Raw genomic sequence first — 57,671 nt, 5'->3', positions numbered from 1 at the left:
TCTCATCAGCAAAAGTATCTTTAGCAAAGTCTGCTGACACTATGGCCGAATTTGCCAGCTCAGGGCCACCGCTACTCACCTCGTCAGGATGAAAATTTCGTCCCTCAACAAGCTTTAGTCCTAACGTTGAGATCATCTGCTCATCACCATAATAAAGCGCGGCGTTAGGTGTTTCCTTGCGATCCTCTTCACTGCTGCCATAGGTGAAGTTAGAAGCCCAGCCGCCACCACTAAGTGGCGTCATGCTGCTCGATGTGGCAGCCTTAACCCCGTCAAGATTACGGATGATTTCTACATCAATCAAGTTCTGCTTATTCGGATCGATGGCACCATCGAAGTTATAAATTGTTAAATCAAACACTTCTGACTCAGCAATACCTGAGTCACGGCTCATCAGCCCAACGCGCTCCGTAATAATAAAACTCGCATTGGCAACAATCGCAACAGATAAAATAATCTGCACCAATAACAGCAGTGGTCCACTTTTACTGCGCATCAACATGCTCAGAATAGGTTTAATTTGCAACATAGTAAGCTCCTTTCTCACTGTGTAACTTATTGGCTCTTAAGGTAAACACTAGGGTTAGTACTGCAGATCCGCCAAGCGGGATACAGACCTGCGATAATCGCTGCGCTAACCGCTATCATTGGAGCAATAAGCCACATACTTTGATCTAGCTGAGCTAAAGACTGTTCTAAATCAAACTTCGTCGATAAGACATACAACGCCCCCCAAGCCCAGAGTAGCCCGAGTACACCTCCACAAAAACCGATTAAACCTACTTCGACTAAGTGCTGAGCGAAGATCTGTAGACGGCTAGCGCCAATGGCGCGCCTTACCCCTACCTCAGGTGCTCGCTTTAAAAACTTTGCCAGTAACAATCCCAGCATATTCACCAGACAAACCACCAAGAACAACACACTCAAGCCAACCAACACCTTGTTATCTTCAGGTACCACGTTATGTTCTTTAAGCCATTGACCAACATCACTAATATCGCCATGAGCATCTGGGCGCTTAAAGCGGCCAATAAGCTTTTGCTGCTCAACATAAGCTGCTAGCCATTGTTGATACTCTTGCTGTTTAGCCGGTGTATCGAGCTCAACCCAATATTGCAACCAATGCATTTCAGAATTAAGCCTGTCTTGATAGGTACGTATATCTTCGCGGCGCCAGCTATTGTTATTGCCCCAGCTGTCAAACTCCTCAATAGGCGTAAGTGAGAAAGGCACAAAAATCTGTTCTGAGTTATTAAATGCACCGTTATTTACATCGTAATATTTCGGACTTGGATTCCACTGTGCTGTCACACCAACCACTTGATAAGGTTTACGATTAAGCAATAAGGTTTTACCTATACTATTGCCACCGCCAAACGCTTTTTGGTTAATGTCTTCATTAATAACAACCTTATAGCCACCTTCATCATCTACTTGTTTTTCCCAAGGGCCACCATAGATAAATGGCACATCGAATAAGCCAAAAAAGTCACTATCAATCACTCGCACGCTTTCAAGTATTGGCGCGAAATTGATATCTTCAGTTTGCACTGCAAGGCCAGTTCTAAACATGGCAGATTGCCTGACAGGAACGGCTGACGTCCTTAAGTTAAAAGCGTCTTGGTAAGTAATTTGTGGGGTAATTTCATCCCAAGTATCGTTGTCTTGGCTCAATAACCGCACGGCAAATAGCTGCGACGAACGCTCACCTGCAGGATTAATTGACGCCATTTTATAAACGTTCAATGTGGTAATGGTAATGCCTATACCAATCGAAATAGCCAACACCATAAGTAGCGACAAAAACGGCGTTTTTTTAATGCTGCGCCAAGCGAGATCTAAATAGTAAAAAAACATTATGCTCTCCTTAGCAAGCCATTAAGCCACTGACACAGCATCGGCAATAGATTGAGTCTTATTATCTGTCTGACCCGATTGGTACATAGTGAAGTCACATACTTGGCCGTCGACAATCTGAATATTACGTTGGGCTCGGCGAGCAAGCTCTGCATCGTGGGTTACCATGATAATTGTCGTGCCCGCCTTGTTAATATCTTCTAGTAGTTCCATCACCTGACGTGCCATTAGGCTGTCGAGGTTACCGGTTGGCTCATCGGCTAATAAGAAACGTGGCTCACCAGCGAGTGCTCTAGCTATTGCCACTCGCTGCTGCTGACCACCTGATAATTGAGTGGGTAGGTGCTTCATCCGAGCTGCTAAGCCAACTTGATCAAGAGCACGCTCCACACGTACCTTTCGCTCTTTGGCACTAAAGCCGCGATAACGCAGTGGTACTTCTACGTTTTCAGCTAGATTTAGATCTGAGATAAGATTAAAGCCTTGAAAAATAAAGCCTATCTTCTCATTTCGAATCGCGGCGCTTTTGTTATCGCTCAAATTGGAAATATTGACGCCATCAAGAAAGTAATCGCCTTGCGTAAAGCCTTCGAGTAAGCCTGCTATATTCAGGAAAGTGGTTTTACCTGAACCTGAAGGCCCGGTAACAGCAACAAACTCACCTTCATTAACCTCCAGATTAAAATCCCTTAGTGCATGGGTCTCAACTAAATCGGTTTTAAATACTTTGCTAATATTTTTCATTGATAACATGGTCTATATTCCCTTAATTCTGTTCGTCCAATCTGTAATAAAATGCTAAATCTTTACTTCAATTAAGTTTGTTTATACGGCGGTTTAATGGTTTATCGCTGCCAGTAACAACTCAATCGCCTTCATAATTACTTGCTCAACATCAATACAAGACACCTGTAAAACGCTGCCTAAACTGACTGACGCTTCACTGCCAATTTCAATCAAATTCAAACCGATAAACATCCAATCTCCGGCTCTTTCAGTTGAAACTTGTACCGCTATCACCAGCAGAAGTAACACGGCTGCAGTAATAACTTGCTGTTTGTTAAGTCTGTTGTTAACCATTGTCTGCTTCCTTATCTGACTAGCGGACTAATACTTGTTCGGCTTTCTTAAAAGGCTCGATACTTGATGTCACCCAAACATCGCCAACTTCACCACCTTGAATAACTTCAATATGACTCATACTACGAGCACCTAACTGAATAGCTGTTTGCTCAGCAATGTCATCGTGCATCACGTACACTTGTCGACCACCGCCACTGGTGACAAACGCGCCACGTTTTACCATCAGTACATTAGGGCGGTGCTCGAGTAATACTCTTGCAGATAGGCGCTGATTTTGGCGCAGCTGTAATGTGTCAACTTGCTCAAATCTGACTCTTGCGGTGACTTCACGATTGCGTACTTCAGGTGAGATAGAAGACAGCTCTCCCATTACGGTTATCGAGCCAAAACTCAGCTCAACAGCCATGCCTATGCCTAACTCATCGGCGTAAGATTCTGGTACGGCTAACTCCGCTTCAAACGCACTTAAATCAACAACGGTTAGAATCGGTTGGCTTTGACCAATACGTGCCTTTTGCTCAGTGAGCCAATTACCGATAATGCCGCCAACAGGGGCTTTGATATGCAGCGCAGCCACTTGACGCTCTAACTCTTTAACCACGAGGGCCTGACGGTCGACTTCCAAAGCCGTGTTTTTAAGCTCAAATGTTAAGGTGTCCTTCATCAATTGCGCTTCTTGACCAGCATGAGCGAATAGCAGCTTGGCTTTATGCAGATCATCTTTGCTCTTTTCGAAATCAATCTTGCTTATCAGTTTTGACTCAATTAGCTGATCACCACGGCGACTTTCTCGATCGGCGGCCTCTAAATCAACTTTAGCCATATCTAAGGTTTGCTTGGCTTTAAGTTGTTGGCGTCGAGCATCTAAGCGAGCTCTTTCTAATGAACTTTTCATGCCCTCAAGCAAGGCTTGTTGCTGCTTAAGGTTATTAGTCAGCTTATGACTCTCAATACTGGCGACCACATCCCCTTTGGCAACAGTGTCACCAGGCTTGGCTATTAAGGTGACAGAACCTTGCTCTGGGCTATACAAAACCGGCGCATTGGCAGCAACAATTTTACCTGTCGTTGGGATATCTCGAACCAAAGTCCCGCGCTCTAGAGTAGCGAACCTTAATTCAGAGCGTTTAATTGATGTAGCGATTGAGTCGCTATCGATGCTCGACCACACTAGACCAGAAACAAGCAATGCAGCTATGCCAAACATGGCTGGTAGCTTGAGCTTACTTGACGTACTCGCTTGCTTAATAATGTCTTGTCCGCTGGTATCTTGAATCATCTTCTTTCCCTAAAGTGTCCGCTGCAGCATAAAACGTTTTCGATAGATCTATTAATACAAGCACTGTGCCATAAATTAGAACAGAGAAAATAAATCAATAAAAACAACAGATTAACCAAAGCAAAAACAATCGAGTTAGTTAAGAGTGTCCGTTAGTAACACTTAAAAGTGTCCGAGTATGTTTAAAAGTGTCCGCTTAAAACCTAAGTGTCCGTTACTTGTCCATCGAGTAATCACAACAAAAGCATCAGTATCTACAACTTGGCATTAACAACGATATTTCAGTTTCAACACGATATTTAAAGATCAGCTTTAACGATATTTCGTGGTTGATAGATCTTGCTCCAACTTATTCCGTCTAATCCCGCTATTTCTCGCCTTGGCATGCTAACTGCTCTTTTAGGACTAATTAAAAATAAATCAAAAGCAACATAGCTTTAGTAAAAATAGAAATAGGGAAAATGATATGAATAAGAAACTGTTAGCCTTGCTAATTCCATCCATGTTAATGGCGGGCTCTGCGCAAGCGGTTGAAATTTACAATGACCAAACTAACAGCATCAAAATGATGGGCTGGTTAGGTTTTGCAGCCATCAATGACACTCACGACACCGCAGTTGTTGATAACTTCTCTCGTGTAGGTTTCCGCTTTGACCGCCAAGAAAAAAATGGCTGGCGCAGCTTTGCTCACACAGAGTGGGGCATCAATATGGTGACCAGCGATGACTCGTTAAATTACACAGGCGGTCAATTAGGTGCAGAAAAAAGCTCTGACTTCCTATTTAACCGTCTAGGCTATGTCGGTCTATCTAACGACAAATGGGGTAGCTTAACGTTCGGTAAGCAATGGGGTGTCTACTATGATGTGGCCTACACTACCGACGTGTTAAACGTTTACACCGGTTACTCTGTGGGTGCTTATACCTTTGGTGACGGCGGCCTAACTGGTGCAGGCCGTGCCGATTCAGCCTTTATCTACCGTAACTCATTTGGCAACTTAAGCTTTGCTCTGCAATACGCCGCGAAGCAAAATGGTGATGTGGCACTGTATGACAAAGATGGTATGCCAATTAACGATGGTTCACACGTAGATTTCGATACTAGCTATGGCGCTAACGTTGCTTACCACTTCAGCGACAAGTTCAAAATCCTTGCAGCTATCAACCGTGGTGACTTTAAAGGTGAACTAGGTGGCAATAGAGTTGATGATACTAACGAAATCATCGGTATTGGTGCCCAGTACGGTTCATTCTACCAATATGCACCAAACCGTGACGCTGACGGTTTCTATGTAGGTTTCAACGCTCATAAGAGTAAGCAAAACGAGCTAGTTGGTGGTGAGCTATATGACTCTACTGGCGGTGAGTTCATGATTGCTTACCAATATGAAAATGGTTTCGTGCCTAGCTTCTTGTTGTCTTATCAAGACTTAGACACTGATGCTTCAACTGAAATCAAAGGTGATTGGACACGTCAATTTGCAGTAGCTGGTCTTCACTACCGCTACAGCAACGACACTATTATGTTTGCTGAAGCGAAATTCGACTTTAGCGACATGGACGATAAGAGCTACGAAAACCTACAAGACAACAGCTACTCTATCGGTATTCGCTACTTCTTCTAATTCACTAAATGACTCAAACGCGCTCATCCCTTTACAGTGCGTTTGAGTATTAAAAAACTCATCCCTTAAAAGCCATTGAGTCCTCATCATTCTTAATGGCCCCTGTAACATTAGTCCCTGCAACAAAAAACACTTCCTCGGAAGTGTTTTTTTAATGGTGTTATTAGTTTATTGATACGTATTTTGCTTAACACAAACCCAATTTTTTCATTCTGCTCTTCAAGGTATTTGGATTCACATCAAGCAGTTCAGCCGCACCACCAGGGCCATAAAGCTTACCGCCAGTGATACGCATCGCATGATTGATGTACTTACTGATCATAGTATCAAGTGGTACCAATTTATCGCTGGCATGACTAGGGTCGACAATAATGGTTTGCCCGCTTTGGGTCGGCACTTCTTCTTTAGCTGCAGCAGTCAACAAGTCAAAGCTCAATGGCCCTGATGGGTTTTGAATAATTGCCCGCTCCAGTACATTTATCAATTCACGTACGTTACCCGGCCAAGCATAATTATTAAGCACAGCTAATTGCTCTGGCATCACTCTAGGTAATTTTTCTAAATTGAATTTAGCAGCTAAGGTTTCAATGAAGTGTTGTACCAGCAGCGGAATATCACTGCGACGTTGGCGTAATGATGGAATATCAATAGGAAAAACCGCGAGTCGATACCAAAGATCTTCACGGAAAGTTTTTTCATGCACCATAGCCTGCAAGTTTCTATGAGTGGCCGCAATGACTCGAATATCGAGATCGACACTTTCAAAGCCACCCACTCGAGTAATAGTGCTATTTTGTAATACTCGTAATAAGCGCACTTGTGCAGATAGCGGCAACTCGCCTATTTCATCAAGAAAAATAGTGCCACCATTAGCCTGCTCAAAATAACCAGCCTTACGATTTTCAGCGCCAGTAAAAGCGCCCTTCTCGTAACCAAACAACTCAGAGTCAATCAGAGTTTCAGGAATTGCGCCGCAGTTAACTTTAATAAATGGCTTACCGGCACGGTTAGATTTAGCGTGAATAGCGTTAGCAATGACCTCTTTACCGCAACCGGTTTCTCCCTGCATTAACACGCTGGTATTCAACCCTGCAATGGCGTCAACCTGCACCATCACTTTCTTTAAACCACCTTCAGAGCCAACAACACCATCGGCAGAAAATACGCCTCGTCTGAGGTTATCATTTTCCTGACTCAACACTTGATTGGCTTTAAGCAGATTTCTACCACGTAAAGTAAAGGCGGTAATTAGCGATAATGTATCCTTATGGGGTTCAATAAGATCCGCATGCAAAGGCTTAAATTGTCCGGGGATTTTAGAATAAAAGCCCACCACACCAAGGTGAGTGTTACTGCTGATCATTCGCAATAAGATCACAGATGAGATCTCCGGGATCACCTGGGGCGCAACAAAGTGAGTCACTTGATCATGTTTGATGTCATTAATGATCCGAATAACTGGACGGTCGTTTTGCTGCAGAACCTCAGCCATATCAGCAGAGATTTTTACCTGTTTATCAAGTGCTACCGCTTGTTGCTCGTTAACATGAGATAGGAATTGAATATCACCATGCTCAGGCCGATAGATATTGAGGAAAATACCGTCAATCGGTAAGTGCTGCTTGATAAACTCATAATAACGCTGCAGAGCAACTTCGAGAGATAAACTACTACATAAGCAATGAGTCGCTTGATAATAAAATTGTTCTTTCATTGAAATCTCGAGTTAATCACGAAGTTTCATGATGGTAAATGATTGCATATATAGGATCTGTGCCCCTGTTCATAAATTAATGTAAACAGAGGCTAAATTAATAGCCAAAGCTATTCGTCTAGCTTATTAACGCCCAAGGTAAAAGCTTAATAAGGCCACCTACTCTACAACTATAGTTGATTCTGTGAGTTCAGCGGTAATATATAAAAATATGTGAATTAGTCTAAATAATTTTAGCATCTGTGATGCTGTCACATCCAAATTACTACGCAATACTAAATAGCAAAACATCTTATATTTATCGCGATTAATTTAAAACTAAATCAGAGTTCACAAATATATAGTGCAGCACAACAACAAACGGCTTAAAGCACGTAGAATTGAGTTATCGACTAACTAGTAAAGTGTTAAAAAGCCCAGTGGCAAAGGGAGATAGCCATACTCTTCGCTCAACAACAAAGGAATAAGCGAGATAACACTAAGGCTGATATGCCACACTCGCCATTAAGCTTGTTTCAAGTTTATATATCACTGCTGCTGACTCATTTATAATCGGTAAGCCACACATGGCTCAATTTAATACCCCGTATTTCAAGCAGAGAAAACTAACCATTGGCAACAGTGCTAAACATCACAAATAAATATTTATAAAAACATATAAAAATGGGCAATTACCAATCTAAAACAGTAAGCAACTAATAATAGTGAATGTACAACTTATTATTGAGCCACTACTTAAACATAATATTAGTTGTTAGATTTTCACACTTTTTGCTAATGATATCTCAAGATAACCACGAAATATCAAGGCTGCCAATCATGATATTTCGTGATTTTATGTTCCTGCTCATAAATAAACAGCATTCAAGTCGCAATTGAACAGTTGGCATAGTCGCTGCAACTTTACCTGTATCAAATCGGGCACAGATAGCTCGGATAGCCAAATAAAATACAGATAGGGAACCAAGAGATGAACGACAAAGAACAAGTTAGTCTAGGCAGACGCCAGCTTTTAAAAGGCGGCGCAGCTATGGCGGTTGCCGGGCTAGGAAGTAGCGTAGCCTTGTCAACTAATGCCGCATGCGTACCACAAGCAGATGCTAAGTTTGACGAAGTTGTTGATGTGATCGTTGTTGGTAGTGGTTTTGCGGGTATGTCAGCAGCGCTACAAGCTAGAGAGAATGGCTCTAGCGTTATGATCATCGACAAAATGCCAGTATTTGGCGGTAACTCAACCATTAACGGCGGCGCCATGGCTGTTGCTGGTTCGCCTTTACAAAAGAAAGAAGGCATTGAGGATTCAGTTGATGTAATGGTTGCCGACATGCTTGAGTCTGGCCGCGGCATGAACGATGTAGAAATGCTTAAGCTTGTGTGTAACGGTACTTCAGAGTCTTGTGACTGGCTTATCGAGCACGGTGTTGAGTGGAAACCTTTCGTACAGCACTTTGGTGGTCACTCAATTCCACGCGTACTGCAAACAGTTCAAAGTTCTGGCGCAGGTATCATCCGCCCACTGATCAAAGTTGCCAAAAAGAATGGCATCGACATGCGTAATCAAGCCAAGCTTGAAGGTTTCATTAAAGATGAAAATGGCCGCGTAATTGGTATTGATGTACGCCAAGGTTATTACTTCCCGAAAGAACGTACTGGCAAAATGGTTAAAATCGGTGCCCGTAAAGGCATCATTATGGCTACAGGTGGCTTTGGTAACGATATCGAATATCGTCAAATGCAACAGCCTGAATACACTAATCAATTAGATTCTACTAACCACGCAGGTGCGACATCTGAAGCCCTAAAGCAAATGATGCTATTAGGCGCTAACCCGATTCACTTAGATCAAATCCAATTAGGCCCTTGGGCATCTCCCGACGAAAAAGGCTTTGGTACTGCATCTCAGTTTAACACTATTGCGACTTACCCAAGTGGCATCGTAGTTGATGTGCGCACTGGCGAGCGTTTCTTTAACGAACTTGCTGACCGTAAAGCTCGCGCAGATGCCATCATGACCCGTCGTGACGCTGAAGGTAATCCTGTTTACCCAATCGGCTTTACTAACGCTGAAGGTGCAAAAGACGCACAAACATTAGATTGGGGCCTGAAATACAACGTTATTAAGAAAGCAGACACCCTAGAAGAACTTGCAAAAATCTACAACATGCCAGCAAAAGCACTGAAAGATCAGGTTGCTCGCTGGAATGAATCAGTGACTAAAGGCAATGACAGTGAGTTTGGTCGCCCAATGCAAAAGGCGATGTTACTTGATAAAGGCCCTTGGTATGGCGTGCGTATGTGGCCAAAAGTGCACTACTGCATGGGCGGCGTAAAGGTAAACACCGCATCTGAAGTACTGCACCTAGTGACCAACAAACCAATTCCAGGATTATACGCAGCTGGCGAAGCCACTGGCGGTATTCACGGTGCAAGTCGCTTGGGCGCATGTGCTGTAGCCGAAGGTGTGGTAACCGGTCGTAACGCGGGTCGTCACTGTGCAGACAGCCAAGCTGTGGCTCTAAAACTTGCTTAATAAATCGCTACTAAATTTAATAATAAAATTATAGGAATGATGAAAATGAAAACCACTAAAAATGTTGCGCTAACAACTCTTGCTCTAGCACTTACCGCAGGCCAAGCAATGGCTGCAGATACAGTAGTACTAGATGGTAAAAGTCTAACTCAAGAACAAGCGTGGCAAATCGCGGATGGCGCTAAAGTAAAAATTGCTGCGCAATCAGCAACTGCACTTGTTAAGTCTCACGAACTACTAATGGAAGCTGCGCGTTTAGGTAAGCCTGTATACGGCCTAACAGTAGGTGTGGGCTTAAACAAAGACCACCACCTATTTGACGCCAATGGCGAGCTTAGCCCAGAAGTCATGAAGGCATCAAAGTCATTTAACTACAGCACACTACGCGCGCACAGCGCAGGTGTTGGCGAAGCGATGCCAGTTAAGTTAACTCGTGTTGCGCTAGCTGTACGCTTAAATACTATTTTGTCTGGCCACACAGGTGTTCAGCCTTATGTTGCGGACTTATACCAAGCTTACTTAAATAACGATATCACACCGATTATTCCATCTAAAGGCACAGTGGGCGAGGCGGATATCTTACTGTCATCGCACGTTGGTCTAGCCATGATCGGTGAGTGGGATGTTATCTACAAAGGCGAGCGCATGAACAGCGCGCTAGCAATGAAAAAAGCCGGTGTTAAAGCGCTTGATCCAGTAGGTAAAGATGCGCTGTCGATTTTATCAAACAACTCAGTAGGCGTAGCTTATGCGATGCAAGGTTACCGCGATGCTAAGCACCTTTTAGATGTGTCGCCAACGGTATTTAGCTTAAGTCTTGAAGGCCTAAATGGTAACGTTTCGCCATTCTTGCCACAAACTAACGATATCCGTCCGTTCCCATTCTTAAAAGAAGCCACCAGCGAGATCCGTAACGATCTATCTGGTAGCTACTTATGGGATGCAAACCCAGAGCGTCCACTACAAGATCCGCTAAGCTACCGTACTACAGCTTACACTTTTGCTAGCGCTTACAAAGCTCTTGCTGATCTTGATCAAGTGATTGACATTCAAATCAACCACTCTGACGATAACCCAGGTGTTATCGTAGGTGCTGGTATTGATTACGGTAATAACTCTCAAGTGTCTAAATACTTAGTTGAAGGCAAAGGCGGTGTATTCCCAACAACTAACTTTGAGCCACTACCGGTTGCACTTGCTGTACAACAGTTAGGCATTGCGCTGACTCACGTATCACACAACAGTGCTATGCGTACTATCCACTTGTCTGATGACCACTTTACACGTCTACCACGTTTCTTAAGCGCGCCAGGTAACAACGGCCATGCTTTTGGTGCAATTCAAAAGACATTCGTAGATATGCAAGTACGTAACAAAGCTTTGGCTAACCCAGTGTCATTCGACGGTATTGCGATTGCAGGTAACATTGAAGATACCTTCACTAACCTAAAACTTGCATCAGAAAGACTAATTCAAATCGTTGATAACACTAATGTTATGTACGGTCTTGAGCTAATGCACTCTACCCAAGCAATCGATTTACGCAAACTAGCTAACGAGAACCTAAAGCAAGGCGAAGCGACAAAAGCCATGTACCAAGCGTTCCGCAAGCAAGTGCCATTTGTAGAGATGGACCGTCCATTTACACCAGATATTAAGGCATCAACAGCATTTATCGCCCAGTACTAACTCCTAAAACTAACAATAAGTTCTAAGAGCAAGTACCAAGAGTAAGCACTAAAAATAGATTTTACTCAGCCAAGACACCTTTGCACTTGCTCAGCGCGACCAATACCGCTCCCTTTGGTCACGCTGAGCAAGCTGTAATCGTGTCGCCGCAAACAAGCGATTTAAGCAAGATGTTATACAAGTTATCGGGCGCTACGCCCAACAAGGATTAAAGATGTTAAAAGTATTTTCGACTATCTGCATGTTAATGTTGATGGCCATTCCAAATGCGAACGCAATGAAAATTAAAGACTATCACCAAGAGATCATGACTGGAGATAACGGTAAAGTTGAATGTAGTGCATGTCACGGTGATGCAAAGCGCAAAACCATTCCTGACGCTAGCGCATGTGAAAGCTGCCACGGCAGTGTTGAAGATATTGCAGAGTTAACTAAACGCCCTGCTGATGCTGGCCATGATGTAGAACCAAACCCACACGACAGCCTACATTACGGTACTGACTTACCTTGTACTTACTGCCATATGGAGCACAAAGAAAGTAAGGTTTACTGTAACCAGTGTCATGAGTTTGAATACCCAGAAATGAAGCGATAAGTTGGAAGATTTACCAACCAAAGCCACGCTAGTAAGTAGCGTGGCTTTTTTCTAGGACGCTCAGCCCTTTGTTTGCTTTTCCTAGAGCCTAAGCCCTAGCACCTTTCTTTACCTTTCCTAGGGCCTTTTTTTACTTTTCCTAGAACCTACTTTCTTTACCTTTCCCAGGGCCTTTCTTTGCTTTTCCTAGAACCTAGAACCTAGAACCTAGAACCTAGAACCTAGAACCTTTCTTTAGCTTTCCTAAGACCTTGTTTAAACCGCCTGCCAAAACACAGTAAATGAAGCAAAAATCGCCACAAACCAAGACAGTGAGCGTAAAGTACCTTGATCCATTAAATACAATAGCTGATACGCAACACGAGCGATAACATGCACAATCGCTGCAGTTTCGGCAACGGCATTCACTTTATCTGTAGCAATAACAGCTAATACCGACAGACCAAAAATAAGCAAAGACTCAAACGCATTTTGATGACCTGCTACAGCACGCGCACCAAAGCCAGTAAGCTTAGATTGCTGCTCACGTGGATGGTTGTTGTCATATCCCCCCAGTTTTGCCATCGCTACAGCCACCGGACCTTTAGCCGCATAGGGCAGCAACATAGCAATAAACAGGCAGATAAGTAATGTGGTCATAGTTAAGTCCTTTTCTTATAATTTTCTCTAATCCAAACAATTGATTGCTAATAAACTAATATAGCTAATGTGCACCACTTAAACATGAAAAGGCGCTACAGGTAAAGCCCCTGTAGCGCCCGCATCTGTCTAACAACAGTGATTATTTAACGATAGCTTTTTTCATCTGTAAACCAATAAAGATAAAACTAAGCCCTTCAAACAAAAACGAAACCCCAATGAAAACACCTAAAATAGACAGTGAGAATTCAGGGTTGCCCATCAAACTAAAAAAGTAACCCGCTATCGCTGTTGAGGTTAAGCCGCTCACCACAATCCAGCGCCAACCTGCCAAGTTATTACGGCTATTCAAGCCGAAGAACATTCGCGTGACGCCATTAAACAACATGATGGTAATCATCATAATCGTAATGGTGAACAAACCAACATAAGGCTCCGCGATGATCATGATGCCACCAATCAGGTAAAACAGTGCGCTAATCACATACCAGAAATTGGATTTCCACTTAGGAATACTAAAGATATGATAAAGCTGTACTATGCCAAGCACTAAGAAAATAGCGCCAATAATCGCGGTGATCGTTACGCCCACAGCAACCGGCAAACTAATGGCAAAAATGCCACCTAGCGTGACCACAGCCCCAACCATTACAAACCACTTCCAACCTTTACTTAGCATCGCATTGACAGGATTATTCATCAGTTTTCCCCTATGTTATCCGTTTCTAAGTATTGGTCAGCATTAGCAATATAACTAGGTTGAATGGCTTTTTTGTTAACGCAAATAATGGCAAGCACTAAAACATAAGATTCTAAAGCTGATGAGCTAGCAGACTGGGTAGACGCGATAAACCTTACAAGGTTTATCGCCAGTAGAAATGAGTACTAACGCGCTTTATCTAACGCATCGCATAATGCTTCAACACCGAGCAGTGCTCTTGGTGCTGCACGGTGAAGTAAATCGGCATTAAGCTGATAGATATGCTGGTTTTTAACCGCTGGAATTTCTGGCCACTCACTCCAGTTTATGCCGATGATGTTGCCTTCATCTTGGCTTTGTAAAATCACCTGTGGATGTTTTAATACCACGGTTTCTAGACTCACCTGCGGATAATCACTTGCCGCATCAACAAATACATTATCGCCATGACACACAGAAATGATCTGCTGGATCCAACTGTTTTTAGCCACAGTACGCAGTGGGGTAGACCACAATTGATAAAATACCTTTACCTCTGGCTTAGCAAAATTATCATTACGCAGTTGTACTAACTTAGCCCGATAATCATCAGCCGCTTGCTTAGCTTGAGCTTGATTACCTGTCAGTTCACCTAACGCTTCAAGCTCATCCGCAACCGCCTCTAATGTCTTAGGGTTACTATCAAACACCTTAAAACCTAACTCTTTAATCCGCTGAATATCTTCAAGCTTATTACCACTAGCCCAAACCACAACGAGATCGGGCTCTAGCTCCAAAATACGTTCAATCTGCACGCCGTGGTAACCACCGATACGGGGAATATTCAGTGCCGCCTCAGGAAAGTCCGCATATTCAGTAGTTGCCACAATAGAATCTCCAGCGCCAATGGCATACAGCATTTCAACTGAATGTGGCGACAGCGCAACAATGCGCTTAGCTGGCTCAGCGGCAAAGCTCGACATAGATACCGAGGCAAACAGACTTAACGCTATCAATAACTTATATATGATGTTCATAAAATCCTTTTAAATTTAAGGGAGTCAAACGAGAAAAACACAGATGAAATGGGAGCATTTTAAGTAAATGGTCGCTGTAAAATACCTTGGTTAATATTTATATCACATTGAGCGGCATTGAATTCTAGAGTTTGATTGAAAATAACAGAATCTGCTTATAATCATATGTTAGTATCCAGCAAAAGATAACAATAGAATCAATAACATTCTCGTACAACAGCCGCGCTATCAGCTCATGACGACTCGCCACTATTAGGTCGATCATTTAAAGCCGCTGGATAAGAATGTTAGTTGCAACATTGAAATGCGGTTAACACCCAACGCAAGCAACAGAGAACATAGCAATGCAGTTATTCTCCCTACTTTATTTTAAGCGCAGCCCACTTCCCCTTACGATAACGGCCGCTTTAATGACATTCTCTGGTTGCGCCATACAGGTCTCCCCTGAACAGGCACTCGATGATGAGATCAAAAAGTATCGCCAAATCGAATCTCCAACTGAGCAGCAAACACAAACCCTAAAAAAACAACTCGAAGAATCTGAATCTCGAAGCCCTTGGGCAACGGCAAGCCTTGCTAATCTGTACAACAACACAGAAGCTAGCCAACAAGATAAGACACAAGTATTGCCGCTGTATGAGCAAGCGTTTGAGGAAGGTTACCTCTCTGCAGAATCTATGGCATACGTAGCGAATCAACACTTAACCGGTGGGCTACCTAATGCAGATAAAATCAAAGGCTATCATTATCTGCGCAAGGCGGCGAACTTGAATAATGAGTGGGCTCAAACTCAAGTTGCCAACCTATTTTTAGATAGCAATGATGACCTACAAATACCTTTTACTCCTAAAACATCGATACTCTATATCCCAGAAGATCATGTTGATTTTAAAGCTTGGTATTGCCTTTCAACATTCAATTACCGCATGGATAAAACCTGCGTTGAAAAAATACTGTTACCCAATGCCAATGCTCAAACCCCTTATGCGCTGCTTGGGGCTGCGATTGCTTACGAAAATGGCTGGCATGTCGCAAAAGATCAAGCTAAGGCTATAGGCTACTATCGACAGGCAGCCGAAATTGGCGTACCGAACAGCAAACAGTATCTGGGCGAACTTTTGTTAGCTTCAAACGAGCCAAACCAGCAAGCTGAAGGTGTATCACTGTACGAACAACTCATTGGTTCTGACTCTGCATTGGCCTCTGGTTTACACACTGAATTGGCAACGTATTATTTCCAGCACAAACAGTATCGAAAAGCGTTAGCTTTAGCACAATCTGCCGGCGCTAATGCTGAGGCTTACTACCAACTTTATCAGCAGTATGCCAACGGTTTAGGCGTTGCAAGAAATAGAGCCAAGGCTGAAGCTTATCTGCAACGTGCAGCCGTCAGTGGTCATCCTGATGCAATGTTCACACACTACTCTGCGGCTAAACTCGAGAAAGATGAACGTGTACGCCTTATCAAAATGGTAGCAGAAATGGGCAGCGTCGAGGCTTCTGTGTGGATGGCAAAACAAGCCAAATCTGTAGCAGATGAAGATAGCTACCTATTCTGGTTAAAAGAATCAGCTATTGAAGGCGACATAGATTCACAAATAGAACTGGCGCAATATTACCAAACTCATTTTTCAAAGTTAGCTTATGCAGGTATTTGGTATCAACGTGCAGCGGATCAAGGCAGTAAACAAGCAAAGCGCTGGTTAGCCGAGCATCGTTATCTGTCACTCAAACTAGCATCTGGCAAACTGTTAAAAGATGGCTCTTTTATTCTGCCTAAAGACTACACGCTGATCTTTGATGGCAGCGATCAATACCTGCAAGCTAATATCGAACAAGTTTGGCCAAGCCATTGCGGCTGGGTGATCCAGCGAGCGTCCGGCGAGGCAACGGTGGCGGTTCATCAATCCAAACCATGGTGTGAACCTAGTGATCAAGAGCTCGAACTCTTGTATGAGCATGGGGTTAACAAGGTTGTCCATAATCATGGTGCCACTGCAGTACTACTCAAAAATGGCCAAGTCATCACTTGGGGAGGCAGACAAATTGGCGGCTACCTGATTGAAGAAGCTCAATGGCATGAAGAGCAAGCCAAGAACTGGCAAGAATTACTCGCCCCCTATCGCGCAATGCAACAAGGTGTGATTGATATAGCCGCGCTAGAAGGTGGCTTTAGCGCGTTAACTAAAAGTGGCGATATTTGGCAGTGGGGTGTCAACGGTAAAGCGACTCACATCGAAGGCCAATATCGTCAATTACTCGGTGGATACAACAACATTGATGTTTGCGGCCTAACCACTGACGATACCCTAAACTGTTGGACACAACATGCACCGGAGAAAATCAAACCTGTGGTGAAAGGTGTGACATCAGCATATGCTACCCCATTCTCAAGAGGCGGCTATGGTTTTGGCATAGTAGGTATGCGCGGCGGTGAGTTCGAGGGCATGCTAACAAGTTGGTCTGTCTATTACAGCAATATAAAACACGACCGTCAGATAGAGAACAACCAAGAGATCTTAAAGCATAATTGGCACAATCTACGCCAAGATAAAGCAGGTAATATTCTGGCTACAAACGATAATGGAGATGTCGCCCTGCTCTATTACTCGGGCGCTACACGCTTTGGCGGTTTTCGCTATCAACCCCATCTAAAATAGCACCTAAATACGCTCAGAAGCCACCCAGTGCTTGGGCTGCCTACGGTAGCCCAAGTATCATGGATATTTCACAACAATCGAAGTTGTGGCTAAGCCGTCAAATTTTCCAAAACAGCCCGCTCCAGAGCATACGACTCTTTCTATGAGCCGCTTGATTGGTTTAACTATTATCTAAACTCAACCTGCACCGATAGCAACGCCACAACAAAGAAGGCGAAGAAAGAAAATGACGTCATGAAGAAACGAAGTACAAGGCGCCCCGCAGCGAACAACGAAGACATACCTTTAGGTAGGCGAGTTGTGAGCGAGGACGTAACGCAGTAATTCGCTTCTGCAATAGCCATTGTCGCTGCAAGCATAACCTGACATACCCCTTATATGACTTTCAAGCACTTAGCTTAAAGATATAACCATATCCTGACATAAAATATAACCATAAGCTGACAAATTGTAATATGCACTAATAAACGAGAATAATGTCATGTTCTTTTATTACGATTAAGACATTAACTCTTTCTAGCTCACTTTTGGACAAAAATGTGTTAGTGATGTTGCTAAATTTGCATCTAACGGATTACTTTTATTATAGAACAACCTTTAATTTACTCCCCCATCCATTGCACTGAATCAATTTGTGGCACTTTCTTTAGCAAAAAAGCCACAAATTGATTTGAGTTTTGGTATTACTTGGAAGGCAATAGCGACTCGTTTATCATTTTATCAGTACTACTTAGGCGATCTAGTATTGTAGAAAATTTATCAGGTTTGCTAAAGTACATACCACCTTCTACCATTTCAACATAGTCATGAGCAATTTCTGTTCTTAAAGGTTCATCTGGTATTAAGCGTAACTTCCCTGTTGAAGCGAAACTAAAATCAACTCCTTTTACACCCCACCTTGCGGATTTCATCTCCACTACATCATTTATAGCCTGATGGTTACCTAGCGGATCAACAATCTCTTTGCACATCATACCAATGTCTTGCTAAGCGAGCTGCATTTGGAAATTTCTCTGATGTACAAAATTGGTGTAATGCTGTCAGTTTCTCCCAAATTATGTAACTCGGGTCAAACACCAAAACATTCTCAGCAACAGGCAAGGATAAAGCTTTTTCGTATTCTTCGATTTCAGATAAGTATGTCGTTAACTTACTTGGTTCTGCCGGCTTACCTCGATTACGAGCGCCAAACTCCAGCAAAACAGGACCCAAGTGATACCGACTACCTGTTTGCTCAGCAACAATTGGATAATAAACTTCTACTTTCTCACTGTTTAGATAGTTTACTTGTAACCCTTCGATGCCGTACGCAACTAGTCTAGCTTTTAATCTTTCAAAAAAACCTAGTGTCCACTTTTCTAGCCGTTGAGTTTGAGCTTCGCGAAACTTTTTGTTCTGACTATTAGACACCGTTGTTTCAGCCCAAACTTCCGCTTCTGGCTTATCACTATTTAGCATGTCATGCCAATGAATAGAAAGGTTGGTAAGCCCCTGGAAACTGTAGCTGAGGCTCAGCCTATATAAAGCAATTACAGAAGCTTAGTAAAAGGTGGAAACAGTCCAAGTAAAACTCAACTCGATGATAAACGAGAGCGCAGCCTAAACAGACTCAGGCAAAGAATAGAGAGGAATCCAACACTTGTTCAGCTGAAGTCACAATCGTTAATCGAAGCAACTAATACAGAAGATGCTGGGCTGCTCTGGTCAACATTCAATCATCTTTTTCTCAACAACTTACCACAAAACTATTGTTCACAAAGTAAGCGCCTGTTAGTTTTTTTATGGACTTTACGAAAGTGAAAATACATGGAATAAGTAGTATTTTTATATTCAATTTGGCGTCATTCAGCAGGAACTGTTGGTGTGCCGAGCAATCCTAGGCAAGTTGTAAGAGTACGTTGAGTTTTCCTCTTTTTGTGAAACATGGATTGTTACGTTAAAGCTCACAAATTTAATTTCTGTTCGTTAATTAGAGGAAGCTATAATGCTTATGCTCTCCCGAGAGTTCAGACGCGTTGGCGCCTGTCTCGCATTTACATCTTTGTCCTTAATCACCTTATCATCTTCTGCAACCGGTTTTGGTCCTCCTGACGGAGGTGGAAGTGGTTCACATACCGTAATGCAGTTCAAAGATACAGGCTTCAATAAGCTTGCGCATTTGAACGACGTCCCCGATATGCCAAGCTATACAACCGACCTCATGGGTGACAAAGTAAGCCTACATACAGGCTCGCTGCAGTTTGAACAAACCGATATTTCCATTCCTGGCAATTCGAATATTCCGGTCGAATTGACCCGTACCCTATCAAGCCCAGATGCTTGGTTTAAAGAGACACTTGACTTCGCCAATTGGAGTCTCTCTATCCCTCACGCTCGTTCAACCTATATCACTGAACAGAACGGTGATGCTAAATCGAACTATTGGGCTAACGGTGATACTTGCACCGACAACCTTAATAGCAACTCGACCTTCAGTAAGTCTTATGAAGGTCAAAAATATTACGGCTATAGTTCGTCTTACTGGCAAGGGGACAGCGTTTCCATCCCCGGCAAAGGTACTGTAACGCTCACCACCAAAGACGGCGATAACTCTTATAAACGCTATAACAATAAAAATTGGAAAGTCGATTGTCTTTCCAAAAACTCTCAGGGACATGAAGGGTTTAAAGTTATAACAACCGATGGTCTGGTGTATCACTTAACGCATTTTAAAGCTGTAAAATCAGCAAAACCATTTACACTGCAATCAATACCACCATCAAGGCAGTGCTTAGCTACAGGCAGTGCTGCTTGTGTTGAAAACCCTATAGTACTTTACCCGTCCAACCCACCTAGTGCACTAGAATACCCTCTGATTAATGCTTTCTTGCTTGCAACTAAGGTCGAAGACCGATTTGGAAATTGGGTAACTTATAGCTACAACAGCAATGACCAATTAACCAGTATTCAATCCAATGACGGACGTTCAATCCAGATTTACTACACTTCAAGTGCAGCAGATGCTCGCATTGATAGAGCTGTGGCAAATGGGAAAACTTGGCATTATGACTATCATGACCAATCCGGGAGGATGGGCACACTTAGTGCGGTAACGCGCCCAGATAACAAACAATGGCAGTTCTCCCACATCAAAGATGTCTACACGCCATTTTGGAACAAGGCTAGACTCGCTGAGCATACTCAAGTGCCTTTCATGGGCGACTCCTGTATTGAAGGTTACAGTGGCAACTTCATCACCATCACTCATCCAGAAGGCGCAGAGGCAGAGTTTACCGTTGGGGAGGAATGTCACGGCACCACAAACGTTAAAAAAATCCGCAAAATAGATGCTATGAGGGTTGGCATTGATGACCATTGGATAAAGCACGACTACAATGTATTCTCGATTAAAAAGAAGTCTTTACTGCTGCAAGACGGTACAGAGTACGTTTGGAATTACGATTACTCAGACAACCCGGGCATGTTCTCTGGCGACGCTCCTACTTCAACAAACCGAGTCACGCTCGAATTAGATACCATTGAAACTGCTCACTTAACGACGACGACACTGGAAAATCCAGACGGTGCCACTGAGACCCATTTCTTTGATCGTAAGAAAGGCCCTAGCGAAGGTAACTTGATGTATATCGAGTATCGCTCACCTAGCGGTAGTCTTTTGAAGGGCAAGAAATACCTCTACCAGAATGGTGTCAATCATGGTTATTCCCGAGTAGTCGACCATATCGGCGGTCCAGCAATGGATGGTTGGATTGAGAGTGACATTCTGTCGGTGAAGGCCACGCATGTCCAGCGCACAACGAAGCAGAAAACCTATGTCAATTATGGCGGTAACACCGACGAATACACTACGGATTACTCTAGTTTTGATAGCTATGATTTTCCGAGTATCACCAAAGAAAGCAACAGTTTTAAGCCTGACTTAAAATACACCAAGCAAACCTATTATCACGATACAGCGAACTGGCTGATAGGTTTGCCGTCTGTGCAATCGATATCGACTAATGGATCCGCTTATCAAGAAGTACGGAGCACTAGCTATTATAGTGCTGCTGGTTCCTATAAAAGTTTGCCTTATCAAGAGAAAAGCTTTGGTAATTGGTATCAACAGTATGATGTTTACCACACCAGCGGCAGTCAAGCCGGATTGCTAAAGACGCTTAAATACAATCGCGCAAATAGTGAGATTTTGTTTGATAACTATAAGCGAGGTGTTCCGCAGACCATCAGCCAACGACAAAACAACTCAACGGCTTATCACAGTGCTTACCAAGTTGTGGACAACGACGGGCGTATTACCAAGCAAACCGATTTTGAAGGCCATTGCAGTAGCTATAGCTTCAATTCTATCGGTCGGATGACCTACGTTAACCCTTGCAATAGCTACTGGACGGACACGTCAATATCTTATGCTGATACAACTTGGAGTGAAGGGTACCCATCGGTTACCGCAGGTATGCTTAAACGTAGCGTCAGTCAAGGTAACTATCGCAAAGACACATACTACGATGGATTATTGCGCCCAAGGTTCACCGCTGAATGGGATAATAGCAATAAGACTGGAACCATCAGGTACCAACGTTTAGCCTACAACATAAGAACCAACCAACGTATGCTAGCCAAATGATGCCCTCTAGCGCCACCAACTATGGCATTTCGACGAGCTATGATGGCATAGGACGAAAAACCGTTGAAGATGACAATACAACGAGTGGCTCTGTTCAGCACTACTACTTGACGAGTAATCGTACTCAAGTTAATAACAATCGCGGAGCCTCGACTACCACTAGCTATCTGGCCTACGGTAGCCCTAGCTATGATAAACCTACGCTAATTCAATCACCTAATAGTGTTAGCACCACGCTCAACTACAACATCTACGGATACCCTACGTCTATCTCTCAAGGTGGATTGACAGAGTATCGTGTATACGACAGCGCTCAGCGTCTTTGTAAAATCGCGCGTCCAGACGTTGGCAACCGCGCACTAAGTTTCAATAATACAGCGCAGTTGATTTGGAGTGCTCATGGCGACTCGGTCAGTGGTGATACTGCTAGCTGTGACACCTCAGTTTCGACAAGCGACAAGATCACTTACAGCTACGACAACCACGGCAATGTTAAGTTAATAGACTACGGTGATAGCACATCGAGCAAGATCTTAACTCACGACGGTAACGACAACTTACTGACTGCGACATTTGGTGGCGTGAGCCAAACCTACACCTACAACAGTTTGGGTTTGTTATCCAGCGAACGACTGGTCTTCGATGGTTTAGATTGGACAGTGACCTATGGGTTTAACTCACTAGGGCTAATCTCTACGTTAACCTATCCAGATGGTGGCAGTGTACCGCTGAGTCCGAATGCTCTTGGCCAAGAAAGTCAGGTAGGGAGTTACGTCTCTAGTGCAACCTACCACGCTAATGGGTTGTTAAAGTCGTTTAATCAAGCCAACGGTTGTTCAAACAGCACAACACTACACTCAACCGGCCTTCCCAATGTACAACGCAGTGTATGTGGCAGTAGTAATACTGTCTACAACCAATACGCTTGGGACAGTAATGGTAACCTGACACAGTGGAATGACCTTCAGGACAACACCTATGACCTCAATCTGACCTACGACTTGTTGGACCGTGTAGACAATTACCGCAATTTCTCTAATTCGCTGATTGGTGACATGAGTTATGACACCATGGGCAATATCACGAAGTTTGATTCGGTGGTTGGCGGTTCAACAAACTATAGTTACAACAGCTCAACCAAGCGATTAACTTCGGTGTCAGGCTATCATAATTACAACTTTAGCTATGACGAACGTGGTAATGTAACTAACAATGGCAGAGATACGCTCAGCTACAACCTAGCTAACCAAACAACCCAGATTAGCGGGAATAGCTATACCTATGATGCACACAATCGTCGGGTTAAGGCGGTTGATGGAACGGGTACCCGATATTCCATGTACTCCCGAGGTGGTCGGTTGCTTCAAGAGCGTATTGGTGGCAGTGACCGCGAATACTACTACCTTGGCAGTCAGCTCGTTGCCCAACAAGAATCATCGGGAGTTACCTATGTCCATTCTGATGTTCTAGGTTCAAGTGCCGCTAAGACAAATAGCAGTGGTAGTGTTCAAAAACGGATGAGGGCTCAACCGTTTGGACAAAACTGGGGTGGCTCGTTTGAGAATGACATTGGCTATACCGGTCACAAGCAGGATTCTGATACCGGTCTGACTTATATGCAGGCACGATACTATGATCCAGTCATAGGTCGTTTCTATTCTAATGATCCTGTTGATACTCTGGGTCATTTAAGCTCTGGGAACATTCAAGGCTTTAATAGATACAACTACGCATACAACAACTCTTATAAATATATCGACCCTGATGGTAAACACCCGCTTTTATGGTTTATAGGCAAAGAAATTGCTGGTGCAATTTTTGAAGAAGCTACTGGAGTACCCGTCCCTTCGGCTAAAAATGCTGGAAAAGCAGCGGCTAAACAGTTAGCGAAAAATAAAGCTGCTGGTGCGGCTTTCGAGAAACAAGTTAAAGGCCAATTGCAGAAAACTGATACAGACGTAGCGGAACAGGTGACTATAAAAACTAAAAGTGGAACTAAAACTAGATTAGATTTCGTTAGTAAAGATTCTAGCGGAAATGTAAAATGTACTGAGTGTAAGGCTTCGCCTACAGCTCCTCTAACAAAGAATCAGAAGGCTGGTTTCCCAGAAATAGCCGAATCAGGAGGTACTGTGGTTGGAAAAGGTAAGCCGGGTTTTCCGGGAGGTACGAAAATACCACCCACGAAGGTCGATATAATTAGGAAGGATAATTAGGGGTTTTTATGTCTGTTTTAGATTCAGATGTAGTTGATGCAATCAGTATTAATGATGCAGAAGAAGTTGTTCTAACCATTACAGATCATTTAGGTTGGGAAGATGAACACGAGCACTTATTACTTCTACAAGAAAAGATAAATACTTACCTGAGCTTTGTAGAAAGTGGGGAAATTTATGATTCATATGCCAAAGCCGATGGTAAAAGCATCGTTATTGAAGTTGTATCTCAATTTAAGCTATCAAGTGGTGCAGAAGACTTCTTAACTAAAGCTAAAGGTGCTATTGCAAATGCAGGATTTGAGTTAAGACAAAAGGTTTTTACTGAAATTCAAACACATTAACCTTTTGCTACTTGAACACTTTGAATCCAAAGCCTCGCACTCGCGGGGCTTTGTTTTTTCTGGATTTGGTGGCTTGGACCTCTATTTTGACTTATTTTGAAGCCAAAGGAATATGCGCTTATATTAATTTCACAAACCTTCCTAACTAAATTTGTTGAAAAAAACAATCACTCATCACTTGAAAAGCACTGTATAAATCCCCATGTTATAATGGTGCTAAACATAGTTGCATATTGGTACACAGGTGATCAAATTTTACGACTTAATTATAAAGTGAATAATTTATGGCTGATAAAGACTACAACGTTTATCAAGGTGAAGACGGAAAGTGGAGAGGTGAACGACAAGATGCTTCAAGAGCAAGTGTTGTCGCTGATACACAAAAAGAGGCATTCGAAGCGACAAGAATTTTAGCGCAAAAAGCTAAGTCAGAAGTTTCTATTCATAGGGCAGATAATAACCGTATCAGGGCAAAACACAGCTACGGTAACGATCCTACATCGACTAAAGGATAGGAAACGCTTTTTTGAAACCAAGCCCCTTACGGGGCTTAATTTTTGGCTGCTTTTGAAGCCAAACGATTAAGCAAAATCGCACCGCTCTAATATCAGCAAAACAAGTTCTCGCTGAAAATACTGGTATTTATCTTCGATTTGCAGGTTTGTTATTTTAGCTAAAAATTTATCATCAGTGTGTTCTTGAATGCGTTCAATATGAGTCGCTTCAAAAACGTAAATTGTGTCAGCCCATTCAAGTAATTCAGGTGTACAAAGTGTTGAACCAGCCTTTTCTACATATTTGGCACTTAAACCCGCAGACTTGTATTGATTACTTTTATCAGCAGCACGGAATAGTTCTTCTGCTGTTTTGCTGCGCTGCTTATTTGCCGTGCAAAGAAAAAGTATATTCATTGGTAAGTTCCGTTGCATTAATAATGAATTGATTTGCTTAAGTTTAAATCTCTTTAGGAGAAATCCCCACGATTTATTCTGTTGATTAAACCTAATACCTGCTCTTTGCCATCAGGCTCAAGTAAAATCTGGGCTGGTGTTTTTCCGAGTAGAGTTTTCCGTTTTGAATTGAGCCAATGAAAAACATATTCATCGGTTTTAAAAATTAAGGCTAACTGCTCGAAGACTTCAGCAGGTATTTCGATATTTTCACTCTTCCATAAAGTAACGCTTTTAGCATTACCAAATTCAACAAAATCACCTGGTGAAATAGCTAACCTTTCTATAACTGATCCAGGTATTTCAATCATCAATTTACCATCAATATTAACTGCTTTTGAACAAAGTGGATTTTTCATTACTGCTCCTTCAAATAGGTTTGTGCCTTGTTCCCAATATTAGATTAATTTGAAGAGCCAAAAGTGGTTATTACCTAGCGTATTAGTGGTCACTCTTATTTGGGTTTTTACTGGTTATGTTGCGAAACGATGGTACTTTAGGAGCGTAATTTGCAGGTGCATATATCGCTAAAATTGTACCCTAGTTTCATTTATGACTAACCAAGATCCCATATAGTAATGACCACTAAAACGCTAAAAAATTAACAGTTAGGTTTTAAATGTTATTTCGGTAAGTTTCGCAAGATTCGTTGAATTGAACCTGAGCATACTCATATTGTTCAATGGAGATATTGTGAGCGAGGCAAAAAGCTTTTCCTCTTAAATAGTACAAATAAAGATGTAGAGATGAATGCTGAACTAAGGATAAGAAATAAGCTGCATTTTTGCTTTTGTTTACGCCCGGTAATAACTGCCCATATTTAGGTAAAGAAACAAGTGAAGTGAGAGCTTGATATAAGCGATATAAGGCTAGGTAGTTTATGTTTGTAGGCGCAGAGCCAGATAGCAAAATATTTGGGTTAAGTTTGGTTGAAAAACCTGTGGGGATCATTAACTCCGTCTCCTTGTTTTCAACGCTGCAATATAGTTCTAGGGCTGGAATTTTGAGCTTAATATTACTTGGCTTATGTATGAGGAAATTACTGCACGCCTTCTCTATAAGTTGGCATAAATAATTTAAATACTTAAAAGCAAAAGGTTTCAAATCATCCTCTGATATAAAAAGCGTAAATATACGGAAAATCATCTTGAAAATGCTTTCGTTCAATTGAGCTAGGATGGTTAATTTTTCTTGGTTGTAATTATCATTACTTTCTTGATTTGCCCATACGGCTAAAACTAACAAGCCACATAAAGCATCTAGGTTTGTTTGGTTACATATTGCTTGCCAATCAGTATCTAAAGACAAAACATTATCTGTAGATATACATGAAATAACTTGATGAGGAAGTTGAGCAACAATATCTATCAATTCTGAATGTTGGGATTTGCTTGATGCCAATAATGGCCATATGGGGTGATAAAGCAAACGAGTGCATTCTTGTTCATAGCTTTCAATATGCTGAATTGGATGATACCTAGAGCATATTTCTCCTTTCGATTTACGCTTTAAAAACCGATAAATAGCTCGAAACTCTGAATGGGTTTTATCGATAGAGTCGTTATCAATAATCGACTTAGCTAATTGATAGTGGCTAGCAGCCTTCTTTTCTTCACATAAAAAACTTACCCAGAACACCGCCGCTAATTTACGTAACGGTTTTGGAAGCGAACGATATTGCTGAAACTTATAAAAGCTTTTTCCTCTGTTGTTCTGATTCTGAGTTGTTCTAAAAAGCATAAGTCCCCCAAGGGATGACACTAATCTAAAAAAATTGGCACTGACGTAAAACTACATTAAGTCTAGTCTTATTTAGATTATTTATTAGTCAACTTGTCTTAGTTGGTCTTGTGAGGGGATGGTATGAGTGAGGATGAAGTTGATGAACTAGCGAAAAAGTTAGAGCAGGACTTGCTAAAAATGTATGGCAGCCCTGTTTTAAAAGGTGCTGAACTACAAAAGGCACTTGGTTATAGCTCCATATATGCGCTGAGGCAGGCCGTGGTAAGAAAAACACTGCCTATTCCCACATTCATTGTGCCTAACCGCAGAGGAACACATGCATTAGTAAAAGACATTGCTAGATGGTTAGCAGAGCAAGCAAGGGAGGAAAAATGAAGCATTAATAGGTTGGCGTAGAAAAGACAAAGCCCCAAAGCTGGTGACTTTGAGGCTTAAATTGCTTTGTCGATTGGTACAAACACGACAGCTATAAGCATTGTCTCCAACAGTCGTTTTGTCAAGATTTCAGGAAAGAAGTCTACGGCTAACTGCGCCTTGTGAAAATCAATCATGAGGAATGACTATGTTGTCGAAAGAAACACGATGTTTGATAGCTAAGCTATTACAAACAACCAAATTATCACTGAGGGCGGTGGCACGTTTTGCAGATTGTTCCCACGTTACAGTGATTAAAGTTAAGAAAATATTAGAGCAAAAAAAGCTGACTTGGCATTGCATGGATGAAATGGAAGAAGCTGAAATCAATGCACTTTTCTACCCTAATTGGCCATATAGAAATGTCCAAAAAATTAAGCCGAATATGCAGGAGGTCATTGAGTTTATAAGCAAACCAAAGCAAACAAAACGCAATTATTATTTCCAAAAATATGTTCCAAACTGCCCTAAGGGTCAAGCATATAAATTGACACAATTTTACAAGCTAGTTCGGGAGTACCAAGGGTTGATTAAGTTATCAATGAAACTTAATCATAATGCCGGTGAAATTGCTTATGTTGACTATGCCGGTACTCAGGCTCCTTATTATCCAGAAAATGTAATCGACCCATTATTAGCAAGTATTTTTGTCAGCACTTTAGGCGTTTCATCATATATTTTTATGTACGCTACACCCAGGCAAACGACCAGAGACTGGATTGAAGCGCATGTCGCTATGATCGAGTTTTATGGTGGTGTGCCTGAAATCATTATTCCTGATAACCCTAAAGCACTCGTCACTTCTTCAAATCCTGAGAAGGTACTCAATAAAAACTATGAAGCATTTGGTAAGTGGTACAACACAAATATTTTACCCGGGCGACCAGGGAAACCGAAAGATAAAGCTATTGCTGAAAACGCTGTTGGTTTTGTGACTAATCGCATTATTTCGAATATGTTAGATATGCAGTTTGATGGCATTGATTCAATGAATAAATACTTAATTGAACAATGCCACATGTTAAACAAAGAGCTGTTTCAAAAGCTCAGCATTTCACGAGAAGCTCTTTTTATAGGTGTCGATCAACCAGTGTTGAGAGCATCACCTGATAAGCCTTTTGAATTAATTGAACAGGTTTATGAAATGAATGTGCCGACAGATTACTGTGTATTAGTAAAGGAGCATTATTACTCTGTGCCATATTCGTATGCCAATAAGCCTGTAGCTATTCACGTAAAATCTAAAAATATCGAGATATTCCATCAAGGAAAGTTAATCGCCACTCATAAACGCAGCAATGCGATAGGCGAAATGACAAGATTACTTGAACATATGCCGCCAAATCATCAGTTTTTCGAAGATAAAGACATTGAGCACTATTGGGAATGGGCGGAAGGATATGGCGAATATACTAAAAAAGTTATTGCTGCTCAGTTTGATTGTGCCCATAAGAAGTCACGTTTGGCTAATGACCGTTGTCGCAAGATCATCAAAATTGCTGAGTCTTCTAACTTATCCAATGAGACGTTTGAAAAAGCCTGTGAGTTTGCTACTCATTACAATCAAATGTCACCAACACGATTAAGAGATGTCATCGCTAGTAAAGCTTATGACGTTGATTTGAGTGATGTTAACTCATTAGTTCAAATTCCTTTCTCTAATAAGCATCTTCGTGGTGCTGATTATTACAATTCGCATTAGGAGGTCACATGATTAATCCGCAACTTACTGAAAAGTTTCAGCAATTAAAATTATCAGCGGCTATGAGTGGTTACGAGCAAGTCGCTGAAAATTATGATATCGAACGAGAGATTTTAGATAAGGCCCTTGAAGATCTTTTTGACATTCAATTAGCGTCTCGATTTGAAAATTCTCAACGCTTAGCTAGAAAAAATGCTGCCTTAAAATGGCCACAAGCTATGTTAGAGAATTTACCTGTAGATGAAGTATCGCCATTTTCCCAAGCAGATATCCAGGAGCTAAGCTCCTGCGAGTGGGTACTGAATATGCAAAATATATTGCTTATTGGTGCGTCCGGCTTAGGTAAAACAACTGCGGCCTCCGCTGTAGGCAATGGCGCTATCATCAAAGGTTATAAAGTTAAGTTTTTAAAGTATCGACATCTTATTAAAGCGTTAGTAGAGGCAGAGCTAAATGGCGAGACTGATAAATACATCAAAAAGCTTAATCGAATAGCCGTGCTAATCGTGGATGATTGGGGGTTAACACCATTAACAGATGAAGAACGATTGCTGCTATTTAATTTGGTTGAAGAGCGAGAAGGTAACGGCTGTTGGGTTATCACCTCTCAGTTTGACGTTGGGGACTGGCATAAGGCTGTGGGTGAGCAATACATTGGTGATTCAATCTTTGATCGCATCGGTCATACGAAACTCAAATATATTTTCGAACCAGGTAGTGATTCATTTCGCAAAATTAATGCTCAGAAAGGAGGACACAATGCTAACTAATAATGAAAGCTATTTAAGTGTGCTGGGTCAGATTAACCTTGACGATTTATATATCCGACAAGCATTTGAGCATTACCAACGGCAGTTTGTCATGAGTGAAATCGCTCAAAAGTTTGTCCACAAAAATTGCTTAATTGAAGAGCATACACAGCACATTGATGAGGTTGGTTTTTGCAACCGTACTTTAGGAAAAGTTATTCCTAAATGTCGTACCGCAGAAGGCGCTGCAATTCGTGGTAGTTTGCAACGCAGCGGTTTAGTTCGGCCAAGTGGTCATGAGCTGTTTCGTGGTTGTATTGTTTTTCCAACAATAGAAGATGGTCAGATAGTGTCTGCAACAGGTTATCGTATTGGCCGCATTCGTGGTGGAGATAAAGCCATAGTTTACTGGCATAAACCAGAGCCTAAAGCATTTGTTGATTCGGGTATGGCTTTTGCGAAGGAATTAATTCATGGACAAACCTACCACTAAAAAGTTCTGGCCATGTGTTGAGTATTATTTAGAGCTTTGTCTAGCGAAAGGACAAAGCTCAGATACTGTTCGCAATAAACGTGGTGGCATCAAAAAGTTTGTTTTGTGGTGTCATGAGCAAAGTCTCACAAGCATCGAAGATGTAAATTTAGACTTGATGGATGACTACGCAGCTTATCTTAATAGCTACCGCAAGATGCTCGACAATGAGCCGTTAAGTGCAGCACAAAAGCGCAACTTACTTACCTACGTTAAAACCTTTATCAAGTACATGTACATTAAAGGTATGTTGATTGAAAACTCACTAGCAGATATTGAATTACCAAGTAAAGGGCAGCAAATACCTAAAGCTCTTTATAGCGTTGAAGAAATTGAAGCTATTCTTGAGCAGCCGTTATTATTTGGTGTTAAGGGCCTACGAGATAGAGCAATTCTTGAAATTTTTTTTGCTACCGGTATTCGCCGTGGCGAGCTGGTTAAACTGAATATTGATGACATCGACTTTACTGGAAAAATGGTGCGTGTACACGGTAAAGGGAATAAAGAAAGACTTGTACCTATTAGTCAACGAGGCTGTGAGTGGCTAGCGTTTTACATTGGCAAAATTCGACCAATGTTTGCCTTTATCAGCTCAGGGAAAGCATTGTTTTTGGCTAATAATGGCAAACGTTATATTCCTGGTAAACTATCTGATATGGCTTCTCAATACGTCAAATTAGCAGGGTTTGATCGCACCGGCGCTTGCCACCTGTTTCGCCATAATACCGCTACAACTATGTTAGATAATGGTGCTGACCTACGCCATATTCAAGAAATATTGGGGCATGCCAGCATACTAACCACTCAGTTGTACACCCATGTTAGCCGTAAAAAACTATCTGAAGTTTATGAAGCAACTCACCCATCTGCTGAGGGTGGAAGTGGGTTGTTTTAATCTTTAAATATCAGCAACCAAACTATAAAGAATACAAGACATCTATCAAAGTGATAAATGCTAATAAGCGTTTGTAATAAAAGTATAAAATCGATACCTTAGTAAATGCGACAATGATACGAAATTACAAGGTTAATGTTTGTTATGAGCAAGCCAGATAGAGATAGGGTTGTATTTCACTCAATACACGACATGTCGAGTGGTCATTACTTATCAAAAGCAGAGCGGTTATTGAATGGTGAAATAGCAAACGATTTAGACGATATAAACGATATACTTGAACTGCACAATATATCGCTGTTTTTCGAAAACGGCATATACCTTAAAAGTTGGTCAGATGTAGATAATGTTGCTTACAAAGAAAAAGTTAATACTTTTAAAAATTTAATTGGGAAATTCATAACTAATATTGATGACAGTAACTTCCAGTCATATTTTGAAAATATAGACTACCGTTACTATGATAGTTTCTGGTTGTTAATAAATAACTATAAACAATATAAAAAGATATCGTCATATCAAATAGAAGAAGTTTTAAAGAAATCTCGTCATCAATTGAGGCACTTGTTGAGCCATAAAACTTTGGTGGATAAATATAAGCTTATTCTCTGTGAGTTTTTAAAAAGTGATATGCAAGGTGCAGAGATCCTCCTTTCTATATATGAAGTCGAAAATAGTTTTAATAAAACGAAGTTGTACCTGCCTAGTTGTTTAACTATTCAAGATAAAGAAAGCATAATTGCTTCGTATATTGACTCAGAGCATTGCAATACTAACTACCTGCCAATAATACAAAATGCTAAAAAACATAGTGACTTCCGAATTTCAGATAAGACTAAATTAGCAGCTAAGAGAAAATACCAACAGTCTCTTAAAGATTTCTTCAATAGTGGTTCTAGTTCATCATTTGAATATGGGGTAGCTATCAGTTATCCCGAAAATGCTTCTAAAATTAAACATGCTTGGATTGAACAGGGTACAGTCCATTATGAATTTAGCTTAGATTACATTAAAGAAAATAATCACCCATATATTCTGTACAGAAACTTCAAGACACTTTTTGAGTACGTGGATGAACAGAATATTGTAGCTCTAACCAGCAAAGAAAATCAGCTTGGAATTTTTGAAAGAACTTTAGGTGTTAGATCAAAAACTGAATACGTTTTTGGTGTAGCGTTTACACAGTTAGATATGGCGTCTATGGGCCAAATTTACACATATTCCAACGTACTAAAAGGTCTTGAGTATTCATTAGAAGATATTCTAAAAACAGTTTTCACTAATACTCTACCTGAATTATTTGATTTACCTAGTAACGCCACTTTTACAATTCCTACTCAAAATGCTTCTGCTTTAGAGAAAATAAGAACAATCGCACCTGAGTTCGAGTCGATATTAAAGCAATACAAATTATTTGTAGAAAATGGACATATTGACTTTGAACTTCTGCAAATGTCATCTGGCCCTACAGCCATCAAAGACATTCCAAGCTTAAATAACAATAAGTACATATATATCAATAAGGATGATCAAAAAGTTAATTTTCTGACCTACCTGCTATTTTCGGATCAAACTCTGTTGACTTATGTTCACCCGTTCAAAGACAAGCAATACAGAAACTTTGTTGAATTATTGGTGAATGAGGAAGAAATCAATTTTGAAAATTATGAAGAACATCAGCATGAGCATTTAAATTATTTGATAGATAACAATTATATATCTGTCGATGAAAATAATTACGTTCAAGTTACAAATTGGAATCGAATTTTAATATTAAGAGATGTTTTTGAAAATGAGGTCGCCTCGTTACACCATTATCCTGCCGATATTCAAGACGAAGTTTTGCATATGAGTAATGATGGAGTAGTGTTTTTTGGAAGTTCACTTTTCGCAATACCTGAGCAAAATTACTTCAATTACTATTTAAACAAAAGTGAGTTTACAAACGGGCACGACTTAAGAAATAGCTATTTACATGGTACACAGGCAAATCCTACAGAAATTCATCTACATGAAAATTCCTATTTACTTTACTTAAAGCTTTTAATCTTAGTTATTTTTAAAATCGAAGATGATCTGTTTATTTATAAAAAGCTTAAGGCGGACGAAGAATAACATTTAGAAAGGATCGTAGTTCGTACTAATTTATATGCAGGCACGATACTATGATCCAGTCATAGGTCGTTTCTACTCGAATGATCCGGTGGACGTGCTAGGGCACATGCAACGTGGTAATCCTGTTCATGGATTTGGCAGATATACTTACGCCAACAACAATCCATACAAGTATGTTGACCCGGATGGTGAATTTGGAATCGTTGGAGCATTTATTGGTGCTGCAATTGACGCCGGGACTCAGATTGCAACGGGAGTAGCATCTGGTCAAAGCCTTTCCGAAGCCGCTGGTAACTTAGATTATGGAAGTATCGCAGTCTCCGCAGCACTTGGAGCAGTTGGCGGACATGCAACTCAATTGTTAAAGGGTGCAACTACTGGAACAATGAAAGTTGGCAAAACAACTGTAGACTTGACTACGAAAACCGAAAGAGCTGTAGCAGGTGCTGATGGTGCTTTGAAAGCTGGTGCTGTCGGTGCAATACAGTCCGGCAGGAAGGGGGAAGATCCCGTGAAAGGAGCAGGACTGAAGGTTGTAGACAGTGTCACTAGCCCAGTCCCTGTTGGTACGATAGTTGATAAGGGACTTGATTATGTGAATAGCAGCGCCCAAGATAATCAGCAGCAAGAGACTCAAAGAGAGGATCAAAATTAATGAGTGACAGAAGTTATTTCGGTGAAGTTCTAATAAATATAAGAGTTTTGAGCTTTGCTTTGTTCACTGCTTTAAAAAATCTTTTGTGGCCGATGCTAATTATTGGAACACCCGCGATTTACTTTGGCTTTAAATCAACTTGGTACAATCAAATTGGGTTATTTCTAATTTTGACTTTGATTATTTTGGTCCCTTACTTTGTTGTTTGTTTGATCATGAATAGGTTCTCACTCAGCTCTCCCGATGAGAGTGAAAAGTTTTATAACCTTTCAGACAAAGAGAAAGGAAAAGTTATCGGAGACGAGCTATCTGGTTGGTGGTGATTGGAGCCATCTGAACATTCTTTGAACCCAAAGCCTCGCACTCGCGGGGCTTTGTTTTTTGACTTGGCTGTGAGGTAAAAGCTTCAATCTTGACAAGCGTGCTATTGCATCAAACCTGATCGCCTCGTAATTACGGATTTCCGTAACGATTCCTTAAGTCGGATAAAGGGTAAAAAAAGTAATTGGTGAGTCATTACAAAATAGTAATTACTTTGGCAGTACAATATGGGTGATTACAAAAAAGTAATGACTGGCAGATTACTTTTTTATCCTAAGTCAGCGGGCTTCTTGTTTTTGATATCGGAATGTTTCCTGTTTGACAGGGATTAAAATGTGGGTTGGTAACAATTGAATCCAACCACTTCGCCTCGCACTCGCGGGGCTTTGTTCTTACTACCAAAGGAATCGACTAAACTTGTAAGAAAGTAATCGGAGATGATGCGATGAAAAAGAATGAGGCAAAACGCCCTCCAGCGTCCACTGAGGAAATGCGAGAAAAACTTCTAAAAAACGCGCCAACGCTAATGTCTGCGAAGTACAAGGCATCGTCAAAAGAGATAAGCGGAGAGAGGAAAAAGTAGTTTAAGACCCTAGTTGTGCTTCAGGCGTAACCACCGTGGGACCGTCTCTCCAAATGCTTGATGACAATGTCATGTCGACCTTCGTCGACTAACTCTTGTGCCGTTTTACCTAACCCTTCCAAAATCTCTGTCTCATACCACGTCTGAAGATGGTCTTGTTTAACTAAGGTCGATGCTAGCTGTAAGACTAATTTTTTGTGCGTATTAGAGTTTTGCATATTATTTACTTTAATAAAGACTAGTTCTGCCAATGGATGAGTGCCAGGTTACTAGGCCAATGGTGGCAGCTCATTACCGTAATTGGCTATGAAAAATCACCACGCTTTATTCTATTTATCAAATCCAGTATCTGCTCTATACCGTCTGGCTCGCTAAGAATTTCAATTGGCGCTTTCCCAGATAAAGCTGGTAGCCCCTTGTTGAGCCAATGGAAGACATTCTGTTCGGTCTTGAACATATCAATCAATGGCTGAAATATCTCACGAGGAACATCTATATTGTGGCTTTTCCATATCGAGACATCTGTGGTTATGCCGAATTCTATGAAATCTCCAGGCTTCAAGGCGAGATGCTCTAAAACCTCGACTGGGATTTCAGCATAGAGTTTTTCGTTATCTTTTTTGACTTCGGATAGTAGTGGATTTTTCATTGCTCGTTCCTAGATGTATCGTCGTCTACTTGCTCTTCTTATCGATAAAAACAAGCTTCTTGAACGCATCACTACAGGGTAAAGTGTGAAGGCTTTGCCTTTTTCAATAAGCTCGCCAGCTTGAACTAGCTCAATGATGGTTGCTTTGTATTGGGGATCTAATTTCTCAATTGGCGTGGCATCGTAATTTCCCATGCCGGAATAGTACCCCAGATAAAAAGAACCATCTTTCTGAGAAATTAAAAGGCTAGGTGAATCAGCATTGTTGGCGGACCACTCGTTTACTTTATCTGCCACTGAATATTGGGATTTATGCTGGCTCATGTTCATGCTCTTGATTGAACTATTTCCATTAAAGCTAGTACAAAAACCGACCTAAAACATTGATCTTGATAGTTAAATTTACTCTGCATTAGTGTTAAGGCTTATTTGGCTATGCGGTTGTTTTCTATTGGAAACATGGTAGCTCTGGAGCGTAATATGCATAAAAGCACAAAAGGAATTGTATGAGTGCATATTCCACTAAAACTTTACTCCTGATCCGTTAGGGAATTAACTGAAATCCAAATAGGAATTAACACTGCAACGGAAATGAATTAACAGCTACTTGTTAACCTAGTGTCTCGGCTTTTCTTAGAGCAGATTCGAGAGTTTGATTCTTTATTGTTGGTGTTGCATAAGCACTTCTGTAGATTTCAGAAAGTTCGGCATGATCAATCACAGACAAAATTAATAAAGCAAAGTCATCGCCTTTATGCAGAGTTTTGGCTTTCTGAATGAGTAGTTGGTAGGTTTCTTTATACAAGACAAAAAGACACTGATAACTTAGGTTGATTAAGTTTGGATAGCCTAGGCACTGAGCTGTTTCAGACGCGACAAACATGCTTGGTAGAAACAATTCACGGTGTTTGTTCTTGTCACTGCAATTTGGATTGAAAACGCGAAACTTGATCGTAGCTCGACCGTTCGGTTTGCACTTTACATCTGCGAGAGTGTTTTCAATGTAACGACAAAAAATGAACAAACACCTAAATGCTCTCAAATCTATACCCTTTTCAGGGAAAAGGCTCAGGAATAAACGGAATACGAGTCTAAGCAAAATTTGATTGCTTGTAATAAAGAACCGAGAACGCTCAAAGCTGTTTTCGAAATAGTCATGCTCATTATTGAGTATCAGAATAATTAAAAGTACAGCGCACAAAGCGTCCAAATTGGTCTTGCTGGCCAGATTATCTATGTCTGGCTTGAATTCACCAGTATCAAAGTCTCGCACACATACCTGAATGTCTCTGGGCAGACAGCAAACCATTGATTCTAATTCTGCGTTAGAGCATCGGCTAGAAGTTATAAGTCGCCATATAGGATGTGAAATGAGATCCGTGGCTTGATTGTCTAGCCGTTCGAGTTTTAATAATGGGTCATTGCGTGAGAACTTTTCGCCTTCAGACTTTCTTTTTAGGTGCCTATAGATAGACCTAAACACGGTATGTGACTTACCAATATTGTCATCTGATATGAGTAATTGAGCCAGCATATAGGGGCTCGAGGCTCCTCGTTTGTAGCACAACTCTTTGACCCACAAAATTGATATCAATTCCTGCAATCGAGTCGGTAGTTCCTTGTAATGTGTGAGGCAGCTCCCTGGCGAATCGTCCACCTTCTTTTTCGTAACTTTGAGCAAGGGCATGCGACCTCCTCAGGGGATGACACTAAACAAAAAAATTTTGGTACTTACGAGAAACACCACTAAGTCTAGTCTTAATCCGATTATTAATTCATCAGTTTGTCTTAACTGATCTTTCGGAGAACAACATGAGTGATGACGAAGTTGAAGAATTGGCCAAAAAGTTAGAGCAAGACTTATTGAAAATGTATAGAAGCCCGGTGTTAAAGGGCCCTGAGCTGCAAAAGGCACTGGGTTACAGCTCAATATATGCATTGCGGCAGGCCGTTGTTCGAAAAACGTTGCCTATAAAAACATTTACCGTTGCAAATCGAAGAGGCACACATGCATTGGTTAAAGATATTGCTCGTTGGTTAGCAGAGAAAGCACGGGAGGAAGATTAGTGAACTAACTTTTTGGTGGCGTAAAAATGACAAAGCCCCATAGCTGGTAACTTTGGGGCTTCGCGATTGTTGTCGAATTTGATAGTGCGACGACACAAGCTTTGTCTTTAGTCGGTACTTTGTCAAGTTATCGTTTGATGGCTACTGGCTTCTTGCACCTTTATTTATTAGCAAGGGGACATCTTTATGTTATCAAAAGAAATTAACTGTCTAACAGCACGGTTGTTGCAGACAACAAACCTTTCACTTCGAGCAGTTGCCAGAGCAACAGGCTGTTCTCACGTTAGCGTGCATTCTCTAAAGAAGAAAATGCAAGAAAACCAGCTTACTTGGCAGCAAATGCAAGTAATGGATGAAACTGAATTGACAGCGATTTTGCATCCAAAATGGCCATGTCGAAACGTTAACAAAGTAGAACCTGACTGGGAAAAAGTCATAGCCTACATAAGCCAGCCAAAGCAAACCATCTTAAATGCGTACCATGAGTATGTGAAACATTGCGAACCGGCCAGAGCATATAAATACACGCGTTTTTGCGAAATGCTAAGGGCAGTTCAAAGGAAGAATAAACTAGCCATGCGACAGCTGCGAAAAGCAGGCGAAGTCGCAATTGTCGATTATGCTGGAACAAAAATTCCTTATGGACTGAGAGATGCAAAAGAGAGGAAGTTTGCGAGCATATTTGTCAGTGTTCTTGGCGCATCTATTCGCCTTTTTGGATACGCAACTAATGGTCAAACAACGAAAGACTGGATTGAAGCGCATGAGAAGATGTTTGAGTTTTACGGCGGGGTGTCCGAAATTGTTATACCCGATAATCCAAAGGCACTGGTTGTTAGGTCAAATCCCGAGAAAGTATTAAATGCAAACTATGAATCGTTTGGGAATCACTATGGCGTAACAATCTTGCCTGCAAGGCCCGGAAAGCCTAAGGACAAAGGTGTAACTGAAAGTGCAGTTGGATTTGTAACGAGTCGCATTTTAGCTCGAATGTTGAAGATGGAATTCGAGACCATTGATGAAATCAATGAATACCTTAGTAAGGAAATCGACAAGCTAAATGAAGCTCCATTTCAAAAATTGAAAACATCAAGACAAAAGCTACTCGATGAAGTTGATAAACCAGTATTAAGACCGCTGCCCAAAACTCCATTTGCTCTGATCGAAAAAGTGTTCAACATGACTGTTCCGTCCGATTATTCGTTACTAATTGATGACCACTATTATTCCGTACCTCACAAATTGGCTCATAAAAAGGTAATCGTTCACCTTACATCAAAGTTTGTTGAAGTGTTCCACCAAGGCGCTGCTGTGGCTAGGCATAAGAGATGCGAAGTTATTGGAGAGATTACCCGTGATTACGAGCATATGCCGCCAAATCATCAGTATATGGAAGATAAAGACCTTGAGTTCTACTGGGATTGGGCAAGTGATTTTGGGGAAAACACACAGCAATTGGTTGCCATTCAATTTGATGGCAAAAGCAAAAAATCACGGCTGGCCAATGACCGTTGCCGCAAAATAATGAAGTTTGCAGAAAAATCAGAGATCTCCGCTTCAGATTTCGAACGAGCCTGCCAGTTTGCTCTCAAGTACCAACAGATATCACCGACACGCCTCAACGCGATAATTCAAGCGAAGGCATACCGCATCGATGATGGTGCTCCAAAATCAATTCCAAACATGCCCGCTACAGATAAATATTTGCGCGGCTCTGACTATTTCGTTTTCAAGTAAGGGGACGACTATGAATTCACAATTAATACAACACTTTGAATATCTGAAATTGCCAGTTTCGATGGCAGTTTATGAGCAGGTTGTTGAAAACAACAACCTAGATTTGGAAACAATGGATAAAGTAATGAATGAAATACTTTGTCCCCAAGTGGATGCCAGAGTTGAAAACTCGCAACGCCTAGCTAGACGAAATGCTACGCTGAAATGGCCCCAGGCAAGCATGGATAAGATTCCAACAGATAAACATTCTCCATTTTCTAGAAAGGATATTGCTAAGTTACGTTCGTGTGGTTGGGCTAAGCGACAGCTAAGTATATTACTAATTGGCGCTTCAGGACTTGGTAAGACAACGATGGCATGTGCACTAGCAAATGAAGCGATCCTCAAAGGTTACAAAGTTAAATCAATCTCATACATGTCCCTGATTGATAACTTAACAAATGCAAAAACAGAAGCCACAGGCAACGAACACCTCAAGGCAATGAAGTTGATTAACATGTTTATGCGCGTTGATATCTTGCACGTTGACGATTGGGGACTAAAGCCGCTGTCTAAAGATGAACAAACCGAGCTATTTCGGTTTGTAGAGGCGCGAGAGGGTAAAGGCTCATGGGTAATTACATCTCAATTTGATGTTTCTGATTGGCACAAAGCGATAGAAAACAATTACATTGGCGATTCAATATTAGATCGTATCGCACACACGCCTTATCGTTTCATATACAAGCTAAGGGATGGCGTTGACTCTTTTCGCAAGTTAAAGGCTAAGAAAGAGGAGCAATATCATGGTTGATCGCTACCTTGATGTCCTAGGACAAATCAACCTAGATGAACTGCACATCCAGCAAGCATTTGACTATTACCGCAACCGGTTTCGGGAAAGTCTAACAGCGCAGAAGTTTGTGGGTAACAACTGCTCAATAGATGTTGAACTGCGAGATAGTACAGCTATTGGTTACTGCGACCGAACGATGGGCTGCAATATTCCAAAGCCCAAAACGGCTGAGGGTGCAGCCATACGAGGCAGTTTGCAGCGCGTCGGCTTGGTCCGAGCTACAGGGCATGAACTGTTCCGTGGATGCGTAGTGTTTCCGACTTTTCATGACAATGGAACGGTGATATCGGCGGTCGGTTATCGGATTGGTCGTGTGCGCTCTGGTGATAAACCTGTTGTCTATTGGCGTCGTCCAGAGCCGAAAGCATTTGTGGATGCTGGGATGGCTTTTGCCAAAGAGTTAGCGCATGGACAAGCCTACCACTAAGCGCATTTGGCGGTGCGCGAAGTACTATTTTGAGCTTTGCCTAGCCAAAGGGCAAAGCTCTGATACCGTTCGGGGTAAACGCGGAGGACTTAAGAAATTCTTCTTATGGTGTATTGAACGAAACGTTACTTACATCGACCAAATCGACTTAGACTTAATGGACGACTACGCAGCCTATCTGAATGCCTACAGAAAGCCCTTGGATGGACAACCCCTTTGCCCAGCACAAAAACGGAACTTACTCACATTTGTTAAAACATTCGTGAAGTACATGCATATTAAGAAACTCCTACCAACTAACCTGCTTGAGAACATCGAATTACCTTCAAAAGGTGAGCAAATACCTAAAGCGCTGTATACGACTGATGAAATAGAAACCATTTTGGAACAGCCGCTGCTATTCGGGGTTAAAGGTTTGCGTGACCGCGCTATTCTTGAAACCTTTTTTGCCACTGGGATAAGACGAGGGGAGTTAGTTAAGCTAAATATTGATGACGTTGATTTCAATAGCAAGTTGGTTCGAATCCACGGCAAAGGTAAAAAAGAACGTTTGGTGCCGATTAGCCAAAGGGGATGTGAATGGTTAGCTTTCTATATTGGGAAGATTAGACCGATGTTCGCATTTATCGGCTCAGGGAAGGCCTTGTTCTTAGCTAACAATGGTAAACGCTACGTGCCAAGTAAATTGTCTGATACAGCATCGCGGTATGTGAAACTCGCAGGTTTTGACCGCACAGGTGCTTGCCATTTGTACCGCCACAACACCGCGACAACAATGCTGGATAATTTGCTAAATAGGCATGTTTGCCCTGATTTGAATGGAAAGTGGGTTGGGGAGATTACATCTACGTTCAAAAATGAAAGCGGAGAGTATTTTTCCAAAACTGTTGAGATGTTAATTTCCGCAGATTTTATCGGTTTTGATATTCGCCTAAAGTCTTTAGATAAATATCAAAGAAGTACCGTCGTACAGAGTGAAGTATTTAGAGATGCTAGAGATGGGAATTTTTACTTATCTTATCTTTTTGAATCTGTAATAGATCAACCTTTGCCCACAGATAATAGCAAATTTGATGGTGCAGCAAAACTCACTGTCCGCTTTGACGAAAACAATATTGTATTGGTTGGAACTTACTGGACTAATAGAGCGTGGCAGCGCGGGCAAAATACAGCAGGAAAAATTGAATTGCGACGGGAATAAGTAGATCCCTTAATTGGATCAGGCTTTTGCTGATTGATGTGCTGACGCCCGCCGATGTTAGGTGGTTAGGGATATACACTGACTTTAAAGTTGCTATCAATTCAATATGTCTTAAGTGTTACTGAAGTTTTGTTGCTCACCAAATTAATATCTCTAAACTTTTAGTGCCTGTTTAAAAGTTCTGCATAACAGCAGCTCAGATTCTTATGATGAATTTTCTTCTAAACAAAGTGTTTTTCTACAGCCCATTTCAATTTATTTCTAATAATCTGCTACTATCCCGTTGCGGCTGGCCTGGTCGTTTGTCGGTTTGATATAAATTGGCAACATAATGTGCAGGGAGATTTAATGATGGATGTGTTTATGGAACTTACTTCTGAGAACGGAGTATTTGCTCTCGTCGGAGCCTTTATTGGCTTCGTTCTTAGCAAATTTCTTACTGTAGTAAAAATCCGAAAAGTCAATGCAGAACAAGAAAAGTTGGTCGTTCAGACACTAGGGATGAAGGAAAAGTATAAAAGGCAGCGCGAAGCATGGAATGAGAAAAAAACGCCTCAAATTACTGCGTTAATAAATGTAATTCCAGCGAAAAAGACTGACGTATCACCCTCCTACCAGTTTGAAAGGCTTGATAACAAATCTTTTTTTAATGTTGTAGTTCTGGTCACTAATTTCGGGGATAAACCTGTCACCTTAGAAAGTGTCAAATTCTATGGTCAGGAAATGTTCGTAGATCATGGTTACGGTTCAAACAAACCAGAATTAGAGCAAATCCAGAAAGACCTTCTTGACGCTAACGAAATGGTTATACGGCCAGATACTTGTGAAGAATTTAAGCTAAGTTATAACATTGGGATGCGCTTTAACGAAAGAATGGCGATAGATGTCACCATAAGGGCTAGAGTTGGTAATCATCCGTCAACAGAGATGAAGTACTCTAAGCCGCTAGTATATATTTATTAGTGGTTCCTAGGCTCTCAAGGTTGGATCATTATTTAATCTGAAAAATATTGGTTTTTCTTTCCAAGTACTTTGGAGCCAATTGATTTTCATATTACTCAGGTACCATGATTCAACTCCAAATACTGCATAACACTGAATCCAATGACATCGATTAGTACTGTAGTGGTATTAATCTTTGGAACCGAACAATTCAACTTTAAGGCCATAGCTATACACTAACATTCGAGCATGTCAGCATTTATCCCAAAGCGTGTTACGACTTGTAAAATCGATAAATGTATATGCAGGCACGATACTATGATCCAGTCATAGGTCGTTTCTACTCGAATGATCCAATCGATGCAGTTTCTCATTTAAGCAATGAAGAAGGTATTAGAGGGTTCAATAGATATTCATATGCTGTGAACAACCCATATAAGTATACTGATCCAGATGGCAAAGCTATTTGCGGTGGACTTTGTGTAATCGGTGTAGGGTTAGCTGTCGGGTATGCTTTTGATTTAGCTGTTGAAGCAATCAGGGGTGAAGATAATTCAACTGGAAATACCGCTGGAAACGTAGCAACAGGTGGTGCTGTCGCAGCAACAGGGCCATTTGCAGATAAGCCAAGAGGTGGTATTGCAGGTGGTGGTAAAGCAGGTACTAAAACTTCAGTAGCAAGTAAAGCTAATCATAAAGCGGCAAAAGATGGAAAAATTAGTAAAAAAACTAGCCATAAGGTTACTAAAGTTTTAAGAAAAGTTCCTTATGTCGGTACTGCCATAGCTGCTGGGCAACTTGTCGATGCTGTTGTTGATAGAGTTCAAAAAGAAACTGCGACTACTGAAAAAGTAGAAAGCAAAGAATTGGAAAAACAATAATGCCAGAAAACAATACCTTTAATAGCTTCATCAACGATTCTGGGTTGTCAGATTATTACAAATCAAATTCTGATTTGGAGTTGAGGCTGTACCATGATTTAAATATTTATGGTGACATAGCTGAAAGTTGCATTGAAACACTAAGTGATAATTATGGTGTTGATATTTCGAGTTTTAGATTTGGGGATTATTTTCCTGAAGAATTCTCTGGAAAAAGTCATTTTCAAAAAATGTTGTTTAGTCTAATCCCTTTTTTGAGAGCATCCAAAGAAGATAAGGCTGACTTTAAACCTCTTACGTTTTTAATGCTGAAAAATGCGATAGACAAAGGAAGATTGGTTTAGACTGTTTTGAGTTTTGAATCCAAAGCCTCGCACTCGCGGGGCTTTTCTTTTACTGCTATAGAAAACAAAACTACTTAATCTCCAGCTTTTTCGGATTTATAGTTCTAGTTATCACCCGAGCTGAATATGAGCGTGGGCTACATATTGGTAAGCCCCTAGAACAGTAGACACTTCATAGAGTTATAATGAACCAAAAAATATGAGGTGTTACATGCGCGGAAAACGTTATCCCGATGAGTTCAAAATTGAAGCTGTCAAACAAGTCACTGAACGTGGTTATAAAATCGCTGATGTGGCAGAAAGGTTAGGTATCACAACCAAAAGCTTGCATAACTGGATTAACAAGTTCGATAAGCCAGAGAAGCAACACATCACTATCGATAATCAGCAAGACGAAATTCGTAAACTAAAAGCAGAGCTTCGGCGAGTCACGGAAGAGCGAAATATACTAAAGGAGGCCGCCGTGTACTTTGCAAGCGAGTCAAAGAAAAGTACACGTTCATAAAGTCTCGACTCGACCAATATCCCATAGCCGTACTGTGCCGAGTGCTTAATGTTCATCATAGTGGTTTTTATGCTTGGCTAAAGCAGCCCTGCAGTAATCGAACCATTGAAGATAAGCGTCTTCTGGGAAAAATTAAGCAATTTTGGCTGGAGAGCGGTTGTGTCTACGGCTATCGAAATCTGACTTTAGACTTGAAAGACGATGGTGAAAGTGTCGGGAAGAATCGTGTTTATCGGATAATGAAGGACGCCAAGATAAAGGCTATACGTGGCTACAAGCGCAATCCAAGCTTTGGTGGTGGAAATGTTAGTCATACTGCGCCAAATACGTTAAATCGTGGCTTTGATGTCGCAGAACCCAACAAGGTTTGGGTGACCGACTTTACCTATATCCGTACTCATGAGGGCTGGCTATATTTAACAGTTGTTATTGACCTCTTCTCTCGCCAGGTCGTCGGTTGGACGATGAAAAACACGCCAAAAGCGGACTTAGTAATAGATGCGCTATTAATGGCTATTTGGCGACGTTCACCGAAAGATAAGGTTTTGATACATTCCGACCAAGGAGTGCAATATACCTGTTCTGATTGGCGGAGCTTTTTAAAAGAGCACAATTTAGAAGCCAGTATGAGTCGACGAGGAAACTGTCACGATAATGCTGTCGCCGAAAGCTTTTTCTCATTGCTGAAGAAAGATAGAGTTAAGAGAAAAATCTATAAAAACAGAGATGAGGCTCGCTCAGAAATATTTAACTATATCGAATATTTCTATAATCCAGTGCGTCGTCATGGTAGTAATAATGGACTGTCTCCTGTGCAGTTCGAAAAGCAGTACTTTGAGAAACAGTTAAGTGTCTAAGAAATTAGGGGCTTACCACTTTAAATTGATGACTGAAGTTGAAAGAAAGTTTAAAGGAAAAAACAAATTTCACAGCTTTTTTAATGAAGATGCAAAATCCAATCACTCTCAGCAGGCATTCCGAACGACGCCAGCATGAGATCCAAAGCAGATTGGCAGGCTATTCCGAAGGTTTCAGCAGATGAAGGCACAAAAACCGCTAATCTAGACCTTACGGTGAGAAAAGTGCGAAGCTTCTACTTCAACTCTGCTCTGACTTACAAGCTGCCAAAAATAAAGCCCCGCAAGAGCGAGGCTTTCAATTAATATTATCAGGATACAATGTTACATAGCTCTGCAAGGTCTATATCAAACCCAGGCTTATCTGTAAGTATAAAATAGACTTCAAACTTACTATTTACCCATGAAAGATAAGGAAGATTTGGATTTGTACTATTGAAAAGAAACTTACAGTGACTTTCTTTTACAATCTTTAAATTACTGTTGAATATACTTTCAAGCTTTTCTACCTCGGCTAACGAACCATTTTCTAGATACAACATAGCCAGTTCATTGCTTTGAATATAACCTAACCCAACATTTCCTGAGTCAGTTGTACCTATAATAAATGCAGGGCGGCTGACAGTATATTCAATATTATTTAGCTGGAATGAGTCACCATTTTTTAACCAATAATAATTACTTACTGCGTAGTTGTTAAAAAAAATAAGAAACACAGCAACTGGCCAAATTATAAGGTTTACCCAAATTAGTTTTGTCTTACTCATATAGTTATTCTCTATTCTCTTCAGGTTTAGGAGCCTCTGGTTGTTTTTGCTCTTTTGACTCATCATTACCTGTTATCCATTGCCATATTGCTACCAATCCATTTACAGCATTTTCCTCCGTACTACCCGGTATACTACCTCCACATGTAGTACCAACAATACAACCAGCTTCCGCAGCCTCCGCAGCCTCCGCAGCATCACTCAGTGTTTTCCTTCTTCGTTTAGCTAGCTCCTGCTCTACAGAACCAATACCTCCACAATCTCGCCCCCCAGACCTTACGCAATTTATATATGTTTCTTGGCGGAGTCTGTCTGCTTCCATTTCTTTTAATTTTGAATTTTTCAAATCTTCCGTTTTATCATCGAAGTTATAGAGTCCATAACCTGCGGCGGCAACCCCAAGACATGCCAATGCTGACAATGGTGTAAGACAAACAGGGCTTTCACCATTCGGGTCTTTGTACTTGTATGGGTTGTTGTTCCCATATGCATATCGATTAAATCCATGAACAACTGAATCATGTCCAGTTGCCCCAATCGGATCATTCGAGTAAAAACGCCCGATAAGTGGATCATAGTATCGTGCCTGCATATAAATTAGTATGAACTACCAACCAATAAAAATGTTTTTTACTATTTACGAAATGGCTTGAGTTAATATGCTGTGTAGCGGATTCAGGTCACCGTGATATCCCTTTACATTTGCATTAATCCATTCATCTTTTGATATGTCTGGCCAATGAACCGTTTTTCCCAAGAAGAAATATAACTCTTCGAAGAAAAAGCGCTGTGTTCTTCCATTGCCTTCTCTAAACGGGTGCACGACATTGAGCTCACAAAAGATATCTGTGATTTCATGAAAGAAGCTGGCTTTTGGGTTTTCCCAATCAAGAGCGCGGATTCTGGATAATTGCTTATTTAATTCTGCTTCGACTCTAGAGCAGGTACAAAAACGCGTATTTCCTTTGGAAATATCGACCATTCTTAACTTTCCAGCCCAGTCATAAACGTCTTGAAATAAATGAAAATGCAGGCCTTTGAAATGATTGAGATCAAATTCAGATAGGGAGGTAATACTCGAAGAATATTCACTGTAACGAAATGCTGTAAACTCTAGTTCTGCTTCAGTTAATTCATCATGGTTAGTGATGTTTAACTTATTAATGAGTACATCGGATTCAGGGTAACAATAACTATCCTGAATCACTCCATACTTATCTTGCATACTTAGCTTTTAAATCATCAATTGATTTGCCGAGCTTTTCTTTCTTGAAATACAAACCTTCGTAACGAGAGCTTGTCTCGAAATTGCTCATTTTAGGTACAAAAGTGCGAGTACCTTGTAGTTTCTTAATTGCTGTCGATTGCATAAATACCTCCAAAAATCACTCTAAAATTATAGCATCAACCTGAAGGCTATTTCTACCAACGGTTCAAACTAAAACAGTCCACTTTCACCTTGAGCTGAAGGGTGCGTATCATTGTAAACCTGAGTGAGCTTTTTCCGGCTGACATGGGTATATAACTGAGTTGTGAGAATGCTGGCATGGCCAAGCATTTCTTGGATATGGCGCAAGTCAGCACCATTATCAAGCATGGTTGTCGCAGTGTTATGGCGATAAAGGTGGCAAGCGCCAGCTCGGTCAAAACCAGCGAGTTTGACATACTGAGATGCCATATCAGACAGTTTACCCGGTTCATAACGTTTACCATTGTTAGCGAGAAAGAGTGCTTTTTCAGAGCCAATAAAGGCGAACATAGGTCGTATCTTCCCAATATAGAATGCGACCCACTCGCAACCTCGCTGACTGATGGGGACTAATCGCTCTTTCTTACCCTTGCCATAGACACGTAGCATTTTGTGGTCAAAATCAATATCGTCAATATTGAGCTTTACTAGCTCTCCACGTCGAATGCCTGTTGCAAAAAAGATCTCAAGTATTGTTCGGTTTCTTAGCCCTTTGATTCCAAATAGCAGCGGTTGCTCTAAAATTGTCTCAATTTCTTCAACTGAGTAGAGAGACTTTGGAATTTGATGCCCTTTAGATGGCAGATCGATATCTGCAAGCGAGTTGCTTGATAGTAACCCTTTAACGTACATATGTTTAATAAAGACTTTCACATAAGTCAGTAGGTTGCGTTTTTGAGCCGGACTTAACGGTGCATTATCAAGTGTTTTACGGTATGAATTTAAGTAGGCTGAGTAGTCATCCATTAAATCGATGTCAATTTGGTCGATATGCCTGATGTGCCGCGCTAGGCACCAAAGAAAAAATTTCTTTAACCCTCCTCGTTTGTTACGTACTGTATCGGAGCTCTGCCCCTTAGCGAGGCAAAGCGCCATATAATATCGAGTACATCGCCATATGCGCCTAGTGGTAGGTTTGTCCATGTATCAACTCTTTCGCAAATAACAGGCCTGCATCAACAAAGGCTTTTGGCTCTGGTTTACGCCAATACACAATTGACTTACCCCCACCTCGAACACGGCCAACGCGATAGCCAATCGCAGAGATGATACTGCCATTGTCACCAGCTGTCGGAAGCACTATGCAGCCACGGAATAATTCATGACCTGTTGAGCGAATTAACCCACAACGTTGTAGGCTACCACGAATAGCAGCTCCTTCAGGTGTACGTACGTTAGGGATATGCTTCCCCATGGTGCGGTCACAGTAGCCCATCATCACAGCATTTTTTACATCGTCGTCAACGCTAAAGCTTGCGGTGACAAACCTCTGTGCGAGCTTGCTTTTTTGATAACGCGCTTGGTAATACTCAAATGCTTGTCGAATATGAAGTTCATCCAGGTTAATTTGTCCAAGTACGTCAAGGTAGCTGTTAGTTATCATGGCTTTCTTCTTGGCCAATATTTGGGGTACCTATCAATTTTCTAATTGACTCACCTTTTAAGGTTTGTAGTGGTACGGTGAATTTGGCCACCTAGTTAGAGGTGATATCATTACCTCATAAGTAAACAGGTGACACTATGACGAAACGTACAAGAAGACTTTTTAGCGCAGAATTTAAACTTGAATCAGCTCAATTAGTGCTAGATCAAAATTACTCAATTGTTGAAGCCGCTCAAGCTATGAACGTGGGTAAATCGACCATGGATAAGTGGGTTCGGCAATTAAGAGAAGAGCGACAAGGTAAGCAACCTAAAGCATCACCTATATCACCAGAACAAATTGAAATTCGAGAGTTAAAAAAGCAACTAGCTCGCCTCCAGGAGCACAACGAAATATTAAAAAAAGCCACAGCTCTGTTGATGTCGGACTCACTGAACAATTCTTAATAATTGAGAAACTCAGGCAGAGCTACAGCATAAAAACATTATGCGAAGTGTTCAGTATTCATCGTAGTAGTTACAAGTATTGGAGAAAACGGCCAATAACCATAAACGCAGATAAAGTAAAGCTTCGAAGTCTAGTTAGCGAAGTACATACTGCAAGTAACGGCTCGGCAGGAGCTAGAACGATTGCAGATATGGTTAGCCAGCAAGGTATCTCGTTAAGCCGTTATCGCGCCACTAAGCTGATGAAGGAGCTTGGTATAGTGAGTTGTCAGGTTCCTAAGCACAGATACCGAAAAGCGACACTAGAGCACATCGAAATCCCTAATCACCTAGGTCAACAATTCGCTGTCACCGCTCCGAATGAAGTTTGGGTTGGTGATGTCACCTACGTGTGGGCAGGTAACCGCTGGATGTACTTAGCGGTTGTGATTGATCTATTTGCTCGTAAAGTCATTGGCTGGGCTATGTCGTTATCACCTGATAGCCGTTTAACGGGGAAAGCGCTTTCGATGGCCTATGAAGGGCGTGGAAAACCTAAAGGTGTTATGTTCCATAGCGATCAAGGGACTCACTATACAAGCAGAAGATATCGACAACTATTATGGCGATACCAGCTCAAGCAAAGTTTATCTCGACGTGGGAACTGTTGGGATAATAGTCCAATGGAACACTTTTTTAGGAGCCTTAAGACAGAATAGATACCACCAATAGGATATCGTAACTTTGCAGAAGCTCAGCAAGAAATTACACGATACATAATTGGATATTATTGTCAGCTTCGCCCGCACCAATATAACGGCGGACTGACACCTAATGAATCAGAACGATTGTTTTGGTTAAACTCTAAGATCGTGGCCAATATTAGTTGACCACTACAGTACGCCAATTAGGTCGTTTTTCTGTATTGCCTTCAAACAGCTTATCAAGAATTGGGTCTAGTTTTTTTGCGTCCAGCCTCCTGAGTTTTCCTGCTCAATAAAACTAATTAGTTTGTATTTATCGAGCGCTTTTTCTTTAAGGAAGTTCAGGAAAGTATCAAGATCTCGCTTAACTAACTCTGTATCATCTAACTTAACGTATTGAGCTGGGGGATCTGGCTTTTTGGCAGATGTAGACTCTGTGAACTCATCTTCAAAGTCCATCATGTATTACACCAAATAGATGGATTGCAAGTAAGGTCGTCTTGATTCAAATCAGCTTTTACCAAGCCTTTATTCATTAACGAATAAAGAAAAGAACGGGTTTCAGCGATCGGAAGTTTATATTCACTCGCAATATCATGAAGTTGAACTTTACCTGACTTTCGAATCAACTGGAGCAACTCATGTTGAATATCGGTCACGCCATAAATACCAGAGTATCGGTGTAGTAATTTGAGGTTATTTAAGATTGGATTTACACGGATTTGCTTATCTGTGACGAGTATAAGCTCAGTGCCAAGTACCCGAGCAGCCTCTTTTTTAGCTACAAACTTTGCTCTAAAAACTGGATCGAATGTCTTACTGTAAGGTTTATATTCATGAAACTTTGTCGTCCCATCAATATAGCGAAGTATCGCGTCAGGTGTATAAGGTAATCTTTTACCCTCAAAACAGTAATAAAAGCCTTCAGGCTGACTGCCAAAAGTCTCGATAGTCTCATTATATTCATGATGGAAACATGCATCGAACTCCAATGTGCTCTCACACATTATCGTTCCGCTGACTTTTACACTCGCGAATTTAAAAACGTTTTTATTAGGCGAAGGCTTACGTAAATTCCGAATATACATGCACAAAACTTGAGCGACATTAGTACACTTAGCGTACAGCCGCTCGGTATTTTGTCAAATTTGTCAGGCTATGCTTTAACTTTAAACTCAAGCAATTGATTTATATAAAATTGAATTATGTACTTAAAATACAAAACACCATTTTATGTCAAACTATGCTTTAAATTTGTCAGACTATGGTTATCTTATGTCAATGTATGCTTTCAGCGACAATAGCCATTTTTTAGTAATCGAAGCCGGGCTGTGCTTTAACTCCTGCCTCAAATGCGTGTTTTACGACTTGCACTTCGCTCACAGTATCTGCAAGCTCAACGATTGCTCTGTGACACGCTCTTCCGGTAACAATCACATGCTGCATTGGCGGGCGATTCTTTAGCGCTTCAATCACTCTATCCACTTCTAAATAGTGGTAGCTCACCATATAGGTCAACTCATCGAGCATAACTAAATCGATACTGTCATCTTGCAGTAGTTTTTCGGTGGCTTCCCATGCTTTAACGGCAGCAGCAGTGTCTTTTTCACGGTCTTGGGTTTCCCAAGTAAAGCCGGTGCCCATAACATGAAATTCAACACCAGCACCTTCAAGTAATGTGCGCTCACCACAGTCCCAGTTACCTTTAATAAACTGCACTACAGCCGCTTTTTTACCGTGGCCTACTGCACGAACTACTGTGCCAAAACCAGAAGTGGACTTGCCTTTGCCATTGCCAGTTAATACCAGCAAAATACCTTTTTCTTCTTGGGCGCGAGCGATCTTAGCATCTACGCCCTCTTTGATCCGTTGCTGACGGGCTTTATGACGCTCTGCTTTCACTGCATCGGCCGATTTATTATCAGTCATTATTCCGTTCCTATTTTGTCCCTGAAAATCTGTTTTATTAAACTCACATCTACTAGGTTGTTTAAATTCAAAGCTGTCAAACTATCACCAATTTAATAACAATCTAGTAGCAAGCAAATACAAGCGCAACCTCAGCATTGGCGAGGGTTTAAGCAATTTAAATTATGATGAATGCGTATCATATTTTAATTGTTTAGTTGACGCTCAAATAACGTTTAACCTTTGCGCATAATGGCTATTTTTAATGCGTCACGCCACTGCTCTACTAAATGTTTATTTAGCTTGGATCCCAGATCTTGTTAACAAGATCGAGATCTAGGTGCTGCTCTAGAACATCGGCCAGTCGATCCAATTGCTGTTCGCGTACTTGATTAACATCGACGACTTCTGCGTCTTGCATTCCTGCCCACTTCAAAATCAATTGGCATGCAGTTGGCGAATCAAATAGTCCATGTACATAAGTACCTAATATTTGGCCATCATTCGATAACATACCTTCTGGTGCAGCAGGCGCTTGGTTGTCATTAACCTTGCTAGCGTCAATCGTCGTTTCAGCTGTTGACGCTAATTGAGAGTCGTTTTTAGTTCGTAATTTTAAAGGTTGAGTCAACGGCATTAATGAGCGTGAACGGCCGCAATGGATCTCATACCCTGCAACCTTTGCGGTCTCACCAAGTAGGCTCAAACTGCCCTCAACTTGTTGCAGAATTTTATGACTCGTTAGCTCGGTCGCTAGCGGCAATAAACCAAGCCCTTCACTATTACCCGGACTATCTTCTATCCCTTGGGGATCATCAATAATCATCCCCAGCATTTGGTAACCGCCACAGATCCCCAGCACTTTACCGCCATAACGCAGATGCTTTTCAATGGCACTATCCCAGCCTTGCTGACGAATAAAATCAAGGTCGGCGCGAACGTTTTTACTACCTGGGATAATGATTAAATCAGCTTGTGGAAGTGTATTAGCGCCTTTATTTAAATTTTGTGCCTGAGTCTGCAACGACACATAATTAAACTCGATTTGCGGGTGTAATCTTAGTGGGTCAAAATCGGTATGATTGCTAATACGTGGCAGCACAAGTACTAACACTTTAAGTTTGGTTTCTGATAATTTTTCAGGCGCGGCAATTAATGCATCTTCAGCATCCAAATGCAGATCGTGCAAATAAGGTAACACCCCAAGTACTGGCTTTTGGGTGTAGTTTTCTAGCCAATCTAGGCCACCTTGTAATAAGCTAATATCACCGCGAAAACGATTTATCACAAAGCCTTTTACTCGCGCTTGTTCTGTTTCACTCAATAGTGCAAGTGTACCGACTAAGTGGGCGAAGACACCGCCTTTGTCGATATCAGCGATGATGATTACCGGGCAATCCACTTCCTCAGCAAAGCCCATATTGGCAATATCGCCTTCACGCAGATTAATTTCAGCTGGGCTACCCGCCCCTTCCACCAGCAGCATGTCGTAATCACTGGTTAATCGCTGATACGACTCTTTAACCACAGCCATAGCCTTAACCCGATAACCATTGGCATTTTTACCAAAGTAGTCTTCAGCTTCCATCTTCATCAAGGCTTTGCCATGGACGATGACTTGCGAGCCAGTGTCTGAGCTAGGTTTTAATAGGATTGGATTAAAGTCGATTTGTGGCTCTAGCTTACAAGCGACAGCTTGCAATGCCTGTGCGCGACCTATCTCGCCACCGTCTATGGTGACAGCACTATTAAGCGCCATATTCTGCGGTTTAAAAGGTGCGACTTTTTGCCCTTGTTTAACAAACAGACGGCATAAGCCAGCAACTAAAGTGCTTTTACCTGCATCGGAAGTGGTGCCTTGCACCATAAGTACTTTACACTCAGATTTGGCTTTATTGTTATCTGTTAATGCCACTTTCTCTGTCACTATCTCTGACATTTTAGCGCTCTCCTAACCTTTTAAATGCAGGGGCAAGCCTGCCGTCACTAAGGTGACTTTATCTGCAATTGCAGCAATATCTTGGTGTAGCCAACCGGCCTCATCAACAAAGCGGCGGCTAATTTCGCCCATGGGCACAATGCCGCAACCGACTTCGTTACTCACCAAAATCACAGTACCAGGAAGCTTGGCTAAGCCCTGTAAAAAGTCACTTTTAACTTGTTGCCAGTCATTATTCTCACGAAAAAGATGATTGCTGAGCCACAAAGTTAAACAATCAACTAAGATCACGCTGTCGTTGGTTGCATGGCTTTGTAAGGCCTGAGTTAACTCGAGCGGACACTCTATGGTTTGCCAAGCAATTGCGTCGCTTTGACGTCCGTTTTGATGGTGTAAAATACGCTGCTGCATCTCGTTATCGAGCGCTTCTGCAGTAGCAACATACCAGCAAGGTTTAGCGGCCTCAGCAGCTCCCGTACCAGTCACACATTGGAGTACTTGTGATTCTGCATAGCTGCTTTTACCGCTGCGCGCGCCGCCTAAAACAAAGTGGATCACCAGCTTACTCCCAATATCAATAGCAGTAGATAGCAAGCTAGCTCAGAGCCTTGCTGCGCTGCGCCTAGTGTGTCTCCTGTATAGCCCCCAATCTGCTTTCTAAATAATCTTACAAAGCCATAGCGAACAATGACTAATGCAGCAATCAATACTATGGCTTGCATCATGCTCACAAGCAGTAAAGCAAGCACGCCTGTGGCTAATAAAATCGACAGTTCATTTAGCCCTTGTTGCTGGGCTAACGGCTTACTTTTGCTGGTGTCTGTATCACTGACATACTCTTCTGAGAAGATAAAACTCGCTGCTACCACTCGGCTCAAACAATGGCCTAACAGCAACGCTAAACTGACACTACTAGGGTCAAATAATGCCAACTCGGTAAGTAATTGCCATTTAAGGATAAGCGTTAACACCAGTGCTAATGCACCATAACTGCCAAGGCGTGAGTCTTTCATAATGTTAAGCTTGGCTTCTACCGTCCAACCGCCACCGAGGCCGTCAGCCGTATCTGCAAGACCATCTTCATGGAATCCACCTGTCACCAGTACGCTAGTGATCATCGCCAAAACAATGGCAATGGATGGCGACACCCAATGCAGCATCACGGTATACACCAACGCACTAATCGCACCCACCAACAAACCCACTAAGCCAAAGTAACGGCTAGCTTTATTGAGCTTATCTGCATCGACCTCAATCCATTTTGGCATTGGAATACGGGTAAAAAATCCCATTGCGATAAAAAACAGATTGAGCTGCTTTTGCCACTGACTCATTGCAACCGTCCTAGATATCTATGCCTGCATCTTCAAAACTGGCCATTTGATTATAAAAGTTAGCTGCGGCTTGGATCAGCGGTAACGCCAATGCAGCCCCCGTACCTTCACCCAACTTCATGCCAAGCTTTAGCAAAGGTTTAGCTTGTAAAAACTCCAGCATTAAGTAATGACCTTTCTCGTCAGACTGATGAGCAAAAATCATGTAATCGCGCACATTAGGGTTAATCTTTACGGCCGCTAGTGCTGCTGCGCTGGCAATAAATCCATCGACGATGATCAGCATATTACGCTCGGCAGCAGCCAGCATAGCACCTGTCATTTGCACAATTTCAAATCCACCTACACAAGCAAGTACCTGCATTGGGTCGTTCAACTCGCTATGGTGTAATAGCAATGCTTGCTCAACTAACATCTTTTTACGCTTATAAGTCGCAGCGTCAATGCCGGTACCGCGGCCAACACAATCTTCGCCTTTAATACCAGTTAAAGCAGACATCATTACCGCTGCCGATGTAGTGTTGCCAATGCCCATCTCGCCTAAGCCAATTAAGTTACAGCCATTTTTATGGTGTAAATCAACTCGGGCTGTCGCCATTTCAAAACCTTGTTTAACAGCACCTAACGTCATAGCAGCTCGTTTGTGAATCGGGCCCGTACCTGCGCCTAAGCGCTGATTAATCACACCTTCAACATTTTCTAGCGGCTTTACAATACCGCAATCAATCACTTCTAAGTCAAAGCCCACTTGGCGAGTAAACACGTTGATTGCTGCGCCACCTTGCATAAAGTTAACCACCATTTGTGTAGTCACTTCACTTGGCGCAATTGACACGCCAGAGTCTGCAATACCGTGGTCAGCAGCAAACACCATCATCTTAGGATTACAGATTTGCGGCTTATCTTTGCCTAGCACGCGGGCAATTTGCAGCGCCAATGTTTCTAAATCACCTAGGGCGCCAAGTGGCTTAGTTTTGGTGTCTATTTTTTGTTGAATTTCACTATCAAATTCAGTATCAACCGGTTTTATATCAAACATCTTTAATCCCTTGACCACTTAACTTGGGCGTTAATCGTTAAATACGCTTGGCGTTACGACTCGCTAAAATAAATAAAAAGAAGATACTGCCCATAACCGAGGTAATAATGCCTACGGGTAGCTCTTGGTAACTCAATAAGGTCCGTGCAAGTACATCTACCCAGACCATAAATAATCCGCCCACCAGCGCAGTTAACAATAGTGGATAACGTCCAGGAAACAGCAAGCGCACGGTGTGTGGCACCATTAGACCGATAAAGCCAATCCCACCACAATTTGCCACTAAAATCGCGGTGATCAGCGAGCAAAGTAATAGCATATTCAGCCGTAAATGACTGACGTTAATGCCTAAGGTATGGGCGGTTTCATCACCGGCACGCATGGCGACAATTTGGCGTTTATTAAGTAAAATTATCAGCATGGCAATGAGTACTACCGCTGCAGGGAGCCACAAACCTTGCCAACTGGCTTTAGCAAAACTGCCTAAGGTCCAAAACAACACTGAAGCAGCAGCTTGTGGACTGGAGAAATACAACATAAGACTGGCCATGGCGCCAAACATAAATGAAATCGCCACCCCAGAGAGCAACATGCGCTCCACTTGCGTACTTAAGTTACGTCCGCATAAACCTAGCACCATCACCACAGATAGGCTGGCGCCAATAAACGCCCCAACAGGTAAACTGAGCCATAAAATACTCTGGCTAAATAGGGTTAACGACACCACGGCGCCAAATGAAGCCCCCGATGAAATACCAAATAGATAAGGATCTGCCAGCGGATTACGGGTAACGGTTTGCAATACGCTACCGGCAATAGAAAGCCCTGCCCCAGCAATAAACGCCAACAATACTCGTGGTAACCGCAGCTCCCAAATAATGCGTTCACGCACCCCAAGCGACTCGCCAACAGTTAATAATTTATGGCTAAGTACGCTAAATACATCGGCAACACTTATGGTTGCGGCGCCAAAGCTGGTAGCCGCAAATGGTGTGAGTAAGGTTAAACATGCCAGCACGCCATATAGTA

The 57,671-nt window shown here is 41.7% G+C and carries 58 protein-coding genes and 1 pseudogene (2 of these 59 only partly in view); 27 read left to right on the top strand and 32 right to left on the bottom strand.

Annotation, left to right across the window (positions count from 1 at the left end; all coding sequences use genetic code 11):
* The 5 genes from L2740_RS04300 to L2740_RS04280 all read right to left on the bottom strand — a co-directional run.
* Nucleotides 1–529 carry the beginning of an ABC transporter permease gene (locus L2740_RS04300; RefSeq protein ID WP_248948892.1) on the bottom strand. Its footprint begins 683 nt before the window's first position, so only the first 529 of its 1,212 coding nucleotides appear in the window; it begins with the start codon at nt 527–529; its stop codon lies off the left edge, out of view.
* 26 nt (nt 530–555) lie between these two features.
* Nucleotides 556–1,857 (bottom strand): ABC transporter permease, encoded by a 1,302-nt coding sequence (locus L2740_RS04295; RefSeq protein WP_248948891.1) that lies wholly within the window; start codon nt 1,855–1,857, stop codon nt 556–558.
* A 21-nt stretch (nt 1,858–1,878) separates the two neighbouring features.
* Nucleotides 1,879–2,610, bottom strand: coding sequence for an ABC transporter ATP-binding protein (locus L2740_RS04290; RefSeq protein ID WP_248948890.1), 732 nt, complete (start codon nt 2,608–2,610; stop codon nt 1,879–1,881).
* An 84-nt stretch (nt 2,611–2,694) separates the two neighbouring features.
* Nucleotides 2,695–2,937, bottom strand: a complete 243-nt coding sequence (locus L2740_RS04285) for a hypothetical protein (RefSeq protein ID WP_248948889.1) — start codon at nt 2,935–2,937, stop codon at nt 2,695–2,697.
* A 19-nt stretch (nt 2,938–2,956) separates the two neighbouring features.
* Nucleotides 2,957–4,219 carry an efflux RND transporter periplasmic adaptor subunit gene (locus tag L2740_RS04280; protein WP_248948888.1) on the bottom strand — a complete coding sequence of 421 codons (1,263 nt, stop codon included), beginning with the start codon at nt 4,217–4,219 and terminating at the stop codon, nt 2,957–2,959.
* 466 nt (nt 4,220–4,685) lie between these two features.
* Between L2740_RS04280 and L2740_RS04275 the strand changes: the two genes are divergently transcribed.
* A complete protein-coding gene (locus L2740_RS04275; RefSeq protein WP_248948887.1) occupies nt 4,686–5,843 on the top strand; it encodes a porin in 1,158 nt (385 codons plus the stop codon).
* A gap of 187 nt (nt 5,844–6,030) precedes the next feature.
* Here L2740_RS04275 and L2740_RS04270 read toward each other — a convergent pair whose 3' ends face one another.
* Nucleotides 6,031–7,557: a sigma-54-dependent Fis family transcriptional regulator gene (locus tag L2740_RS04270; RefSeq protein WP_248948886.1), complete on the bottom strand. Its 1,527-nt coding sequence runs from the start codon at nt 7,555–7,557 to the stop codon at nt 6,031–6,033.
* A gap of 970 nt (nt 7,558–8,527) precedes the next feature.
* Between L2740_RS04270 and L2740_RS04265 the strand changes: the two genes are divergently transcribed.
* The 3 genes from L2740_RS04265 to L2740_RS04255 all read left to right on the top strand — a co-directional run bounded on the left by L2740_RS04265 (nt 8,528) and on the right by L2740_RS04255 (nt 12,371).
* Nucleotides 8,528–10,087 carry a flavocytochrome c gene (locus tag L2740_RS04265; protein ID WP_248948885.1) on the top strand — a complete coding sequence of 520 codons (1,560 nt, stop codon included), beginning with the start codon at nt 8,528–8,530 and terminating at the stop codon, nt 10,085–10,087.
* A 39-nt stretch (nt 10,088–10,126) separates the two neighbouring features.
* Entirely contained in the window at nt 10,127–11,776 is a 1,650-nt protein-coding gene (locus tag L2740_RS04260) for an HAL/PAL/TAL family ammonia-lyase (protein WP_420833509.1), read from the top strand.
* Between the two features lie 214 nt (nt 11,777–11,990).
* Nucleotides 11,991–12,371, top strand: a complete 381-nt coding sequence (locus L2740_RS04255) for a cytochrome c3 family protein (protein ID WP_248948883.1) — start codon at nt 11,991–11,993, stop codon at nt 12,369–12,371.
* Nucleotides 12,372–12,626: 255 nt separating this feature from the next.
* Here the strand turns inward: L2740_RS04255 and L2740_RS04250 are convergent, their stop codons facing one another.
* The 3 genes from L2740_RS04250 to L2740_RS04240 form a co-directional block, all read right to left on the bottom strand.
* Entirely contained in the window at nt 12,627–13,010 is a 384-nt protein-coding gene (locus tag L2740_RS04250; protein WP_028766188.1) for an MAPEG family protein, read from the bottom strand.
* A 142-nt stretch (nt 13,011–13,152) separates the two neighbouring features.
* On the bottom strand, nt 13,153–13,710 hold the full coding sequence (locus tag L2740_RS04245; protein ID WP_248948882.1) for an HdeD family acid-resistance protein: 558 nt from the start codon (nt 13,708–13,710) through the stop codon (nt 13,153–13,155).
* Nucleotides 13,711–13,895: 185 nt separating this feature from the next.
* Nucleotides 13,896–14,726 (bottom strand): cobalamin-binding protein, encoded by an 831-nt coding sequence (locus tag L2740_RS04240; RefSeq protein ID WP_420833504.1) that lies wholly within the window; start codon nt 14,724–14,726, stop codon nt 13,896–13,898.
* Between the two features lie 344 nt (nt 14,727–15,070).
* Here L2740_RS04240 and L2740_RS04235 point away from each other — a divergent pair, with 344 nt between their 5' ends.
* Entirely contained in the window at nt 15,071–17,386 is a 2,316-nt protein-coding gene (locus L2740_RS04235) for a tetratricopeptide repeat protein (RefSeq protein WP_248948881.1), read from the top strand.
* A 167-nt stretch (nt 17,387–17,553) separates the two neighbouring features.
* Here L2740_RS04235 and L2740_RS04230 read toward each other — a convergent pair whose 3' ends face one another.
* From L2740_RS04230 to L2740_RS04220, 3 genes are all read right to left on the bottom strand, one after another.
* Entirely contained in the window at nt 17,554–17,745 is a 192-nt protein-coding gene (locus L2740_RS04230; protein WP_248948880.1) for a hypothetical protein, read from the bottom strand.
* 324 nt (nt 17,746–18,069) lie between these two features.
* Nucleotides 18,070–18,360, bottom strand: coding sequence for a hypothetical protein (locus L2740_RS04225; protein ID WP_248948879.1), 291 nt, complete (start codon nt 18,358–18,360; stop codon nt 18,070–18,072).
* Nucleotides 18,338–18,844: a nucleotidyl transferase AbiEii/AbiGii toxin family protein gene (locus tag L2740_RS04220; RefSeq protein WP_248948878.1), complete on the bottom strand. Its 507-nt coding sequence runs from the start codon at nt 18,842–18,844 to the stop codon at nt 18,338–18,340. The genes L2740_RS04225 and L2740_RS04220 overlap by 23 nt, the downstream gene beginning before the upstream one ends.
* 583 nt (nt 18,845–19,427) lie before the next feature.
* Between L2740_RS04220 and L2740_RS04215 the strand changes: the two genes are divergently transcribed.
* The 4 genes from L2740_RS04215 to L2740_RS04200 all read left to right on the top strand — a co-directional run bounded on the left by L2740_RS04215 (nt 19,428) and on the right by L2740_RS04200 (nt 25,085).
* Complete coding sequence (locus L2740_RS04215) at nt 19,428–22,010, top strand: hypothetical protein (protein ID WP_248948877.1); 2,583 nt, start codon at nt 19,428–19,430, stop codon at nt 22,008–22,010.
* Nucleotides 22,007–24,226 (top strand): RHS repeat-associated core domain-containing protein, encoded by a 2,220-nt coding sequence (locus L2740_RS04210; RefSeq protein ID WP_248948876.1) that lies wholly within the window; start codon nt 22,007–22,009, stop codon nt 24,224–24,226. Before L2740_RS04215 ends, L2740_RS04210 begins: the two co-directional genes overlap by 4 nt.
* 8 nt (nt 24,227–24,234) lie before the next feature.
* The gene (locus L2740_RS04205; RefSeq protein ID WP_248948875.1) at nt 24,235–24,570 is read left to right on the top strand and encodes a DUF6572 domain-containing protein; all 336 of its coding nucleotides are present in this window, start codon (nt 24,235–24,237) and stop codon (nt 24,568–24,570) included.
* 284 nt (nt 24,571–24,854) lie between these two features.
* Complete coding sequence (locus L2740_RS04200) at nt 24,855–25,085, top strand: DUF2188 domain-containing protein (RefSeq protein WP_248948874.1); 231 nt, start codon at nt 24,855–24,857, stop codon at nt 25,083–25,085.
* 66 nt (nt 25,086–25,151) lie between these two features.
* Here L2740_RS04200 and L2740_RS04195 read toward each other — a convergent pair whose 3' ends face one another.
* From L2740_RS04195 to L2740_RS04185, 3 genes are all read right to left on the bottom strand, one after another.
* Nucleotides 25,152–25,481, bottom strand: coding sequence for a low molecular weight phosphatase family protein (locus tag L2740_RS04195; protein ID WP_248948873.1), 330 nt, complete (start codon nt 25,479–25,481; stop codon nt 25,152–25,154).
* A gap of 53 nt (nt 25,482–25,534) precedes the next feature.
* The gene (locus tag L2740_RS04190) at nt 25,535–25,879 is read right to left on the bottom strand and encodes a hypothetical protein (RefSeq protein ID WP_248948872.1); all 345 of its coding nucleotides are present in this window, start codon (nt 25,877–25,879) and stop codon (nt 25,535–25,537) included.
* Between the two features lie 256 nt (nt 25,880–26,135).
* Nucleotides 26,136–27,260, bottom strand: a complete 1,125-nt coding sequence (locus L2740_RS04185; RefSeq protein WP_248948871.1) for a hypothetical protein — start codon at nt 27,258–27,260, stop codon at nt 26,136–26,138.
* 123 nt (nt 27,261–27,383) lie between these two features.
* On the opposite strand from L2740_RS04185, the gene L2740_RS04180 reads away from it, so the two are divergent.
* The 8 genes from L2740_RS04180 to L2740_RS04145 all read left to right on the top strand — a co-directional run bounded on the left by L2740_RS04180 (nt 27,384) and on the right by L2740_RS04145 (nt 34,648).
* The gene (locus L2740_RS04180; RefSeq protein WP_248948870.1) at nt 27,384–27,638 is read left to right on the top strand and encodes a hypothetical protein; all 255 of its coding nucleotides are present in this window, start codon (nt 27,384–27,386) and stop codon (nt 27,636–27,638) included.
* A gap of 187 nt (nt 27,639–27,825) precedes the next feature.
* On the top strand, nt 27,826–29,379 hold the full coding sequence (gene istA, locus L2740_RS04175) for an IS21 family transposase (protein ID WP_248948869.1): 1,554 nt from the start codon (nt 27,826–27,828) through the stop codon (nt 29,377–29,379).
* A gap of 8 nt (nt 29,380–29,387) precedes the next feature.
* Nucleotides 29,388–30,149 carry an ATP-binding protein gene (locus L2740_RS04170; RefSeq protein WP_248948868.1) on the top strand — a complete coding sequence of 254 codons (762 nt, stop codon included), beginning with the start codon at nt 29,388–29,390 and terminating at the stop codon, nt 30,147–30,149.
* A complete protein-coding gene (locus L2740_RS04165) occupies nt 30,139–30,621 on the top strand; it encodes a hypothetical protein (protein WP_248948867.1) in 483 nt (160 codons plus the stop codon). Before L2740_RS04170 ends, L2740_RS04165 begins: the two co-directional genes overlap by 11 nt.
* Complete coding sequence (locus L2740_RS04160; RefSeq protein WP_248948866.1) at nt 30,602–31,555, top strand: tyrosine-type recombinase/integrase; 954 nt, start codon at nt 30,602–30,604, stop codon at nt 31,553–31,555. The genes L2740_RS04165 and L2740_RS04160 overlap by 20 nt, the downstream gene beginning before the upstream one ends.
* Before the next feature lie 144 nt (nt 31,556–31,699).
* The gene (locus L2740_RS04155) at nt 31,700–33,670 is read left to right on the top strand and encodes a hypothetical protein (RefSeq protein ID WP_248948865.1); all 1,971 of its coding nucleotides are present in this window, start codon (nt 31,700–31,702) and stop codon (nt 33,668–33,670) included.
* Nucleotides 33,671–33,704: 34 nt separating this feature from the next.
* Nucleotides 33,705–34,325: an RHS repeat-associated core domain-containing protein gene (locus L2740_RS04150; RefSeq protein WP_248948864.1), complete on the top strand. Its 621-nt coding sequence runs from the start codon at nt 33,705–33,707 to the stop codon at nt 34,323–34,325.
* Nucleotides 34,325–34,648 carry a hypothetical protein gene (locus L2740_RS04145; RefSeq protein ID WP_248948863.1) on the top strand — a complete coding sequence of 108 codons (324 nt, stop codon included), beginning with the start codon at nt 34,325–34,327 and terminating at the stop codon, nt 34,646–34,648. The genes L2740_RS04150 and L2740_RS04145 overlap by 1 nt, the downstream gene beginning before the upstream one ends.
* An 885-nt stretch (nt 34,649–35,533) precedes the next feature.
* Here L2740_RS04145 and L2740_RS04140 read toward each other — a convergent pair.
* From L2740_RS04140 to L2740_RS04130, 3 genes are all read right to left on the bottom strand, one after another.
* Nucleotides 35,534–35,878 (bottom strand): antitoxin Xre/MbcA/ParS toxin-binding domain-containing protein, encoded by a 345-nt coding sequence (locus L2740_RS04140; RefSeq protein ID WP_248948862.1) that lies wholly within the window; start codon nt 35,876–35,878, stop codon nt 35,534–35,536.
* A 9-nt stretch (nt 35,879–35,887) separates the two neighbouring features.
* Nucleotides 35,888–36,202, bottom strand: a complete 315-nt coding sequence (locus tag L2740_RS04135; RefSeq protein WP_248948861.1) for a hypothetical protein — start codon at nt 36,200–36,202, stop codon at nt 35,888–35,890.
* A gap of 286 nt (nt 36,203–36,488) precedes the next feature.
* The gene (locus tag L2740_RS04130; RefSeq protein WP_248948860.1) at nt 36,489–37,565 is read right to left on the bottom strand and encodes a hypothetical protein; all 1,077 of its coding nucleotides are present in this window, start codon (nt 37,563–37,565) and stop codon (nt 36,489–36,491) included.
* Nucleotides 37,566–37,690: 125 nt separating this feature from the next.
* On the opposite strand from L2740_RS04130, the gene L2740_RS04125 reads away from it, so the two are divergent.
* The 9 genes from L2740_RS04125 to L2740_RS04085 all read left to right on the top strand — a co-directional run bounded on the left by L2740_RS04125 (nt 37,691) and on the right by L2740_RS04085 (nt 45,674).
* Nucleotides 37,691–37,945: a hypothetical protein gene (locus tag L2740_RS04125; protein WP_248948859.1), complete on the top strand. Its 255-nt coding sequence runs from the start codon at nt 37,691–37,693 to the stop codon at nt 37,943–37,945.
* Nucleotides 37,946–38,131: 186 nt separating this feature from the next.
* Entirely contained in the window at nt 38,132–39,682 is a 1,551-nt protein-coding gene (gene istA / locus L2740_RS04120; protein WP_248948858.1) for an IS21 family transposase, read from the top strand.
* A 10-nt stretch (nt 39,683–39,692) separates the two neighbouring features.
* Complete coding sequence (locus L2740_RS04115) at nt 39,693–40,475, top strand: ATP-binding protein (protein WP_248948857.1); 783 nt, start codon at nt 39,693–39,695, stop codon at nt 40,473–40,475.
* The gene (locus tag L2740_RS04110; RefSeq protein ID WP_248948856.1) at nt 40,468–40,944 is read left to right on the top strand and encodes a hypothetical protein; all 477 of its coding nucleotides are present in this window, start codon (nt 40,468–40,470) and stop codon (nt 40,942–40,944) included. The genes L2740_RS04115 and L2740_RS04110 overlap by 8 nt, the downstream gene beginning before the upstream one ends.
* A complete protein-coding gene (locus L2740_RS04105; protein ID WP_248948855.1) occupies nt 40,925–42,145 on the top strand; it encodes a tyrosine-type recombinase/integrase in 1,221 nt (406 codons plus the stop codon). The genes L2740_RS04110 and L2740_RS04105 overlap by 20 nt, the downstream gene beginning before the upstream one ends.
* A gap of 348 nt (nt 42,146–42,493) precedes the next feature.
* Entirely contained in the window at nt 42,494–43,108 is a 615-nt protein-coding gene (locus tag L2740_RS04100) for a hypothetical protein (protein ID WP_248948854.1), read from the top strand.
* A gap of 275 nt (nt 43,109–43,383) precedes the next feature.
* Nucleotides 43,384–43,968, top strand: a complete 585-nt coding sequence (locus tag L2740_RS04095; RefSeq protein WP_248948853.1) for an RHS repeat-associated core domain-containing protein — start codon at nt 43,384–43,386, stop codon at nt 43,966–43,968.
* Nucleotides 43,968–44,312 carry a DUF1493 family protein gene (locus L2740_RS04090; protein ID WP_248948852.1) on the top strand — a complete coding sequence of 115 codons (345 nt, stop codon included), beginning with the start codon at nt 43,968–43,970 and terminating at the stop codon, nt 44,310–44,312. Before L2740_RS04095 ends, L2740_RS04090 begins: the two co-directional genes overlap by 1 nt.
* A 211-nt stretch (nt 44,313–44,523) precedes the next feature.
* A protein-coding gene (locus L2740_RS04085; protein ID WP_248948851.1) for an IS3 family transposase occupies nt 44,524–45,674 on the top strand; the annotation gives its coding sequence in 2 pieces (ribosomal slippage) (nt 44,524–44,761 and nt 44,761–45,674; 1,152 coding nt in all).
* Nucleotides 45,675–45,985: 311 nt separating this feature from the next.
* Here the strand turns inward: L2740_RS04085 and L2740_RS04080 are convergent.
* The 6 genes from L2740_RS04080 to L2740_RS04055 form a co-directional block, all read right to left on the bottom strand.
* Nucleotides 45,986–46,441: a hypothetical protein gene (locus L2740_RS04080; RefSeq protein ID WP_248948850.1), complete on the bottom strand. Its 456-nt coding sequence runs from the start codon at nt 46,439–46,441 to the stop codon at nt 45,986–45,988.
* 4 nt (nt 46,442–46,445) lie between these two features.
* A complete protein-coding gene (locus L2740_RS04075) occupies nt 46,446–47,033 on the bottom strand; it encodes an RHS repeat-associated core domain-containing protein (RefSeq protein ID WP_248948849.1) in 588 nt (195 codons plus the stop codon).
* A 45-nt stretch (nt 47,034–47,078) separates the two neighbouring features.
* Entirely contained in the window at nt 47,079–47,666 is a 588-nt protein-coding gene (locus tag L2740_RS04070) for a Fic/DOC family protein (protein ID WP_248948848.1), read from the bottom strand.
* Complete coding sequence (locus L2740_RS04065; protein ID WP_248948847.1) at nt 47,656–47,811, bottom strand: hypothetical protein; 156 nt, start codon at nt 47,809–47,811, stop codon at nt 47,656–47,658. Before L2740_RS04065 ends, L2740_RS04070 begins: the two co-directional genes overlap by 11 nt.
* 68 nt (nt 47,812–47,879) lie before the next feature.
* Complete coding sequence (locus tag L2740_RS04060) at nt 47,880–48,656, bottom strand: tyrosine-type recombinase/integrase (protein WP_248948846.1); 777 nt, start codon at nt 48,654–48,656, stop codon at nt 47,880–47,882.
* A 157-nt stretch (nt 48,657–48,813) separates the two neighbouring features.
* Entirely contained in the window at nt 48,814–49,293 is a 480-nt protein-coding gene (locus L2740_RS04055; RefSeq protein WP_248948845.1) for a hypothetical protein, read from the bottom strand.
* A 137-nt stretch (nt 49,294–49,430) separates the two neighbouring features.
* Here L2740_RS04055 and L2740_RS04050 point away from each other — a divergent pair.
* Nucleotides 49,431–50,608: pseudogene (locus L2740_RS04050) on the top strand (IS3-like element ISSpi4 family transposase).
* A gap of 66 nt (nt 50,609–50,674) precedes the next feature.
* Here L2740_RS04050 and L2740_RS04045 read toward each other — a convergent pair.
* The 8 genes from L2740_RS04045 to L2740_RS04010 all read right to left on the bottom strand — a co-directional run.
* Nucleotides 50,675–50,884 carry a hypothetical protein gene (locus L2740_RS04045; protein WP_248948844.1) on the bottom strand — a complete coding sequence of 70 codons (210 nt, stop codon included), beginning with the start codon at nt 50,882–50,884 and terminating at the stop codon, nt 50,675–50,677.
* Complete coding sequence (locus L2740_RS04040; RefSeq protein ID WP_248948843.1) at nt 50,881–51,429, bottom strand: TnsA endonuclease N-terminal domain-containing protein; 549 nt, start codon at nt 51,427–51,429, stop codon at nt 50,881–50,883. The genes L2740_RS04045 and L2740_RS04040 overlap by 4 nt, the downstream gene beginning before the upstream one ends.
* Nucleotides 51,430–51,733: 304 nt before the next feature.
* Complete coding sequence (gene cobO, locus L2740_RS04035; RefSeq protein WP_248948842.1) at nt 51,734–52,351, bottom strand: cob(I)yrinic acid a,c-diamide adenosyltransferase; 618 nt, start codon at nt 52,349–52,351, stop codon at nt 51,734–51,736.
* A 277-nt stretch (nt 52,352–52,628) separates the two neighbouring features.
* A complete protein-coding gene (locus L2740_RS04030; RefSeq protein WP_248949079.1) occupies nt 52,629–54,197 on the bottom strand; it encodes a cobyric acid synthase in 1,569 nt (522 codons plus the stop codon).
* Between the two features lie 84 nt (nt 54,198–54,281).
* A complete protein-coding gene (gene cobU, locus L2740_RS04025) occupies nt 54,282–54,827 on the bottom strand; it encodes a bifunctional adenosylcobinamide kinase/adenosylcobinamide-phosphate guanylyltransferase (protein ID WP_248948841.1) in 546 nt (181 codons plus the stop codon).
* On the bottom strand, nt 54,824–55,603 hold the full coding sequence (locus L2740_RS04020; RefSeq protein WP_248948840.1) for an adenosylcobinamide-GDP ribazoletransferase: 780 nt from the start codon (nt 55,601–55,603) through the stop codon (nt 54,824–54,826). The genes cobU and L2740_RS04020 overlap by 4 nt, the downstream gene beginning before the upstream one ends.
* A 10-nt stretch (nt 55,604–55,613) precedes the next feature.
* A complete protein-coding gene (cobT, locus tag L2740_RS04015) occupies nt 55,614–56,642 on the bottom strand; it encodes a nicotinate-nucleotide--dimethylbenzimidazole phosphoribosyltransferase (RefSeq protein WP_248948839.1) in 1,029 nt (342 codons plus the stop codon).
* 37 nt (nt 56,643–56,679) lie between these two features.
* Nucleotides 56,680–57,671: the 3' portion of a FecCD family ABC transporter permease gene (locus tag L2740_RS04010; protein WP_248948838.1), read on the bottom strand. It continues 61 nt past the right edge of the window; the window shows 992 of its 1,053 coding nt (coding positions 62–1,053); its start codon lies off the right edge, out of view; its stop codon occupies nt 56,680–56,682.

Source organism: Shewanella pneumatophori, from assembly GCF_023283895.1.
Classification (GTDB): Bacteria; Pseudomonadota; Gammaproteobacteria; order Enterobacterales; family Shewanellaceae; genus Shewanella; species Shewanella pneumatophori.
The sequence above is the reverse complement of the archived record's forward strand: the minus strand, read 5'-3'. Positions and strand labels throughout refer to the sequence as shown.

Bases quoted from the DNA above. Each gene is read 5' to 3' on its own strand.
- L2740_RS04295 (WP_248948891.1), bottom strand. From the start codon at position 1,857: ATGTTTTTTTACTATTTAGATCTCGCTTGGCGCAGCATTAAAAAAACG.
- L2740_RS04290 (WP_248948890.1), bottom strand. From the start codon at position 2,610: ATGTTATCAATGAAAAATATTAGCAAAGTATTTAAAACCGATTTAGTT.
- L2740_RS04285 (WP_248948889.1), bottom strand. From the start codon at position 2,937: ATGGTTAACAACAGACTTAACAAACAGCAAGTTATTACTGCAGCCGTG.
- L2740_RS04280 (WP_248948888.1), bottom strand. From the start codon at position 4,219: ATGATTCAAGATACCAGCGGACAAGACATTATTAAGCAAGCGAGTACG.
- L2740_RS04275 (WP_248948887.1), top strand. From the start codon at position 4,686: ATGAATAAGAAACTGTTAGCCTTGCTAATTCCATCCATGTTAATGGCG.
- L2740_RS04270 (WP_248948886.1), bottom strand. From the start codon at position 7,557: ATGAAAGAACAATTTTATTATCAAGCGACTCATTGCTTATGTAGTAGT.
- L2740_RS04265 (WP_248948885.1), top strand. From the start codon at position 8,528: ATGAACGACAAAGAACAAGTTAGTCTAGGCAGACGCCAGCTTTTAAAA.
- L2740_RS04260 (WP_420833509.1), top strand. From the start codon at position 10,127: ATGAAAATGAAAACCACTAAAAATGTTGCGCTAACAACTCTTGCTCTA.
- L2740_RS04255 (WP_248948883.1), top strand. From the start codon at position 11,991: ATGTTAAAAGTATTTTCGACTATCTGCATGTTAATGTTGATGGCCATT.
- L2740_RS04250 (WP_028766188.1), bottom strand. From the start codon at position 13,010: ATGACCACATTACTTATCTGCCTGTTTATTGCTATGTTGCTGCCCTAT.
- L2740_RS04245 (WP_248948882.1), bottom strand. From the start codon at position 13,710: ATGAATAATCCTGTCAATGCGATGCTAAGTAAAGGTTGGAAGTGGTTT.
- L2740_RS04240 (WP_420833504.1), bottom strand. From the start codon at position 14,726: ATGAACATCATATATAAGTTATTGATAGCGTTAAGTCTGTTTGCCTCG.
- L2740_RS04235 (WP_248948881.1), top strand. From the start codon at position 15,071: ATGCAGTTATTCTCCCTACTTTATTTTAAGCGCAGCCCACTTCCCCTT.
- L2740_RS04230 (WP_248948880.1), bottom strand. From the start codon at position 17,745: ATGCTTGCAGCGACAATGGCTATTGCAGAAGCGAATTACTGCGTTACG.
- L2740_RS04225 (WP_248948879.1), bottom strand. From the start codon at position 18,360: ATGATGTGCAAAGAGATTGTTGATCCGCTAGGTAACCATCAGGCTATA.
- L2740_RS04220 (WP_248948878.1), bottom strand. From the start codon at position 18,844: ATGCTAAATAGTGATAAGCCAGAAGCGGAAGTTTGGGCTGAAACAACG.
- L2740_RS04210 (WP_248948876.1), top strand. From the start codon at position 22,007: ATGATGCCCTCTAGCGCCACCAACTATGGCATTTCGACGAGCTATGAT.
- L2740_RS04205 (WP_248948875.1), top strand. From the start codon at position 24,235: ATGTCTGTTTTAGATTCAGATGTAGTTGATGCAATCAGTATTAATGAT.
- L2740_RS04200 (WP_248948874.1), top strand. From the start codon at position 24,855: ATGGCTGATAAAGACTACAACGTTTATCAAGGTGAAGACGGAAAGTGG.
- L2740_RS04195 (WP_248948873.1), bottom strand. From the start codon at position 25,481: ATGAATATACTTTTTCTTTGCACGGCAAATAAGCAGCGCAGCAAAACA.
- L2740_RS04190 (WP_248948872.1), bottom strand. From the start codon at position 25,879: ATGAAAAATCCACTTTGTTCAAAAGCAGTTAATATTGATGGTAAATTG.
- L2740_RS04185 (WP_248948871.1), bottom strand. From the start codon at position 27,260: ATGCTTTTTAGAACAACTCAGAATCAGAACAACAGAGGAAAAAGCTTT.
- L2740_RS04180 (WP_248948870.1), top strand. From the start codon at position 27,384: ATGAGTGAGGATGAAGTTGATGAACTAGCGAAAAAGTTAGAGCAGGAC.
- istA (WP_248948869.1), top strand. From the start codon at position 27,826: ATGTTGTCGAAAGAAACACGATGTTTGATAGCTAAGCTATTACAAACA.
- L2740_RS04170 (WP_248948868.1), top strand. From the start codon at position 29,388: ATGATTAATCCGCAACTTACTGAAAAGTTTCAGCAATTAAAATTATCA.
- L2740_RS04165 (WP_248948867.1), top strand. From the start codon at position 30,139: ATGCTAACTAATAATGAAAGCTATTTAAGTGTGCTGGGTCAGATTAAC.
- L2740_RS04160 (WP_248948866.1), top strand. From the start codon at position 30,602: ATGGACAAACCTACCACTAAAAAGTTCTGGCCATGTGTTGAGTATTAT.
- L2740_RS04155 (WP_248948865.1), top strand. From the start codon at position 31,700: ATGAGCAAGCCAGATAGAGATAGGGTTGTATTTCACTCAATACACGAC.
- L2740_RS04150 (WP_248948864.1), top strand. From the start codon at position 33,705: ATGCAGGCACGATACTATGATCCAGTCATAGGTCGTTTCTACTCGAAT.
- L2740_RS04145 (WP_248948863.1), top strand. From the start codon at position 34,325: ATGAGTGACAGAAGTTATTTCGGTGAAGTTCTAATAAATATAAGAGTT.
- L2740_RS04140 (WP_248948862.1), bottom strand. From the start codon at position 35,878: ATGAAAAATCCACTACTATCCGAAGTCAAAAAAGATAACGAAAAACTC.
- L2740_RS04135 (WP_248948861.1), bottom strand. From the start codon at position 36,202: ATGAGCCAGCATAAATCCCAATATTCAGTGGCAGATAAAGTAAACGAG.
- L2740_RS04130 (WP_248948860.1), bottom strand. From the start codon at position 37,565: ATGCCCTTGCTCAAAGTTACGAAAAAGAAGGTGGACGATTCGCCAGGG.
- L2740_RS04125 (WP_248948859.1), top strand. From the start codon at position 37,691: ATGAGTGATGACGAAGTTGAAGAATTGGCCAAAAAGTTAGAGCAAGAC.
- istA (WP_248948858.1), top strand. From the start codon at position 38,132: ATGTTATCAAAAGAAATTAACTGTCTAACAGCACGGTTGTTGCAGACA.
- L2740_RS04115 (WP_248948857.1), top strand. From the start codon at position 39,693: ATGAATTCACAATTAATACAACACTTTGAATATCTGAAATTGCCAGTT.
- L2740_RS04110 (WP_248948856.1), top strand. From the start codon at position 40,468: ATGGTTGATCGCTACCTTGATGTCCTAGGACAAATCAACCTAGATGAA.
- L2740_RS04105 (WP_248948855.1), top strand. From the start codon at position 40,925: ATGGACAAGCCTACCACTAAGCGCATTTGGCGGTGCGCGAAGTACTAT.
- L2740_RS04100 (WP_248948854.1), top strand. From the start codon at position 42,494: ATGATGGATGTGTTTATGGAACTTACTTCTGAGAACGGAGTATTTGCT.
- L2740_RS04095 (WP_248948853.1), top strand. From the start codon at position 43,384: ATGTATATGCAGGCACGATACTATGATCCAGTCATAGGTCGTTTCTAC.
- L2740_RS04090 (WP_248948852.1), top strand. From the start codon at position 43,968: ATGCCAGAAAACAATACCTTTAATAGCTTCATCAACGATTCTGGGTTG.
- L2740_RS04080 (WP_248948850.1), bottom strand. From the start codon at position 46,441: ATGAGTAAGACAAAACTAATTTGGGTAAACCTTATAATTTGGCCAGTT.
- L2740_RS04075 (WP_248948849.1), bottom strand. From the start codon at position 47,033: ATGCAGGCACGATACTATGATCCACTTATCGGGCGTTTTTACTCGAAT.
- L2740_RS04070 (WP_248948848.1), bottom strand. From the start codon at position 47,666: ATGCAAGATAAGTATGGAGTGATTCAGGATAGTTATTGTTACCCTGAA.
- L2740_RS04065 (WP_248948847.1), bottom strand. From the start codon at position 47,811: ATGCAATCGACAGCAATTAAGAAACTACAAGGTACTCGCACTTTTGTA.
- L2740_RS04060 (WP_248948846.1), bottom strand. From the start codon at position 48,656: ATGGATGACTACTCAGCCTACTTAAATTCATACCGTAAAACACTTGAT.
- L2740_RS04055 (WP_248948845.1), bottom strand. From the start codon at position 49,293: ATGATAACTAACAGCTACCTTGACGTACTTGGACAAATTAACCTGGAT.
- L2740_RS04045 (WP_248948844.1), bottom strand. From the start codon at position 50,884: ATGATGGACTTTGAAGATGAGTTCACAGAGTCTACATCTGCCAAAAAG.
- L2740_RS04040 (WP_248948843.1), bottom strand. From the start codon at position 51,429: ATGTGTGAGAGCACATTGGAGTTCGATGCATGTTTCCATCATGAATAT.
- cobO (WP_248948842.1), bottom strand. From the start codon at position 52,351: ATGACTGATAATAAATCGGCCGATGCAGTGAAAGCAGAGCGTCATAAA.
- L2740_RS04030 (WP_248949079.1), bottom strand. From the start codon at position 54,197: ATGGTGCAAGGCACCACTTCCGATGCAGGTAAAAGCACTTTAGTTGCT.
- L2740_RS04020 (WP_248948840.1), bottom strand. From the start codon at position 55,603: ATGAGTCAGTGGCAAAAGCAGCTCAATCTGTTTTTTATCGCAATGGGA.
- cobT (WP_248948839.1), bottom strand. From the start codon at position 56,642: ATGTTTGATATAAAACCGGTTGATACTGAATTTGATAGTGAAATTCAA.